This window comes from Actinokineospora spheciospongiae (genome assembly GCF_000564855.1).
Taxonomy (GTDB): domain Bacteria; phylum Actinomycetota; class Actinomycetes; order Mycobacteriales; family Pseudonocardiaceae; genus Actinokineospora; species Actinokineospora spheciospongiae.
In genome coordinates this window covers 1-57,671 of the sequence record NZ_AYXG01000020.1, presented here as the reverse complement: position 1 = coordinate 57,671, position 57,671 = coordinate 1, and the positions used below count along the sequence as shown (strand labels likewise).

At 73.3% G+C, this 57,671-nt stretch carries 47 protein-coding genes (1 of these 47 running past the window's edge); 14 read left to right on the top strand and 33 right to left on the bottom strand.

The window, feature by feature from the left end:
• Together UO65_RS02510 and UO65_RS02505 are read left to right on the top strand one after the other, a co-directional pair.
• Positions 1–2,858: the 3' portion of a type I restriction endonuclease subunit R gene (locus tag UO65_RS02510; RefSeq protein WP_035278313.1), read on the top strand. Its footprint begins 193 nt before the window's first position; the window shows 2,858 of its 3,051 coding nt (coding positions 194–3,051); the start codon falls outside the window, past its left edge; the stop codon is at positions 2,856–2,858.
• 3 nt (positions 2,859–2,861) lie between these two features.
• Positions 2,862–4,358 carry a serine/threonine-protein kinase gene (locus UO65_RS02505; protein WP_035278312.1) on the top strand — a complete coding sequence of 499 codons (1,497 nt, stop codon included), beginning with the start codon at positions 2,862–2,864 and terminating at the stop codon, positions 4,356–4,358.
• 41 nt (positions 4,359–4,399) lie between these two features.
• Here UO65_RS02505 and UO65_RS02500 read toward each other — a convergent pair whose 3' ends face one another.
• Positions 4,400–4,753 (bottom strand): tellurite resistance TerB family protein, encoded by a 354-nt coding sequence (locus UO65_RS02500; protein ID WP_035278311.1) that lies wholly within the window; start codon positions 4,751–4,753, stop codon positions 4,400–4,402.
• A gap of 171 nt (positions 4,754–4,924) precedes the next feature.
• Complete coding sequence (locus UO65_RS02495; RefSeq protein ID WP_052020531.1) at positions 4,925–6,256, bottom strand: hypothetical protein; 1,332 nt, start codon at positions 6,254–6,256, stop codon at positions 4,925–4,927.
• A 313-nt stretch (positions 6,257–6,569) separates the two neighbouring features.
• Here UO65_RS02495 and UO65_RS02490 point away from each other — a divergent pair, with 313 nt between their 5' ends.
• Positions 6,570–7,715 (top strand): histidine decarboxylase, encoded by a 1,146-nt coding sequence (locus tag UO65_RS02490; protein WP_052020529.1) that lies wholly within the window; start codon positions 6,570–6,572, stop codon positions 7,713–7,715.
• A gap of 24 nt (positions 7,716–7,739) precedes the next feature.
• Here UO65_RS02490 and UO65_RS34210 read toward each other — a convergent pair whose 3' ends face one another.
• Genes UO65_RS34210 through UO65_RS02475 form a run of 3 tightly spaced genes read right to left on the bottom strand, consistent with a single transcriptional unit; the run spans position 7,740 to position 12,871 of the window.
• Complete coding sequence (locus UO65_RS34210) at positions 7,740–10,730, bottom strand: amidohydrolase family protein (protein WP_084175242.1); 2,991 nt, start codon at positions 10,728–10,730, stop codon at positions 7,740–7,742.
• Positions 10,727–12,211 carry a hypothetical protein gene (locus tag UO65_RS02480; RefSeq protein ID WP_035278310.1) on the bottom strand — a complete coding sequence of 495 codons (1,485 nt, stop codon included), beginning with the start codon at positions 12,209–12,211 and terminating at the stop codon, positions 10,727–10,729. The genes UO65_RS34210 and UO65_RS02480 overlap by 4 nt, the downstream gene beginning before the upstream one ends.
• Before the next feature lie 12 nt (positions 12,212–12,223).
• Positions 12,224–12,871: a hypothetical protein gene (locus UO65_RS02475; protein ID WP_035278309.1), complete on the bottom strand. Its 648-nt coding sequence runs from the start codon at positions 12,869–12,871 to the stop codon at positions 12,224–12,226.
• A 710-nt stretch (positions 12,872–13,581) separates the two neighbouring features.
• On the opposite strand from UO65_RS02475, the gene UO65_RS02470 reads away from it, so the two are divergent.
• Positions 13,582–14,178, top strand: a complete 597-nt coding sequence (locus UO65_RS02470) for an adenylyltransferase/cytidyltransferase family protein (RefSeq protein ID WP_161784409.1) — start codon at positions 13,582–13,584, stop codon at positions 14,176–14,178.
• A complete protein-coding gene (locus UO65_RS02465; protein WP_035278308.1) occupies positions 14,178–15,044 on the top strand; it encodes a deoxycytidylate deaminase in 867 nt (288 codons plus the stop codon). The genes UO65_RS02470 and UO65_RS02465 overlap by 1 nt, the downstream gene beginning before the upstream one ends.
• On the opposite strand, the gene UO65_RS02460 is transcribed toward UO65_RS02465, so the two are convergent.
• Genes UO65_RS02460 through UO65_RS02410 form a run of 11 tightly spaced genes read right to left on the bottom strand, consistent with a single transcriptional unit; the run spans position 15,019 to position 33,206 of the window.
• Positions 15,019–15,465 (bottom strand): HIT family protein, encoded by a 447-nt coding sequence (locus tag UO65_RS02460; protein ID WP_035278307.1) that lies wholly within the window; start codon positions 15,463–15,465, stop codon positions 15,019–15,021. The genes UO65_RS02465 and UO65_RS02460 overlap by 26 nt on opposite strands.
• A 2-nt stretch (positions 15,466–15,467) precedes the next feature.
• The gene (locus UO65_RS02455) at positions 15,468–15,974 is read right to left on the bottom strand and encodes a dihydrofolate reductase (protein ID WP_035278306.1); all 507 of its coding nucleotides are present in this window, start codon (positions 15,972–15,974) and stop codon (positions 15,468–15,470) included.
• Entirely contained in the window at positions 15,971–16,864 is an 894-nt protein-coding gene (gene thyA, locus UO65_RS02450) for a thymidylate synthase (protein ID WP_035278305.1), read from the bottom strand. Before thyA ends, UO65_RS02455 begins: the two co-directional genes overlap by 4 nt.
• A gap of 48 nt (positions 16,865–16,912) precedes the next feature.
• The gene (locus UO65_RS02445; protein ID WP_035278304.1) at positions 16,913–19,936 is read right to left on the bottom strand and encodes a metallophosphoesterase; all 3,024 of its coding nucleotides are present in this window, start codon (positions 19,934–19,936) and stop codon (positions 16,913–16,915) included.
• A gap of 46 nt (positions 19,937–19,982) precedes the next feature.
• Positions 19,983–20,612, bottom strand: coding sequence for a hypothetical protein (locus UO65_RS02440; protein ID WP_052020525.1), 630 nt, complete (start codon positions 20,610–20,612; stop codon positions 19,983–19,985).
• Positions 20,609–21,355 carry an HAD family hydrolase gene (locus UO65_RS02435; RefSeq protein WP_035278303.1) on the bottom strand — a complete coding sequence of 249 codons (747 nt, stop codon included), beginning with the start codon at positions 21,353–21,355 and terminating at the stop codon, positions 20,609–20,611. Before UO65_RS02435 ends, UO65_RS02440 begins: the two co-directional genes overlap by 4 nt.
• A complete protein-coding gene (locus UO65_RS02430; RefSeq protein ID WP_035278302.1) occupies positions 21,352–22,920 on the bottom strand; it encodes a thymidylate synthase in 1,569 nt (522 codons plus the stop codon). Before UO65_RS02430 ends, UO65_RS02435 begins: the two co-directional genes overlap by 4 nt.
• 10 nt (positions 22,921–22,930) lie before the next feature.
• Entirely contained in the window at positions 22,931–28,075 is a 5,145-nt protein-coding gene (locus UO65_RS02425) for a caspase family protein (protein WP_035278300.1), read from the bottom strand.
• On the bottom strand, positions 28,065–29,033 hold the full coding sequence (locus UO65_RS02420; protein ID WP_200873283.1) for an alpha/beta hydrolase family protein: 969 nt from the start codon (positions 29,031–29,033) through the stop codon (positions 28,065–28,067). Before UO65_RS02420 ends, UO65_RS02425 begins: the two co-directional genes overlap by 11 nt.
• A 28-nt stretch (positions 29,034–29,061) precedes the next feature.
• Positions 29,062–31,302 (bottom strand): heavy metal translocating P-type ATPase, encoded by a 2,241-nt coding sequence (locus UO65_RS02415; protein WP_035278298.1) that lies wholly within the window; start codon positions 31,300–31,302, stop codon positions 29,062–29,064.
• Positions 31,303–31,322: 20 nt separating this feature from the next.
• Positions 31,323–33,206, bottom strand: coding sequence for a cytochrome c oxidase assembly protein (locus tag UO65_RS02410; RefSeq protein ID WP_459166296.1), 1,884 nt, complete (start codon positions 33,204–33,206; stop codon positions 31,323–31,325).
• A 106-nt stretch (positions 33,207–33,312) separates the two neighbouring features.
• On the opposite strand from UO65_RS02410, the gene UO65_RS02405 reads away from it, so the two are divergent.
• Both UO65_RS02405 and UO65_RS02400 read left to right on the top strand, forming a co-directional pair.
• On the top strand, positions 33,313–34,041 hold the full coding sequence (locus UO65_RS02405) for a DsbA family protein (protein WP_035278294.1): 729 nt from the start codon (positions 33,313–33,315) through the stop codon (positions 34,039–34,041).
• A complete protein-coding gene (locus UO65_RS02400; RefSeq protein WP_035278292.1) occupies positions 34,038–34,586 on the top strand; it encodes a vitamin K epoxide reductase family protein in 549 nt (182 codons plus the stop codon). Before UO65_RS02405 ends, UO65_RS02400 begins: the two co-directional genes overlap by 4 nt.
• Here the strand turns inward: UO65_RS02400 and dapA are convergent.
• On the bottom strand, positions 34,579–35,487 hold the full coding sequence (gene dapA, locus UO65_RS02395) for a 4-hydroxy-tetrahydrodipicolinate synthase (protein WP_035278290.1): 909 nt from the start codon (positions 35,485–35,487) through the stop codon (positions 34,579–34,581). The two genes, UO65_RS02400 and dapA, sit on opposite strands and share 8 nt — an antisense overlap.
• A gap of 72 nt (positions 35,488–35,559) precedes the next feature.
• Between dapA and UO65_RS02390 the strand changes: the two genes are divergently transcribed.
• On the top strand, positions 35,560–36,477 hold the full coding sequence (locus UO65_RS02390) for a LysR family transcriptional regulator (protein ID WP_035278288.1): 918 nt from the start codon (positions 35,560–35,562) through the stop codon (positions 36,475–36,477).
• Positions 36,478–36,541: 64 nt separating this feature from the next.
• On the opposite strand, the gene UO65_RS32935 is transcribed toward UO65_RS02390, so the two are convergent.
• The 7 genes from UO65_RS32935 to UO65_RS02355 form a co-directional block, all read right to left on the bottom strand.
• On the bottom strand, positions 36,542–37,963 hold the full coding sequence (locus tag UO65_RS32935) for a WXG100 family type VII secretion target (RefSeq protein ID WP_052020523.1): 1,422 nt from the start codon (positions 37,961–37,963) through the stop codon (positions 36,542–36,544).
• Complete coding sequence (locus UO65_RS02380; RefSeq protein WP_052020520.1) at positions 37,963–38,280, bottom strand: type VII secretion target; 318 nt, start codon at positions 38,278–38,280, stop codon at positions 37,963–37,965. The genes UO65_RS32935 and UO65_RS02380 overlap by 1 nt, the downstream gene beginning before the upstream one ends.
• Complete coding sequence (locus UO65_RS02375; protein ID WP_035278286.1) at positions 38,277–38,678, bottom strand: YbaB/EbfC family nucleoid-associated protein; 402 nt, start codon at positions 38,676–38,678, stop codon at positions 38,277–38,279. Before UO65_RS02375 ends, UO65_RS02380 begins: the two co-directional genes overlap by 4 nt.
• Positions 38,668–39,414 carry an ESX secretion-associated protein EspG gene (locus UO65_RS02370; RefSeq protein ID WP_052020518.1) on the bottom strand — a complete coding sequence of 249 codons (747 nt, stop codon included), beginning with the start codon at positions 39,412–39,414 and terminating at the stop codon, positions 38,668–38,670. The genes UO65_RS02375 and UO65_RS02370 overlap by 11 nt, the downstream gene beginning before the upstream one ends.
• Complete coding sequence (locus tag UO65_RS02365) at positions 39,411–39,755, bottom strand: hypothetical protein (RefSeq protein ID WP_035278284.1); 345 nt, start codon at positions 39,753–39,755, stop codon at positions 39,411–39,413. Before UO65_RS02365 ends, UO65_RS02370 begins: the two co-directional genes overlap by 4 nt.
• Complete coding sequence (locus UO65_RS35375; RefSeq protein ID WP_052020516.1) at positions 39,745–40,881, bottom strand: WXG100 family type VII secretion target; 1,137 nt, start codon at positions 40,879–40,881, stop codon at positions 39,745–39,747. The genes UO65_RS02365 and UO65_RS35375 overlap by 11 nt, the downstream gene beginning before the upstream one ends.
• Positions 40,882–40,962: 81 nt before the next feature.
• The gene (locus UO65_RS02355; protein WP_035278282.1) at positions 40,963–43,188 is read right to left on the bottom strand and encodes a helix-turn-helix domain-containing protein; all 2,226 of its coding nucleotides are present in this window, start codon (positions 43,186–43,188) and stop codon (positions 40,963–40,965) included.
• Between the two features lie 183 nt (positions 43,189–43,371).
• On the opposite strand from UO65_RS02355, the gene UO65_RS02350 reads away from it, so the two are divergent.
• The gene (locus UO65_RS02350) at positions 43,372–44,271 is read left to right on the top strand and encodes a dienelactone hydrolase family protein (RefSeq protein ID WP_233427406.1); all 900 of its coding nucleotides are present in this window, start codon (positions 43,372–43,374) and stop codon (positions 44,269–44,271) included.
• Between the two features lie 17 nt (positions 44,272–44,288).
• On the opposite strand, the gene UO65_RS02345 is transcribed toward UO65_RS02350, so the two are convergent.
• A complete protein-coding gene (locus UO65_RS02345) occupies positions 44,289–45,029 on the bottom strand; it encodes a dienelactone hydrolase family protein (RefSeq protein WP_035278278.1) in 741 nt (246 codons plus the stop codon).
• 123 nt (positions 45,030–45,152) lie between these two features.
• Positions 45,153–45,776: a short chain dehydrogenase gene (locus tag UO65_RS02340; RefSeq protein ID WP_052020514.1), complete on the bottom strand. Its 624-nt coding sequence runs from the start codon at positions 45,774–45,776 to the stop codon at positions 45,153–45,155.
• Positions 45,777–45,933: 157 nt separating this feature from the next.
• On the opposite strand from UO65_RS02340, the gene UO65_RS02335 reads away from it, so the two are divergent.
• From UO65_RS02335 to UO65_RS02320, 4 genes are all read left to right on the top strand, one after another.
• The gene (locus UO65_RS02335; RefSeq protein WP_052020512.1) at positions 45,934–46,821 is read left to right on the top strand and encodes a helix-turn-helix domain-containing protein; all 888 of its coding nucleotides are present in this window, start codon (positions 45,934–45,936) and stop codon (positions 46,819–46,821) included.
• Between the two features lie 164 nt (positions 46,822–46,985).
• Positions 46,986–47,279: an MFS transporter gene (locus tag UO65_RS02330; RefSeq protein WP_035278276.1), complete on the top strand. Its 294-nt coding sequence runs from the start codon at positions 46,986–46,988 to the stop codon at positions 47,277–47,279.
• On the top strand, positions 47,272–47,577 hold the full coding sequence (locus UO65_RS02325; RefSeq protein WP_035278274.1) for a GNAT family N-acetyltransferase: 306 nt from the start codon (positions 47,272–47,274) through the stop codon (positions 47,575–47,577). The genes UO65_RS02330 and UO65_RS02325 overlap by 8 nt, the downstream gene beginning before the upstream one ends.
• Positions 47,578–47,581: 4 nt before the next feature.
• Positions 47,582–47,992 carry a hypothetical protein gene (locus UO65_RS02320; RefSeq protein WP_052020510.1) on the top strand — a complete coding sequence of 137 codons (411 nt, stop codon included), beginning with the start codon at positions 47,582–47,584 and terminating at the stop codon, positions 47,990–47,992.
• A gap of 264 nt (positions 47,993–48,256) precedes the next feature.
• On the opposite strand, the gene UO65_RS02315 is transcribed toward UO65_RS02320, so the two are convergent.
• Complete coding sequence (locus UO65_RS02315) at positions 48,257–50,353, bottom strand: catalase (RefSeq protein ID WP_035278272.1); 2,097 nt, start codon at positions 50,351–50,353, stop codon at positions 48,257–48,259.
• 343 nt (positions 50,354–50,696) lie between these two features.
• On the opposite strand from UO65_RS02315, the gene UO65_RS02310 reads away from it, so the two are divergent.
• On the top strand, positions 50,697–51,311 hold the full coding sequence (locus tag UO65_RS02310; protein WP_035278270.1) for a hypothetical protein: 615 nt from the start codon (positions 50,697–50,699) through the stop codon (positions 51,309–51,311).
• Between the two features lie 45 nt (positions 51,312–51,356).
• Here the strand turns inward: UO65_RS02310 and UO65_RS02305 are convergent, their stop codons facing one another.
• The 6 genes from UO65_RS02305 to UO65_RS02280 all read right to left on the bottom strand — a co-directional run bounded on the left by UO65_RS02305 (position 51,357) and on the right by UO65_RS02280 (position 57,364).
• A complete protein-coding gene (locus UO65_RS02305; protein WP_035278268.1) occupies positions 51,357–51,539 on the bottom strand; it encodes a hypothetical protein in 183 nt (60 codons plus the stop codon).
• A 128-nt stretch (positions 51,540–51,667) separates the two neighbouring features.
• The gene (locus UO65_RS02300) at positions 51,668–52,012 is read right to left on the bottom strand and encodes a MerR family transcriptional regulator (protein ID WP_035278266.1); all 345 of its coding nucleotides are present in this window, start codon (positions 52,010–52,012) and stop codon (positions 51,668–51,670) included.
• Between the two features lie 592 nt (positions 52,013–52,604).
• A complete protein-coding gene (locus UO65_RS02295; RefSeq protein ID WP_035278264.1) occupies positions 52,605–53,489 on the bottom strand; it encodes an alpha/beta fold hydrolase in 885 nt (294 codons plus the stop codon).
• 111 nt (positions 53,490–53,600) lie between these two features.
• On the bottom strand, positions 53,601–54,563 hold the full coding sequence (locus UO65_RS02290) for a TAXI family TRAP transporter solute-binding subunit (RefSeq protein WP_035278262.1): 963 nt from the start codon (positions 54,561–54,563) through the stop codon (positions 53,601–53,603).
• The gene (locus tag UO65_RS02285) at positions 54,560–55,957 is read right to left on the bottom strand and encodes a sensor histidine kinase (RefSeq protein WP_035278260.1); all 1,398 of its coding nucleotides are present in this window, start codon (positions 55,955–55,957) and stop codon (positions 54,560–54,562) included. Before UO65_RS02285 ends, UO65_RS02290 begins: the two co-directional genes overlap by 4 nt.
• A 75-nt stretch (positions 55,958–56,032) precedes the next feature.
• Complete coding sequence (locus UO65_RS02280) at positions 56,033–57,364, bottom strand: Nramp family divalent metal transporter (protein ID WP_035278258.1); 1,332 nt, start codon at positions 57,362–57,364, stop codon at positions 56,033–56,035.
• Between the last annotated feature and the right edge of the window lie 307 nt (positions 57,365–57,671).

Sequence of the window (57,671 nt, the reverse complement as noted above, 5' to 3'; positions counted from 1 at the left end):
ACGAGCAGATGCGCCAGTTCGGCCGGTTCCTCGCCAAGGAGATCGACAAGCGCGGAGCGGTCGACGTGCTGCGCCACGGCGTGCGCGACCGCGGGCACCTGATCCGCCTCGCCTACTTCCGCCCCGCGCACACCCTCGCCGACGACGCCCTGGTCGACTACCGGCGGAACCGGCTGTCGGTGACCCGCCAACTCGCGTACTCCACCCGGGATCGCGGCAGGGAACTCGACCTGGCGCTGTTCGTCAACGGCGTTCCGGTCGCCACAGCCGAGCTGAAGAACCCCCTGACCGGGCAGAACGTCGAGCACGCGAAGGAGCAGTACCGCCGCGACCGCGACCCGCGGGAGCCGCTGTTCGCCAAACGGGCGCTAGTGCACTTCGCGGTCGACCCCGACCTGGTCTTCCTCACCACACGCCTGGCCGGTGAGAAGACCCGCTTCCTGCCGTTCAACACCGGGTCGGCAGGGCCGGGAAAGGACGGTGGCGCGGGCAACCCGGGTGCGGAACCCGGCCGTTACCGGACCTCCTACCTCTGGGAGGAGGTCTGGCAGCCGGAGGCGTGGCTCGACATCGTCCGCCGTTTCGTGCACCTGGAGGAGGGCACCCCGCAGCGCGGCGGCCGCAGGCCCGGGCCGCACGCCCGAGAGCTGATCTTCCCCCGCTACCACCAGTGGCACGCGGTGCGCAGCTTGATCGCGCATGCGGCCGAGCACGGCTCGGGGCACAACTACCTGGTGCAGCACTCGGCCGGGTCGGGCAAGTCGAACACCATCGCCTGGCTCGCCCACCGGCTGTCCAACCTGCACGGCCCGGACAACGAGCAGGTCTTCGACAAGGTCGTCGTGATCACCGACCGGGCGGTGCTGGACCGGCAGTTGCAGGACACCATCTACCAGTTCGAGCACCGCGCGGGGGTGGTCACCAAGATCAGCGACAAGGCGGAGGGCTCCAAGTCCGAGCAGGTCAGCAGCGCCCTGGCGGGCGAGACGACCAAGATCCTGGTCGTCACCCTGCAGACCTTCCCGTTCGTGCTGGAGAAGGTGGACGGGCTGCGCGGGAAGCGGTTCGCGATCATCGTCGACGAGGCGCACTCGTCCCAGTCCGGGGAGTCCGCGGCGGCGCTCAAGCGGGTGCTGACCAAACTCGGCAGCAAGGACATCGACGAGGACGACGACCCGCTGACAGCGGCGGCGTTCGCGCGTGGGCGGCACCAGAGCCTGTCCTACTTCGCGTTCACCGCGACGCCCAAGCCGAAGACCATCGAACTCTTCGGCGTGCGGACGGGCGACACCGTGCGCCCGTTCCACATCTACTCCATGCGCCAGGCCATCGACGAGGGATTCATCCTCGACGTGCTCCGCAACTACGTCACCTACCAGACCTACTGGCGACTCACCGGTGGGGACGACGACCGCGAGGTCGACGAGCGCAAGGCCAGCGCCGCCCTGGCCAGGTTCGCCGTGTTGAGCCCGGCCAGCCTCCAGCAGCGCGCCGAGCTCATCGTCGAGCACTTCATCAAGCACACCCGCGGCCGCCTCGGTGGTCGGGCGAAGGCGATGGTGGTGACCCGCTCCCGCGAGCACGCGGTCAAGCTGTACCGCAAGATCAAGGACTACGTCGACATGCGCGGTTACGAGAACTGCGGCGCACTGGTGGCGTTCTCGGGCGAGGTGAAGGTGGACAACCTCGACGCGGACACCGTCACCGAGGCCTCGATGAACGGCTTCGGCGAGGCGGCCCTGCCGAAGGCGTTCGCCTACACCCGCGCGGACGACGAGAACGCGGCGGCGAACCCCAAGCCCGAGTACCGGATTCTCGTCGTGGCCGAGAAGTACCAGACGGGGTTCGACCAGCCGCTGCTGACCACGATGTACGTCGACAAGTCGCTCAAGGGCGTGGCTGCCGTGCAGACCCTGTCGCGGTTGAACCGCACTCACCCGCGGAAGGGGCAGGACGACCTGTTCGTCCTCGACCTGGCCAACGCGGCCGAGGACATCCAGGCGGCCTTCCGGCCGTACTTCGAGGCCACGATCACCACGCCGACCGACCCGAACCTCATCTACGACGCGCAGCGAGCGGTGATGGACCAGCAACTGCTCGTGGAGTCGGAGATGGAGGCCTTCGCCACCGAGTACGAACGGGCACAGCGATTCGCAGGTGACCGGACGAAGTGGGACCGGGCGCACGCGGAGCTGTACCGACTCACCCATCCCGCGCGCGACCGGTTCGCCCAACTGCTCGAAGACGACGGTGAACGGGCTGAGGAGTTCCGGTCGTCCCTCCGCGACTTCGTCCGCAAGTACGGTTTCCTCGCCCAGGTGATCGGGTTCACCGAACGGTCGCTGGAGCGGCTGTACGTGTACGGCAAGATGCTCCTGCCGCAGCTCGCGCGTCGGCAGGACCCGGGTATCGACCTCGGCCAGGTCGACCTCACCCACCTGAGGATCGGCCGGACCGGAGAGCACGACCTGGCACTCGACCCCGAGGGGGAGCAGGTGCTCCCGGGTTTCACCGGCGACGGCGCCGGTGGTCAGAACGAGCGCCCCGTCGCGTCGCTGGCCGAGCTGATCGCCGAACTCAACGAGCGGTTCGGCAGCAACCTCGGGGAGAGCGACATCGTGCGCGGTTCAGCGGAAGCCGCGATGGCCGAACCCCGGGTGAAGGCCGCCGCGTTCGCCAACGACGAGGAGAACTTCGGGCACGTCTTCGACGAGGTGTTCGAGGACAAGCTGTACGAGCGCATCGAGAACGACACCAAGGCGGTGCAGATGTTCGCTGACGACCCGCAGTTCAACTCCGAGTTGAAGAGCATCGCCCGCCGCTACGCCTACGAGTCGCTGCGCCGGGACGTGGCCTGATCCATGACCGCGCGACGGACTCTGGACCAGCGCTACGAACTCACCTCGCCGATCGGCCGCGGCGGGATGGGCGAGGTGTGGTCCGGTTACGACAAGCGGCTGGACCGGCCGGTCGCCGTCAAGCTGCTGCGCCCCGATGTGCTGCCGCTCGGCTCGGACCGCACCACTCTCGCGAAGCGGTTCCTGCGCGAAGCCCGGCTCACCGCACGCGTGGAACACCCGGGCGTGCCCGCGGTGTTCGACGCGGGCGCGCAGGGCGACGAGCTGTACCTGGTGATGCAACTCGTACCCGGGATCGACCTGGGCGATTTCCTCGCCCAGCACCAGCCGGTTCCGGTGGACTGGGCAGTGGCCGTGGCCGCGCAGGTCGCGTCCGTGCTGGCCGCCGCGCATGCCGTCTCCCTGGTCCACCGCGATCTCAAACCCGGCAACGTGATGGTCAGGCCGGACGGCACGGTCACCGTGTTGGACTTCGGCGTCGCGACGCTGCTCGAAACGGACCTGACCCGGCTGACGACGACCGGAGAGGCCGTCGGCAGCCCTGCCTACATGTCACCGGAGCAGGTCCTCGGCGGCGTGCCCAGCCCGCGCAGTGATCTGTACTCCCTCGGGTGCATCCTGCACGAACTCCTGGCGGGCACTCGCCCCTTCACCGCCGAGGGCACCTACCCCGCCATGCGGCAGCACGTGGAGGAGCCACCGCCGCGGCTGCGGGCGCACCGAGCCGACACACCGGCCGCCATCGAGGAACTGGTCCTGCGACTGCTGGCCAAGGCACCCGAGGATCGCCCGGCAGACGCACAGGAGGTGTACGAGCGCCTGCTGCCCTTCCTCCCCACTCCGGGACCGAGTACCGGAACCGGAGGACCGTCGAGGCCTTCCGACCCCACTCGCCCGTACCGGCATCCGTTCGCCCCGCGCAGCCGCAGCGCCTCTCGCGAGGCCGTGCCTGCCGCGCCGCACACGCTGGACTTCGCCGGAACTCGTGACGAGGCGGCCGAACTGGCCATGGCAGGTCGGTTCACCCAGGCAGCGGAGTTGCTGGAAGACCTCCTGGAACGGGCAGGCGCGGGCGAACACCCGCGCACCCAGCGGCGGGGCGCTCGACTGCAACTCGCGAACACCCTGCTGCTCGGCGGCGACTACGCCCGCGCTCTCGCGGAATACGAGCTGTTGATCGACGAAATCGGACCCGAGCGGGCAGCCGAGGATTCGGATGTCCTGCACTGGCGACTGCAGATCGCGGTCTGCCACGCCGCCCTCGGGCGCGCACCGGAAGCCCTGGAACACCTGGAACCGGTCTTGCGGATTCAGCAGCGGAAACTCGGTGCCACTCATGACGAGGTGGTCGAACTGCGCCGGGAGGCGGCCAAGTTGCAGGCATCAGCAGGCGGTGTACGCGAGGCGGCAGCCCTTGTCCGTTCACTCCTCCTCGATCTCGGGGATTCACATCCACGGCGAGTCGAACTGCGAGCCATGCTGAGTCGGTTCACCGGCTGATACAACCCGGCGAGATTGCCGGGTGCCGCAGTCGGGTGGTGTCAGAGCACGTCGACGTGGAAGATGGCGGCTCGCACGTTGTGGGCGGCCTTCTCCATGTCGATCAGGGCGTGCAGGGTGAGTTCGACGTCGGTGGAGGTGCCTGCGAGGATTCCGGCGAGGTCGGCGGTCCGGTGGTCGAAGGTCTCGTACTCGGCGATGACCTCGTCGGTGGCGCCGAACTTGCGCTGGTGGGTGCGCGGCCAGTCCGACTCCGCCCGGCTGACCTCGCCGTCCGCGCCCGCGATCACCAGCAGCGCCTTGCCGTAGTTGACCATCGCCGCCGCGGGGGCGGAGCTGAGGCCGTAGGCATCCCTGCCGAAGTCGCTGATTTCGAGAACCTCGTGGTCGGACATGTGGGTCCCTCCCGGTCGTGTGCACGCGCGGGGCGGATCAGAGCACCGGGTGGGACACCCGCACGAGATCATCAATTGTGGCGTCACCGGGACGGGGCACCGCTGTCATCCTCTGGTGTGTCGGGAGCCGTGCGGGCGGGGGCCTCGGTGAGGGCGGTCGTGGGGTGTTCGTCACCCGGCGACGCGGGCGGCTCGGTGCAGGGCGTCGCGCGCGGTGGTGTTGTCGCGGTGTGCGCTCAGCTTTCGCCGGAAGGTGCGGAAGGCGAGGTCGACGCGGGCGGAGTGGATGCGGGGGTAGTCGTCGAGGAAGCGGTGCCAGGTGGCGCAGGACTGCTCCAGGCGGCCCTGGCGCAGTTGCAGGTCGGCGAGGTGGTGGATGGTGAGCATGCGGGAGCGGCGTTCGGCTTCCGGGCGGTGGCGCAGGGAGTCGCGCAGTGCGGTTTCGGCCCGGTGGCTGGCGCGGAGGAACACCAGGGCCTGGCCGGTCAGGTGGGCCAGGTCCGCCCGGTCGGTCCGCTGGGCGGGCGGTTCCTCGGCCTCGTCCAGGCATCCCTCGGCCTCGGCCAGGCGGGACAGGGCGGTGCCGCGGTGCGAGAGCGCGGCGTGGGCGACGGCCGCCTGGCCGAGGATCGCCGCCCGCGCGCCGGGTGCGGCCCGGCCGCCCACGCGGTCCACCGCCGCGTCGGCCAGGCAGGCCGCTTGGCGGTAGTGGCCCAGGAACCAGGCCTGCACGCTCATGCCGCGCAGGACCAGCGCGTGCGCCGTCGCGTCGCCCGCTTCGTCCGCCAGGCGCAGCGCTGCCCGGTAGTAGCGCTGGGCCAGGTTGTGGTGCAGGTTGTCGAAGCACATGAAACCGGTCAGGTGGGTCAGTGCGGCCGTCGCGCCGAACAGGGTGCGGTGGTTGTCCTCGGGGCACGCCAGCAACCAGGTTGTGACGTCGGTGGCGAGGTAGGCGGCCAGCGCGAGCCGGGCGTGCCCGCCGCCGAACGCCTGGTCGGCGGTGGCGAAGGCGCGCCGCATGGCGCTGATCGCCTCGGCGGTCTCGCGTTCGACGGCGCACACCCGGGCGGGGCGGGGATCGCGGCCCGCCCGGCCACCGGTCCACGCGGGGGTCGCCGCCCACTCCACCCGGAACGGCTGTCGGCACAGGGCGCTGCGGCACGCCGGGTCCAGGTCCGCCGTGATGAGCTGGAGGAGCGCGGAGGCGGCGGATGCCTTGTCGACGGCCGGTTCGGCCGGGCAGGCGGACGCGGCGCGCAGGCCGGTGTCGGCCACCGGGACCGGTCGGCCGAGGCGGCGGGACAGCGCCTGGGCGACGAACTCGGGGACCGGTGGGCGCGGGCGGCTCCCCGACAGCCAGTGCGCCACCGCGGTCCGGTCGTAGCGCAGGACGACGCCCGCCTCCAGGGCCACCCGGTTGACCGCGAGGGCGAAGCTGTGCCCGGTCCACCGAGCCTCCCCGAGGAGGGCGCGCAGCGCTTCGTTGGGCGTGTTCTTGCGCAACGTCCAGTTCTCCTGACAGCTTCGACCGCCACACCGGCCCGAAACCGGCGTGCCGAACAAATACCTGACCGCTTTCCGGAGATCCCGCCTTTTCATTCAAGCACGGCCCTCCCACCGCGACCATAGCTCCTTCGGGTGAGGCGGCGGCCAGTGCCAACCGGCCACAAGTGCTGCGGGACAACAGGAACCGGCCAGCCGGAGCGGAATATTCCTCTTGGGATGCCGACAACCCGCGAACAGCCTGAATGGCCCTGCCGCCTCCCCCGGCACGCCACTACATTGGCATTCACGATCCCGGTGGAGGTGGACGACCGTGGAACTCTTCGACCCCGACCGGCTCCGCATCGGCGAGGACGCGAACCCGGACGTCGACCCGCTGGCGGAAGCGGTGCGGTGGATGCGCGCGGAGAGCGAGCGCATGGTGGGCTTCCCGGTGAACCTCGACTTCGACTGCCGCCCCCTGGCGGAATTCCTCGCCGTGCACGGCAACAACGTCGGCAACCCGCGCGCGGAGAGCGCGTACCGGATCGACACCAAGCCGTTCGAGGTGGCGGTGCTGGACTTCTTCACCGCCCTGGCCGGTGGCGACCCGTCCCGGGTGTTCGGCTACCTCACCAGCGGCGGCACCGAGAGCAACACGTTCGCGGTGTGGGTGGCGCGGGAACGCCACCCCGACGCGGTGCTCTACGCCTCGGCCGAGGCGCACTACTCGCTGCCGAAGCTGGCCAGGCTGCTGCGGATGCCCCACGTCGCGGTGCGCACCCGGCCCGACGGCACGCTGGACACCACGGCCCTGGTCGGGGAACTGGCCCGGCACCCCGGTCGGGCGGCGGTGGTCGCGGTGACGATCGGCACGACCGGGCGCGGTGCGGTGGACGACCTGCCCGGGGTGCGCCGCGCGCTCGCGGCGGCGGGGGTCGAGCGGAGCTGGGTGCACTGCGACGCGGCCTTCGGCGGCATCCTGGCCGAGTTCGGCGACGAGGCGATCCCGTGGAACCTCGCCTCGGGGGCCGACAGCGTCGCCATGAGCGGGCACAAGGTGATCGGGTGCCCGGTGCCCTGCGGGGTGGTCCTGGTCCCGGAGGCCGACGTCGCCACCATCCGCGCGGAGGGGGTCGCCGTCGGGTCCGACGACGACACCATCACCGGTTCGCGGGACGCGCTGGCGCCGGTGCTGCTGTGGCACGAACTCCGCCGACTGGGCAGGCGCGGGGTGGCCGACCTGGCCCGCCGGTGCCACCGCACCGCCGCCCACGCCCAGCGCGGGCTCGCCGAGGTGGGCCGCAACCCGAGCCGGGCGCGCGGGGGGACCATCGTGCTGTTCGACCGGCCCCCGGCGGACTTCTGCCGCCGCTGGCACCTGGTGCACGACGAGGAGCACGCCGCGCTGGTGGTCATGCCGCACGTCACCGAACAGCAGGTCGACGAGCTGTGCGCGGAGCTGGCCGACCTCGGTTGACCCGCTGGGGACGCGGTCCGGGGTTCAGGGCTTGCGCACGGTGCCCGCCTGCATGATGAAGTCCACCTCGCCCATGACGCCCATGTCCTCGGTGGGGTCGCCGGGGACCGCGACCAGGTCGCCGACCGCGCCGGGCCGCACCCGGCCGAGGTCGGGTTGCCGCAGCAGGTCGGCCGCCACCGACGTCGCCGACCTGAGAATCCGCTCGGCCCCGATGCCGACCCGCGCCATGGTGGTGAACTCCCGCCACGTGTCCGCGTAGGGGATCACGCTGGCGTCGGTGCCGAAGGCCAGTCGCACGTCGCTGTCGGCCAGGAGGGCGGCCGAGGACCGCAGCGACTCCGCGCAGTCGCGGAACTTGGCGCGCAGGACATCCGGTTTGCCCTCCCAGAAGTCCTCGTCGTCGAGCCGGTCGACGTGGTGGAACACCACGTGCAGCGTGGGCACCAGGTAGATGTCGCGTTCGGCGAGCAGCGCGAGGGTGTCGGCGCCCGCCAGGTTCGCGTGCTCGACCGAGCGCACCCCGGCGCGTACCGCGCGGCGCACCGCCTCGTCGTTGAACGCGTGCACCGCGCACGGCAGTCCCAGGTCGGTGGCGGCGGCGACCAGCGCGGTCATCTCGGCCTGCGTGTAGGTCACCGCGGCCGGGTGGTCCGAGGGCGTGCCGAACCCGCCGCTGGCGGCGAACTTGATCCAGTCGGCGCCCGCCCGGACCTGCCTGCGGACCTGGGCGACCACCTCGGCGGTGCCGTCGGCCAGGGTGCCGACCTCGATGCCGAACCGGGTGGTGAGGTCCGGTTCCTTGTCACCGTGCCCGCCCCGGGCGGAGATGATGTTGGGCGCGGTGAGCAGGCGAGGCCCGACGACCAGGCCTTCCTCGACCGCCTGGCGCAGGTCGATCGTGCTGGGGTAGTCGGCGCTGCCCAGGTCGCGGACCGTGGTGAACCCGTTGTCCAGCAGCGTCCGCATCGCCGGGAGCGCCCGGAGGGTCTGCTCCCCGATGGAGGCGGTGTTCAGCGATTCGTCCAGCACGTGCACGTGGCAGTCGACCAGGCCCGGCAGCAGCGTGTGCCCCGGCAGGTCGATGCTCTGCGCCGTCGGCGACCCGGTCACCCGCGCGCCCACCTGCTCGACGCGCCCCTGTCGCACCAGCACCCGCGCCTCGGCGGCCGGGCGCATGCGCTCCCCGTCCCACAGGCGGTCGGCGGTCACCACGAACTCGTCGTGGGCGGTGTCGCGGGGGCTGGTCGTGGTGGGCGGTCGGCTCGGCACCTGCCGGTCCACGACCTCGGCGGGCGTCAGCGGGCGGTGGTGCTCGCGCTGCCAGACGTCGCCGGGTCCCGGGTTGTCCGACGTGGTCTTGCCGCCCAGGCAGTCCAGCACGCCCCAGGCCGCGTTCAGCCCGGAGGCCATGGCGTGGTCGAGCCACCCGGGGGACCACGACACGTCGTCGCCCGCCAGGAACAGCGGGTTGGCCGGCTCGCCCGGCACGCCCGCGGCGCCTTTCACGAAGTGCGAGAACAGGTCCCACTGGTAGGGGTACTCCCCCGGCCGCGAGAACCGGCAGATGCCCTTGAAGTTGCGCTCCCCCTCCCAGGAGATGGTGCGGGTGACGCCCGCGGCGACCTGACGGCGCAGCTCCTCGGCCACCTCCGGGTGGATCTCGCACAGCTCGTCGACGAACGCCCCCACCCGTTCCTCCAGGGTGGACGAGGCGACCTTCATGGAGTCCTCGGCCCAGGTGAAGCTGAGCACGAGCACCGACCGCCTGCCGCCCGGCTCCCTCGGCTCGCCGAAGTCCATCGTGTAGGTCGCGCGCGGCAACCGGTCGGTCAGGGTCACCCCGTCGAGGCTGGTGCCGATCCAGAACGGCGTCTCGGTCACCAGGACGGTCTTGGCCGACTGCCAGTAGCTGAGCCTGCGGATGGCGCGCAGCAACCTGGGCCCGAAGGGCGGTGCGCCGCCGGGGCGCAGCGGGCGGACCCGCACGGAGGTCTCCAGCACGTGCAGTTGCGGGGTGAAGACGACGGCGGGGAACCAGTCCGCCCGGCCGTCCTCGTCGTGCACGACCACGCCCTCGGTGGCGTCCTCGCCGACCTCCAGGGTGACCACCCCCGGCCTCGGCGCCCCGTCGTTGACCTCCGCCAGGCTGGTGAAGCGGCCGTCGGGCAGGCCGGTGCGGTGCTCCCAGAACCCGTCGGCCACCGCGGCCATGCCTTCGCGCAGGTGGAACACCTCGGCGCCCTCCGTGGCCAGCAGCAGCCGCGCGACCTCGGTGAACGCGAGTCCGAAGAAGCAGTCCCAGGCCGCCGTGCCCACCCCGGCGGTGCCCAGCACGCGAGCCTGGTCCCAGGTCAGCCCGGCGCCGTCGGGGTCGAGCAGGAAGCGGTGGAAGGTCCACTGCTCGTAGCGGCCGAGCAGGGCCGCCCACCGCCGCCGAATCCCCTCCGGGTCCCGCGCGGCCACCGCCCGGCGCAGGTCGGTGAGCCCGATCCGCTCCAGCGCTTCCAGCCACCGGGTGTGCGCCTGCCGGAACACCTCGTCCTCGGGGTACAGGTCGGTGATCTCGCCGACGGCGCGGGTGCGGCCGTCGACGTCGAGGACCGTGCGCGGGGTGGTGCCCGGGGCGTACTCGTCGCGGAAGGGTTGCCAGTGCAGGCCGAACAGGTCGGCGTAGTGCCGCAGCAGCCGGGCGGAGTCGGGGGCGCGCATGCACCCCAGTTCCACCACCGCGCTGTCGGCGGGGGCCAGCCGCCGCGAGTGCATCCGCCCGCCCAACCGCCTGCCGCCGGGGCCGTCCGGGGAGCGCTCGGCCTCGTACAGGATCGGGGTGGCGCCCACGCGGAGCAGTTCGTAGGCGGCGGTCAACCCGCTGCCGCCGGTACCGATCACCGCGACGCGGGTGCCCAGGGCGCTCGCGGGCAGGCGACCGATGCGCCGCCCGCCCGCCACGTGGGCGGCGTAGTCGAAGGGGAAGTCGACCTGGAGGTCGGCGGCGGGGGGCGGGGTGCTCACCAGGGTGCTCCTCGGGACGGGGCCGGCCAGGTGTGCACCGGCTCATCGGTGGTGCTCAGTTCGCGGTAGCGGTGGACCGACTCGCGCAGCGCCCGTTCGGTGGACGAGCGCCGCCGCAGCGCCTCGAAGGCGCCCCGTTGCCACCGCGCGCCGGTCCGCCCGGTGGCGGCGCGGTGCTCCAGCACCGACAGGTACCGGTCGACCTCGGCGCGGTCGACGCCGAGGTCGCGCAGCCCGTCGGCCGCCGCCGGGAGCAGCGCGCGCACCAGGTCGGCGGCGGGGAGCACGCGGAGGCCACCGGGGAACGGCCACCGCAGCAGCGCCCGGGGACCGATCGCCGCGGCCCGGTGGAAGTTGTCCTTCGCCGCGTCGAACGGCACGACGGCGGTGAACCCGCTCCCCGTGGTGGCCAGGTGCCTGCTCAGCCCCACCAGGAACGCCGCGTTGGCCGCCATGTCGACCGGGGTGGGGCCGGAGGGCAGGGCGCGCGCCTCGACCCGCACGTTGCCCGCCGGGTCGTACACCGGGCGGTTCCACCGCCACACGGTGCTCTGGTGCAGGCGCAACTCGTCCAGGCCCGGGACGCGGCCCCGCCGCAGCGCCGTCAGCGGGTCCTCGTCGGACACCTCGGGAACGAGGACGTCGTGGTTGCGCACCACGTCCGCGAAGACCCCCGTCGCCGCGTCCGTCCACCCGGAACCGAAGGTCACCCGGGGCAGGGTCCCGGTCGCGGCGGCGGTGGCGTGGTCGCCCATCCCCTGCTCGTACAGGGCGATCCTGGTTTCCGACCACAGCCGCCGCCCCAGCAGCAGCGGCGAGTTCCCGGACACCGCGAGCAGCGGCGCCGTCGCCAGTTGCACCGCGTCGTGGGTGATCGCCAACCGGTCCGGGGCCGCGGTGAGGTGGACCTGCCACGAGCAGCAGGCGGCCTGCACCGCGATGGAGTCCGCCTCGATGACACACTCGTCCGCGCCGCTGATGCCGATGCGCAACGGCGCGTCCCTGCGGCGGCGCAGCTCCCGGTCGAGCACCCGGTACCGCGACACGTCGGTGATCATGTCGCGGCCGAAGTCGCCAGGGCGCAGGGTCGGCAGCATCCCGGTGGTCAGGGGAAGTGCCCCGAACCGCCCGCCCGCGTCGGCCACCAGTCGCAGCACCGCCCCGACCTCGGTCCGCAGGGCGGTGAACGGCCTGCCCGCGACGCGCCCGGGGGTCAGGTTGAGCTCCAGGTTGTAGCGGCCGACCTCGTGGGTGAGCCGGTGGTCGCCCGCCGCGGCGATCACCTCCAGGTTCACCGGCGCCGGGGTGCCGTCCTCGGTGACGAGGAAGACCTCCAACTCCGCGCCCACCGTGTCGGGGGGTCCGCCGAAACCGGGCCGCCGCAGGACGGTGTCCAGCACGACCAGCGAGTCCTCCAGGCGACGGCGGAAGACCTCGCGGTCGCGGTCGGTGAACGCCTCGGTGTCGATCCGCACGCCCATCGGGGGTGCCGCTCAGCCCGCCGCGGCGAAGTGCCACAGGGTGCCGAGCATCGGTTCCACCCCCGGCGCGCTGCGGACCACCCGGTCCGCCTCCTCGCCCGCGGCCAACGCGAAGTCCACGACCTCCACCGCGCCGTCGACGACCGCCGCGGGCGGCTCGGCGTACTGCTCCAGGTACGAGATCAGCACCTCGGGGACGCCGCTGCCGGGCAGGACGTCCAGCAGCGCGGCGCACGCCGCCGTCCACAGCAGGAAATCGGTCCGGGCGACCAGCGCCGCCTCACCGGCACCGGCGTGCAACCCCATCCAGGAGAACATGTCCGCTGCTTCCCGCGTCGCCGTCGACAACGGTGCGCGCCGCAACTCCTCCACGTCCAGCCCCACCGCGCCCACCACGTCCCGCACCAGGAACCGCCTGGCCCGCAGAATCGTGTCGGCGACGTGGACGAACAGGCCCGCGGGCACCTCGTGCCGGAACCGCACGGCCAGCAGCGGGTAGGTCGCGAATTCCGCCTCCTGCGTCTGGAATTCGACCTGCACCAGCCGCTGGACCTGCTTCTCGTCCAGTCGCCCGTTCCGCGCGGCGGCGAGGAATTCGTTGTTCTCCACGTGCTGCCGGACCGGGAGGTCGAGCTCGTTCACGAGCGTACCGGCGTCCACCGCAATACCCTCCTCCGCATCGATGGCCGGGAATCAACCGTCGTGTCGATCGAAGTTCCCCACCGAGTCAACACCGGCACGAGCAAATCGAACAAGAGACGCGGAGAAGTTCCTGTTGAAACCTGTTGAACCGCCGACGGAACACCTCACCAGCATTCCGGCAGAGGCAGGAAGGTGGTCGCACACCACGCGTGCGCGGTCGACGAGACCACTGGTCCTTCCGAACCCGATGCCCACCTGATCGGTGGAAACCGACAGATGCCTGGCACGCGGTGTGTCCTGTCGCCGTGCTTGCCCGCTCCAGCGCGTCCCGCAGCCACGCTCACCCCATCTTCCGATGGCGTGGCGTCCCGCTTTCCGCTCCACCCCGGCGGTGCACGGGCCACCTCGGTGATCTCGTCGGCCCGGCAGGTCCAGGTCAGCCCGGCCAGCCAGGACCGGCGGGCGGCGGCGCGGCGGTTTCGGGGTGGCGCGGGTGTTGATCGTGGTCGGCGTTTCGCAGCGACCTGCCCGCCACGACACTTCCGGGCGCGGCTAGCATCGGCGAAGTCCGTGCTCCGGTGGAGTGACGCACGGCATATTGCCGGATGGGCGACGAGGCGATCGGCGGGAGGCGCTGTGCGGGTGGAATCCGGGCACCGGGCCGTCGTCCGCCCGCCTGCCGCGGTGCTTTCCCGGAATCGACAGCTCACCTGCGCGGAAGAAGACTGATGGCTCCGAACAGCGGATTGTTTGCCGACGCGTCCAACTTCGACGTCCGCTACGTGTCGGATTACGCGACCATCAGCCAGATCGCGGAGGCGCTGCGCGTCCTGGGGATGAAGGTGGTGCTCACCAGCGGCACCTTCGACATCCTGCACGAGGGCCATTCGATGTACCTGGAGGCCGCCCGGCGGTTCGGGGACTTCCTCATCGTCGGCGTGGACAGCGACGAGAAGGTGCGCAAGCGCAAGGGGCCGTGGCGGCCCGCGGTGCCGGAGGCGGAGCGGCTGCGGATGCTCACCCACCAGCGCGGGGTCGGTCTGGTGACGCTCAAGCACGTCGACGAGCCCCGGTGGTCGCTCATCTCCGCCGTGCGGCCCGATGTCCTGGTCGCCACCGCGGAGACGTACTCGGCCGAGGAGATCGCCGAGCTGGAGGAGAAGTACTGCGGGCACGTCGAGGTGCTGGACCGGATGGCCACGGTGAGCACCTCGGCGCGGTTGCGGCTGTTGCAGCTCGGCCTCGCCGAACGCATGTCCGAGCACCTCGCCGAGCGGCTGCCCGACCTGATCCACGACGTGATCGACGAGTTCCGGAAGACCTGATGAAGCAGCTCCTGCTGTACCTGCCGGTCCTGCACGCCGGGTACGAGGCGTTCTTCTCCCGGCACGCCGACGCCGACGAGGTCCTGCTCCTGGGCACCAGCTTCGCCGAGGACTACCCGGCCTTGAAGAAGGAGATCCGGGCACTGGCCCCGGAGGTCGCGGCGGGGTACCTGCGGGGGTCGGGCGACCGGCCCCCGGTGTCCGTCGTCGAGCGGGACGGGTTGGCCGACGCCGTCGTCGCCGACCTGCTGGTGGTCCCGGACGAGGAGATCATCCGCGACCTGGTCGCCCGGCACGGGCTGGACTCGGGGCGCGAGCTCATCTACGAGCGCACCTTCCTGCGGTGGGACCGGAGCTGGAGCCTGGCCCAGCGCCCCCCGGACTACGACGGGGTGGTGACGGCGGACGCCGGGGACCTCGCCGTGATGGCGCGGGCGGCGGGGGCCGCGGCGCTGAGCTCCGACTGGTGGCGGCAGGTCGGCGCGGTCGCCGTGCGCGACGGGAGGGTCGTCGGTGTCGAGCACAACCAGCACCGCCCCAGCGAGTACACGCCCTACATCGACGGTGACCCGCGCAACGACTTCAGCCGCGGTGTCCGCATCGATCTGTCCACGGCGATCCACGCCGAGGCCCTGCTCGTCGCCCGGGCGGCCGGGTCGGGCGAACAGCTCGCGGGCGCGGACCTCTACGTCTCGACCTTCCCGTGCCCGGGGTGCGCCAGGATGATCGCGGAGGTCGGGTTCCGCCGCTGCTACTTCGCGGGCCCGTACTCGATGCTCGACGGCGATTCGATCCTGCGCGCCGCGGGCGTGGAGCTGGTCTGGGTGGACACCGCCGCGCTCAGTCCTCCCGGGGGCGCGAGCTGAACTTCATCCGCACCGGGGTGTGTTCCGGGTCGTCGACGTCCCCGGTGAGGACGTGCACGTGGAGGTGCTTGATCGTCCCACCGGTGAAGCGGGATTCGCCGTTGCGGACGCCGATGCCGTAGTGGGTGAGCCCGTGGCGGTCGCGCGTCCAGCGCAGGGTGGGCCAGAAGTCCGCCTGGGCTTCCCCGGACAGGTCGGCCATGTCCGTGACATGCTCGTCCGGGACGAGCATCAGGTGCACGCGGGTGCCCTGGTACGGGTACCGGTTGGGCATGACCGACCAGTGGTCGGTGCGCAGGAGCGGTACCTGGTCCTGGGGGCGGTGTCCGGGGCAGAAGAGGCACACGCCCGCCTCTTCCAGCCTGATCATCTCCGCGCGCTGCTCCTCCAGGCGGGAGTTGCCCAGGTAGTACAGCTCCACGCCTACCTCCGGTCGTAGGTCAGGAAGGAGCAGCGGGAATCCCCGCTTTCCTCACCACCGGTCAGCTCGAACGCCCCCAGCCACCCGGCGGGCATGGCGACGTCGCCGTCGTCCAGGTGCTGGTGCACGCGCGTCAGGTAGACCCGGTCGACGTCGTCGAGCAGTTGCCCGTACACCTGGGCCCCACCGATGACGAAGACCTCGTCGCGCTGCGCGAACGCCTCCACGCTCCGGGCGAGCCCGAGGGCCGATCGGCAACTGGGTTGGCTCGCGGCGCCCGCGCCCGCCGCGTAGTCGGGTTTGCCCGTGACCACGGCGGTGAAGCGGCCGGGCAGCGGCTTCCCGAGCCGGTCGAGGATGCTCTCGTGCGTGTGGCGGCCCGCCACCAGCGCGTGCCCCATCGTCAGCCGCTTGAACCTGGCGAGGTCCACCGGGAGGTGCCACGGCAGGGCGTTGTCCCGCCCGATCACGTCGTTCTCGTCCGCCGCCACGATCAGGGACGTCCTCACGGCGACACCGGGATGCGCAGGCCGCCGTGCGGCTCGTAGTCGGCGAGGTCGAAGTGCTCGGCCCGGAAGTCGTGGATGTCGGTGACGGCGCGCCCCGCGTCGTTGAGCAGCACGGTGGGCAGCCTCCGCGATTCGCGCCCGATGATCGTTTTCACCTGGTCGAGCTGGTCGTCGTAGACGTGCGCGTCGGAGATGGTGTGGTAGTAGACGCCCGCCGGCACGCCGGTCAGGTGTTCGAGCATGAGGGTCAGCGCGGCGTACTGGATCATGTTCGAGGGGACCCCGACCGGGACGTCACCGGAGCGCTGGAACATGTGCAGGTGCAGGCGGCCGTTGAGCACGCGCACGTGCACCCAGCCGTGGCAGGGCGCGATCGTGGTGCGCGGTCGCTTGCCCGCGCCGCGGACCTGGTACTGCGGAATCCACGGGCTGACGAAGTGCGTCCTGACGTCCGGCAGTTCCCGGATCTGCTCCACCAGGTGGGCGAACTGGTCGAAGGGCCCGGATTCCAGGGTGGGGAAGTCGTGGAAGGCGCCGCCGTAGGAACCCGGGCCGATGCTGCCGGGCGGGAGGCCCCGGGAGGACGTCTTCGCCGGGGTCGCCCAATCCCCCCACCAGTCGCAGCCGAATTCCTCGAATTCGTCGAGGGTGGTCGCGCCGTTGATGAAGGCGCAGAGTTCACCGATCGGCTTGCGCCAGAAAGAGCGCACGCTCCGCTCGGTGATCATTGGGAAACCGTTGCCCAACTCGAAGCGCATCACCTGCTGCATGAGGGTCAACGCCGGGGGTCCCTGTTTCGTGGGGACCTTTTCGCCCTCGTCCACGATCCTGGCCAGGACCGTCCGGTACTGCTCGTCTGGGTCACGTCGCTCGAACGGCGTGTACTCCATGTTTACCTCCATGTCAACGAGCGGCATCCTACCCCGCGCTCGGGCGCCCTATACGTATCGGCCGCCTTGGCCGCCCAGGTACCCGAATCCCGCTGTCAGGTCGCGGTAGTAGCGGCGGTAATGCTCCGAAGCCGGGTAATGGGAAAGGCGTTCCCGCGCGGAGGGGGTGAGCGTTTCCAAGTCCACTTTCCGTACCGCGTACTTCGACGCCTGGTCGGGTGACCGGTCCCGCACGTTCTCGGCGGTGTGGCTCCACTCGTACCGGGAGAACGGGCGGGCGTAGTAGGGCTGCCCGGGCTCACCGACCACGGCGATGGCCGGGAGCACGATCCGCTGGTTCCACGCCAGCTCGACCACGCGGTGGTTGCCGTCGCAGACGATGAACTCCCCGCTCCCCCGCTCGTCCTCCCAGTCGTCCGGGTGCAGGTTCTCGATGACGGGCGGGGTCACGGTGACCGGCTTCGGGGCGTCGCCCTTGCGGACGCGGACGAACCCCCACTCGTCGTCCAGCCCGCCGAGGACCTGCTCGTACAGCTCGTTCGCGCGTTCGAGCCCCGCCCTGAGCACGTACCGCTGGACCGGCCGGAGGACGCCGAGCGCCGCGTCGGCGCGCAGCCGCGGCACGACACCGCGGTCGAACGCGTCGGCGTCGAAGACGAGGAGGACCTGCCTGGTGCCGCGCCACGCGGGGACCTCCTGCCGGACCAGGAACACCCGCTTGGTCTCCAGTCCCGCGTAGGGGTGCTGCCCCTCGAGGTCGTACCCGTCCACGTACCTGACCTTGGCGATCGCGTCGACCGTGCAGGTGGACGGCACGTCCGCCGCCGGTCCGCGCCCGCCCGGCGGCACCTCGAACGGGAACCGCGGCCCCACGACCCGAATCCGGTTGCCGCCGGTCCCCAGCTTCCCGACGACCAGTTCCGGCGGGAACGACCCGCCCGCCAGGGTCCTGCGCCTGATCAGGTCGTCCTCCACCCAGGTCATCACGTCGGCGTTGCGGGCCACGATGGAGGGGCACTGCCGCCACAGCGAGTCGTCCCGCTCGTCGTCGCCGTCCGGCACCGGGAACCAGACGCCGCCCGGCGGCACCCGGTGCACCGTGTCCGCCGCCCGCACCCGGGGCCGGTCGCCGGAGGTCCCCGCGGGTTCCCAGCGCATACCGGAACCGCCGGGCCGCAACGCCTCGATCGGGATGCGCGCACCCCGCGCCCGGTCGCCGTGGCGGCGCACCGAGGGCAGCTCGTTGAGCCAGTCCATGATGGCGTCGAAGTCGCGGTGCCGCTGCTCCCGCCGCGCGTCCGGGTCCGCCTCGGTCGACCCGGCCCGCGGTTCCCGGTCCGGTCGCCGGACCAGCGGCAGCAGCGTCACGAGTTGGTACTCGTACTCGGTCACGTGACCGGTCGTCGGCGATATCTTCCGCTTCGTGAAGGTGGCGACCTCCCGAAGCTGATCCGCCCAGGTGTCCTCGCCGGTGCTGCCGCGTTCGTCGAGTATCCGTCCGGCGGCCTCCTCGAACGCGCGGACGTGCGCCGCCTTCTCCAGGTCCTCGGCCTGGTCGACCACCTGCCTGAGCACGTCGTCGCGGAGGTGTTCGAGCAGGGCGCGCACGTTCTTGAACGCGGGCAGCAGCAGCGATTCCCAGTCACCGATCTGCGAGGGGCGCAGCGGGGTGTGGTTGTTGAGGAGGATGTCGTGGCCGCCCGTGACGCGCTCGCGGAGCAGCAGGAGCAGGAAGTAGGTCGTCCTGCGGGCGGCGGGCAGCGCGGGGAACGAGCCGTCCGGGTTGCAGAGGGCGACGTAGCCCGTCTCCTCCCAGGTGCGGGCGACGTGCGCGGTGAACTCCGACAACCCGGCGACCGGCGACGCGCCCGCGGTCCGCGCGCTGTCCGCCAGCAGCCCGGTCACGGTTTCGTGCAGGCGGCGTTCCGCGGGCGTCACCCGGGAGGCGGACACCAGGGGCCGCACGACCTGGATGGGCCTGCTCGGGCCGTCGAACTCGTCGTCGTGGCTGAACGCGACCTCCGCCTCGCCCTTCCACACGTTGACCCGCACCCGGGCCATGCCGGACGAGCGCAGGTCCGGCGCGAAGGGCGGGCAGGCCACGACGGTGATCCCGGTCGGTCGTTCGCCGGGGGCCAGCGCCGCGGTGGACAGGGTGGCCACCTCGCGCCTGTGCATGTGTGCGTGCAGGACCAGGGACATCCTGAGGTCGCGGCAGTGGGCCAGGAAGGCCGGGCCGTCGACCAGGTCCCCGGCCGTCGTCGTCGCGATCATGTGGTTGGTGCGGCAGAGCGCCGAGACGCCACCGGCCGCCGGGTTCTCCCGGCACTCCAGGGTCGCCGCGCGGCTCTCCAGACCGCCTCGGGCGACCTGGGCGGGGAAGGCCCGGTCCTGGCTGGCCAGGAGGTGGTGGTGGGCCACCCCGATGACGTAGAGCGGGGTGTTCCCGGCGATCGTGCGCGCGAGCGTGCGGACGAGTTCGAGGGAGGCCGCGGTCTGCTCGCGGCCGATCTGCCCGTGGTCCTCGATGAAGTGGTTCGCGTGCTCCGCGGTGGTGGAGTCGAACCCGATGACCACGACGTGGGCGAGCGGTTCCGCCGCCTCCTCCCCCGCGAAGCGGACGCGCGTCACCGAGGCGACCGGGAGGTCGCGCGGCTCGTCCAGGACCTCGGCGTTGGCCAGGAGCCTCGGCAGCAGGCGCCGGTGGAAGTGCGCTCCCCCGGGGTCGCGGGCGATGTCGTGGTTCCCCGGCACCGCGAGCACCTCGGAGACCGAGGGGCGCAGTCGGGCGAACTCCTCGCCCCAGTCCTCGTCCTGCCCCGGCCGGGCTGACCGCGCCGGGACCAGGTCGCCGCAGCTCACCAGCAGGTGGCACGGCCGACCCTCGTTGAACGGGCGGCGCAGCCGCCGGAAGCGCTCGAGGAAGCCGCCCTCGCCCGGCCGGTCCTGGCGGACGTCGGCCACGGCCTCGATGTCGAAGTACGGCCGGTCCCTCGGGACCTCCACCGTGCGCACCCAGGGCGACTCGCCACTGGCGACGCCCCGGAGGAACCCGTCGTCAACGAGCCACATCCACGATCCTCCTGCCGCCTGCCGCCTGCCGCGCGTGCGCGCGCGGCTACTCGCTGATGTGAGCGGGGTTCGACCGCTTGCGCTGCTTCTGCACCCCGGGGAACTGTTCGTTGAAGTCGCGGAAGAGGGCTTTGTAGTTACCGGGCACCCGGTATTCCTTCTTCTGGTGCGTGTCCGGGAGTTCGTCCAGCTCGGCCACCTGGGACCAGCCGTCGCGCAACGCGTAGGCGTAGTACGGGCAGTCGGGCGGGACGTCGCGGATGAGCACGACCGAGATGGGCAGGCCGACCGAGCGGGCGGCGAACAGGCGGTGGAGCCCGTCGTTGACCACCAGCACGGTGCGGCCGTCGGGTTCGCGGGACTCCTCGACGACGGGCGGGATGACCGGTACGACCTCGTCCGGGTTGTCCTGCATCCGGACGTGGGCGCCGCCGTCGAGGGCGAACAGGTCGATCCCCTCGTCCAGCAGGTTCGCCCGCAGCGCCAGGATCGTGTCGACGGTGGGGCGCAGGACGTAGTTCTGCGCCGGGGTGAACGCGTCGGTGCTGGTGGGAGGGGCGAGTTCGACGACGGCGTCCCGGTAGACCTGGCGCCGGTCGAACCCGCGCAGTCGCGTCTGCCGCACCCGGTCGAGCAGGTGCGTTCGGTCGAAGGGTTCGACCAGGATGGGTTTCACGAGGACTTCTCCGGGTTCGGGTTGTGGTCGACGGCGTCCGGGGCGGCGGCGAACGCGGCGGCGATCGCCTGGTCGGTGAGTCCGGCGATGGACGCGATCGCCAGGGACGGTCTCGGCGCGGTCCCGTTCACGGCGCCCACCAGCGCGGGCACCTCCCGGTGGGGCTCGCGCAGGACCCAGACCGCGCGCATCCCCAGGGCCAGCGCGGGTGCGACGTCGTTGGTGTGGGAGTCCCCGACCATCACCGCGCTGCCTGCCGGGACCCCGGTCGCGCGCAGGACCTGTTCGAGCAGCCGCGGCGAGGGCTTGGCGCACCCGGCGCGGTACGAGAAGAACTGGTGACCGCTCGGTATGTGGCTGTCGAAGAAGTGGCCCAGGTGCTTGCGCGCCGACACCAGGTAGGGGTGCCAGATGTTGGAGGCCAGCGCGAACCGGTACCCGCCGTCCGCCAGGCCCGCCAGCGCCTCCAGCGCGCCCGGCACCGGGACGGCGTCGTCCTCCTGCGCCGCCCAGACGTCGGCGACCTGCCGGTCGACCTGGTCGCCGGTGGCGCCGTACTCCCGCCGGAGGAGGTCCGCGACCTCACCGGGCCTCTCGAACGGCCTGGTCATCAGCGCTTCGTGGAGGCGCCCCTTGGCGGCGCGGGGCAGGCCGAGGGCTGCGACGACGCGGCCCGCGGGCCCCTTCTCCGGGCCGTCGACGAGCGTGGACCCCAGGTCGAACACGATCAGTTCGCCCGTCACCGGCGCGCCGCCCCGTCCGGCGCCGCCGAGGAAACCCGGCTCTTGCGCCGTTCCCGCAGGGCCTGTTCCTTCGTGGCCAGTTCGCGGCCGAGCCAGAAGGCGTGCGACACCAGGCTGACCCCCATGTCGCCGATGATGGCCCGCTCGATCACGGCGGCGCGGTCGGACCGGTACTGCTTGATCAGCAGCCCCGCGTACCGGTGCTCGACGACCAGGCAGTCCTCGTCCTCGTCGACGTCGACGACGAAGTAGCCGTTCGGGTCCTGGCGCAGCGCGTGCCGGTCCCGGGCCCGGTCCAGGTCCTCGTCGGTCCGCCAGTTCTCCGCGATGCCGCGCCCGAGTTCGTAGCGCGGGCTGCGGGGGTCGATCCCGAGGGAGTGGCTGATGACCGTCACCGGCCCCACCGGGACGCCGACGCGGTCGGCCACGTGCCGCTGGATCGCCATCAGGCCGTAGACGTTCTGCAGCCACGCGGTCAGCAGGTTGTGCGAGCGGTAGGTGGCGGTGAGCGTCAGCTTCCCCGCCGCGCGGCGGAAGAAGATCGTCGTCAGGCACGGTCGCGACCCCGGCCTGGGCGCCCCGGCGGCGGGGAGGTCGGCTTCCGTGTCCCACAGCGAGATGTAGGCCTGGCGCGTCTCCGGGTCGTCGCGCAGCAGGTCGACGACCGCTTCCAGCGTGTCCTGCCCGCCCCGGTCGTCCCCGAAGTGGCCGCGGAGCCGGTTGCCGTAGGTGTAGGAGATCCCGTCGGGCAGTTCCGGGTCCAGGATCGCCTCCTGGTAGGCGAGCATCCGGTCGAGCCGGAAGCCGTACCTGCCGAGCAGTTCGTCCGATTCGTGCTCGGGTTCGGTGATGACTGCCTTCGCGTTCAGCAACTCCAGGCGCGGACCGTTGTCCAGCACCACCGGGACGCCGAAGCGGATGCCTCGGACCACGAGTTCCTCCCAGCAGTCCAGCGGGCCCCGGCGGACGACGTGGTGCGCCGCGGGCTGGGAGGGCCGGTACTCGTACGCGTCGGCCTCGAACTCCGGGATGTCCACCCGCACCCGCTCGGGCAGCGACTCCTGCGGCGCGCGGGGCAGCGAGTCGAGGTGGTCGGCCAATCCCGGCGTGGGCTGCTCACCGGAGAGCCTGCCGAAGTTCCGGAAGCTGATGGTCCGCCGCAGCCTGTCCGCGTCGAATTCCGCGATGTCGGGGAACAACCTGTTCTCACCGCGAATCCGCTTGAGGCGCCTGCCCAGCAGGGTGGTGTCCTCCAGGCCGTCGCGGAGGAAGGCCTCGATCTCCCGGCACGTGGGCTGGCCGAGGTCCTCACCGACCGCCACCAGGTGGCGGACCTGGGGGTTGAACAGCAGGTTGCAGAACATCGCGTACATGCCGTCGCCGTAGAGGTTGGCGACGACCGCCACCCGGCTGCCCGCCGGGTCCAGGATTCCGGGGACGGTCGCGGCGAGCCTGCGCCGCGCCACGGGGACGGGTGACCACAGCGTGATCAGGCCGACGTCCCCGGCCGGGTTGACCATCTCGATCCGGTCGCCGTGGTGGAGGGGTTTGAAGGTCAGAGTCATCCGCGCCCCTTCACCACGTCGCCAAGCGGATTGCCACCACCCCGAGCTCGCAGCCCAGGACGAGCGAATCCCGACCGTACAGCGCCGCGGAGAGCACATCGCTCTGGGCGTCCACAGCGCACTCCGCCCGCCACCGGCCCGCGGTGGACAGCCGCAGCACGTGTGCCCGCCCTCGCGCGGCCACCACCACCCGCACGCCGTCCGGGCCCGCGACCGGCACCCGCCCCGCGGGGGTCGCGGTCGTCACCACGCCGACGTCGGGGAAGCGGCGGGTCAGCGGGTCGGCGACCAACTCCCCGGTCTCGAGGTCCCAGGCGAGGACGGTGCCGCCGTCGTCCGCGGAGACCACGACCCGGCGCCCGGCGAAGTCGACCGCGGTCAGCGCCCGGACCGGCTGGGCGTGGCCGTCGAAGGGCGCGCTGACCGGTTCCTTCCGGACCACGTCCCAGACGTGGATGCCCGCCGCGTCGGCGGCGGCGGACACCACCACCGGCTCGCCACCGGCGAGTCGGCTGGTCGCCACGGCGCGTATCCACGCGGTGTGCCCCGTGTACGGCGGGCTGTCGGCTCCGCCGCCGTCGAGCGACCAGGTGCGCACCGTGGTGTCCCCGCCGGAGACCACGACGGGCACCCCGTCGACCTCGGAGACGGCCAGCGCGCGCACCCAGTCGGAATGGGTGCCGAGCTGCCTGCCGGTCACGACGCCGTCGACCGGCTCCCAGGCGCGGACCGACTGGTCGTCCCCGCCGGAGACCAGGACCGACCGGCCGTCGGCGAACCGCGCGACCACCACGTCCCGCACACCGCGGGTGTGCCCGCGCAGGGGCGCGGAGACCGGTCGCCCGGACTCCAGGTCCCAGATCCGGAGCGTGGCGTCGACGCTGCCGGACGCCACGACCGGCCGGTTCCCGAGTGGGCCGACCGCGACCGCCCGCACCCAGTGCGAGTGGCGGCCGAACCGCTCCGCACCGGTGGCGGCGTCCCACACCCCGATCGGGTTGTCGACGCCGCCGGAGACGACGGTGGGCCGGTGGTCGAGGTCGGCCACCACCAGCGCGCCGACCCGATCGCCGTGGTCGATCGACCCCCGGCCGACCGGTGCCCCGGTGCCCAGGTCCCACGCGTGGACCGCCTGGTCGGCCCCGCCGGAGAAGACCACGCGCCGCCCGCCCACCCGGGCGTGCGCGAGTGCCCGGACAGCCCGGTCGTGCCCGTGGAACGGCTGCCCGTCCGCGGTTCGACCGGCCAGGTCCCAGACCCGCACGGTCCCCCGCTCGTCCCCGGAGACGACGAGTGACCTGCCCGCGTCCTCCACCAGGGCCACGGTCGAGACGTTGCCCTCGTGCTCCGCGAAGGGGCGGCCGACCGGGGTGCGGGTGGCGAGGTCCCAGACCCGGACCACCCGGTCCTCCCCGATGATCACCACCGTCGCGGCGCCCAGCCGCCCCACCGCCAGGCAGCGCACCGCCGACCCGCTCGCCCGGTAGGGCTCCCCCACCTCCGCGCCGCTCGCGAGGGACCGCACGCGCACGGTGCGGTCCAGGCTCCCCGAGACCACGACGGCCTCCCCGGCGAGTTCGGCGACGCAGAGGCCGGTCACGCGCTGCCGGTGGGTGGTGTGCCGGGCGGCCGAGCCGGGCGGCACCAGGTCCCAGACGTGCACCTCGCCGCCCGCGTCGCCGCTGACCACGACGTGGCGGGAACCGGTGCGCGCCGCGGCCACGGCGGTCACCGTCCTGCGGTGCCCCGCGTAGGCCCGCCGGATGGTGATGCCGGTCTCCAGGTCCCACACCCGCACCGTTGAACCGGTGCCGCCCGCGATCACCACGGGGCAGTCGTCCAGGGTGGTCACCGCGAGGGCCTGGCTCGCGGGCTGGGCGCCCGCGAAGGGGTCGCCGTCGAGGTCCGGGGCCCCGACGTCCCAGATCCGGACGGTGCCGTCGGCCGACCCGGAGACCACCACCGGGCGGGTGCCGAAGGTGGCGAACGCGAGCGCCCGCACCGGACCGCTGTGCCCGGTGATCGCGTCGCCCACCTCGGCGTGCGTGGCGCGGTCGAACACCCTGATCGTGCCGCTCGCGCTGCCGGAGGCCACCACGGGGCGACCGCCGACGACACCCGCCGCCACGGACAGCACCGCCCTGCTGTGCCCGGTGATCGGCTCCCGGACCAGCGAACCGGTGCGCGGGTCCCACACCCGGATCTTGGTGTCGTGGCAGCCCGTCACCACCACCGGGTGACCATCGACCTCCGCGAACCCCACGGTGCGGACCGACCGCGGGTGGTTGAGTTCCACCGGCGTGGGGGTGTCGTCCCACAGGCCCCAGACCAGGACCCGGCCCCCCTCGTCCGCGGAGGCCGCGGTGGTGCCCCCCGGGTCGCAGGCGATGGCCGTGACGGGGTGCCGGTGACCGCGGAACGGCGGGCCGAGCAGCTCGTCGGTGCCCAGGCGGGACACGTGGACGGCCAGGTCGTCACCGGCGGAGACCACCACCGCTTCGCCGTCCAGGACCACCACGGCGACTGCCCGCACCCCGCCGGTGTGGGCGCGCAGGGGACGGCCGACGGGCTCGCCGGTCTTCAGGTCCCACGCGGTCACCCGCGCGTCCGAGCCCGCGGAGACGATGACCTGCCTGGTGCCCGACCTGGTGACGGCCAGCGCGTTGACCGCGTCCGCGTGCGCGGTGACCGGCTGCCGGAACAGCGCGCCGGTCTGCCCGTCCCACACCCGCAGCACGCCGTCCTCGCTCCCCGAGACGACCAGGTGGCGCCCGTCGACCGCGGCGACGGCCACGGCGTTGATCGCGCCCTGGCAGACCCTGATCGGCACGTGCGGGTGCTGTGGCTGCCAGGCCGCCCAGCGCGCCCGCCAGGAGGCGTGGTCGACCGCGATGGCGTCGGCGAACCGGTCGGCGCGGACGCAGCGCGCCGCCAGCCCCAGGTGGGCCGGGCCCTCCTGCGGACCGTGCGCGCGCAGCGCCGGGAGCGCCCGCCGGTAGGCGTTCGCCGCCGCGCGCGCGGGCGCGCCGACCGTCCGGTCGAGGGCGGAGAGCAGCCGCACCGGTTCGGCCACGAGCAGGAACCCGGGCAGCCGCACGAGTTCGTCGATGCGCCCCGCCCGGACCGCGTGCCCGACCAGGTGGGTCCGGACGTACGGGTGCGCGGCGGCCCAGTCCGGGGTCCCGTCGTCGTGCCTGGGCACGCCCGCGACCAGGGCCGTGACGATCCGGCGCTCGTCCTCGACCTCGTCGCGGCCCGCGAGCAGGAGGTCCGCCAGCGACTTGTGGAACAACCGGAAGAGCGCCCTGCCGTCGAGCTGCCCGGCAGGCACCACGTACGACGCCGCGTTGCCCCGGACGTCCAGCAGGTCGGTGGCCCGGTGGCCGCCCCCGGGGTCCAGGGCGTTCGCCAGGGCGAGCCAGACCGCCTCCCACGGCAGCCCGCCGCCCTGGGCGTAGGCCAGGGGGCGCAACAGGTCGATGGCCCGTTCGGCGCCGCCGCCGAGCCTGCCGACCAGGTCCTCGCGCATCGCCGTGCCGGTGTCGCGCGGGAGGCTCGACCGCCAGACCGGGTCGGCGGGGTCCGGCAGCCCGTCCGACGCCCCCTGCTTGTCGGCGACCAGGCACGCCAGGTAGAAGGAGCGGCCCGCGACCTCGGCGATCACGGCTGTCACCGCTTCGACCTGGTCCTCGTCCAGCCCCTCCCGGTCGCGGACCAGGCGCCTGCGCACCACCCGCCGCAGGCTGCCTGGATCGGCGAACCGGGGCGAGTCGAGGTCGACCCGCACGTGCGCGGTGCCCGCGAAGCCCGCCAGGACCCGCGGTCGGGCACCGAGCAGCAGCCGGACGCGGCCCGCGCAGCCGGTGCTCAGCGGGATGAGGACGTCCTCGACCAGCGACGTGGGCTGGGACGCCTCGTCGAGGGCGTCGACGAGGACCACCAGCGGCGTCTCGCGGTCGCGCAGCTCCGCCAGGACCGCGGGCATGACCGCGTGCGGCCCCGCCTCCTCGTCGATCCCCGCGATCCCCCCGGCCGCCGCGATCGCGGCCAGGACGTCCACCCCCGTCCGGCCCCCGGCGTGCACCGCGGCGTCGATCGCGCCCATCCCGGGCGTGGGGTGCCCGTCGCGGGCGGCCATCGGCGCGTACTCGGGGTGGCACACGGCGGCGAGCCAGCCCAGCAGGGTCGTCTTGCCCGACCCCGGGTCGCCCACGACGACGATCGGCGACCCGTCCGCGGGGTCGGCGAGCCACCGGACGACCTCCCGCCTGGCTTCGACCCGACCGACGAACTCGCCGACGTGCGGGAAGAACCTCTCCCGCAGCTCCTCCTCGCGCAGCCTGCGCCTGCTCTTCGGCTCGGCCGGGCGCGCGGCCGGGCGCCGGTCGGGGCCGGACAGGAAGTCGGGGATTCCGCTGCTGCGCCTGGCGAGCAGGGCGAAGTTGGTCCGCTGCGCGGGAGGCATGCGCTGGTGCAGCTCGACCTGGATGTCGTCGAGGCTGATCGGGGCCTGCGGGCCCCTGCTCTCCCGCAGGTCCCGCAGGGCGTCGGTCAGCGCCCGGGTGAAGACGCCCTGGGTGGCCAACTGGTTCGGCAGGGTCGCGCCGATCACCGCGTGCCCGTAGCGCTCCCCGGTGAGGTCGAGGTCGGTCTCGTCGCCGGAGTAACCGCCGATCGCGCGGGTGAAGTCGACCGCCGCCTGACCGGAGAAGCAGGCGTCCACGACGAGCAGCAGCCGGTGCACCCTGGTCTCGGCGAGCATGGACTCGGCCACTTCGGTGATCTTGACCGACCTCGGCCGGATGTCCAGCGGGTCCACGTCGGCCATCAGCAGGGCGAGGTCGCCGCCGTAGGGGCCGCCGGGGAGCACATCACCGTGGCCCGCCAGGTAGAGCACGACGAAGTCGTCGGGACGGCGTTCGCCGTGGAAGGAGAACTCGCGCAGGGCATCCAGGAGTTCCGCGCGGGTGGGGTTCTCCGGGATGACCGGCAGGTGCTCGTAGTCGAACTCGGCGAAGAAGTCCACGACGCGGCGCTGGTCGTCGATCAGCCCGTCCCGGTTCAGGGACTCGTCGTGCCGGTAGTGGCGGACGACCCCGGTGAGCAGGTGCCTGCGGGCGCCGGGGGCCGCTCCCGTCGGCCGCTCAGCCGCCATGGTCGCTCTCGGGCACGTCGTCGACGAGGCCCGCCAGGATGCCGCGCCCGGTCTCCGGCGCGGTGAGGTAGGGCCGGACGTCGTGCGCTTTGGCTCCGTTGTGGACGATGGACGAGACCACGCGGGGGCCGAACAGCGGTCGCAGGTCCTTCACGAGCGCGACGACGTCACCGGCGTCGGCGACGTTGGCCCACGCCGACACCGACCCCGGCCAAGCACCCCGGCGCCGCCCGTCCGCCGCGGCGACCGGCGCCGGGCGGAGGCGGTCGAAGATGAGGTTCGGGACACCGAGCGGGGAGCCCAGGGTCACCAGCGCCCGGACCGGCCACTCCGGGTGCGCGCACAGCGCCTCGTAGGCGATGACCGACCCCAGCGAGTGCGCGACGATGACCCGGGTGCCGCCGTCCACGGAGTCGGCGACCCGCTGCTGGATCGCGGCCCGCGTCTGCGGCTCGGTGAAGTAGCGCCGGACCTGGACGAGGTTGCCGATCATCGCCCGCTCGGAGAGGCCCGCGAAGAACGCCGAGCCGCTGAGGACCCGCAGCGCGGTCTGCACCGCCCGGGGCGCGCGCACGAGTGTCCGCTCGTCGGCCCGGACGACGGCGGGGTCGGTCTCGGCCGCGACCCGCCACCACTCGGACAGCAGTTCCCGCTCGTACTCGGTCAGGTCGGCCGCGGTCGGCAGCGGATCGCCGACGCCCAGGGTCTGCCCCGGCTGGCGGAAGGCGTCGCCGTAGAACGCGAACCCGATGTCGGTGTCGGTGTCGGACAGGCGTTCGGCGACCTCGGTCCCGGCCAGGCCGCTCGCCGCCAGCCGCGCACCGTCGCGCAGGCGGGAAGACCACTCCGCGCGGATCGTCTCCTGCCCCTTGAGCTGCTGGCCGATGCCGTGCACGCAGACGATCCCAGGCAGCGCAATCGCCTCCCAACCGGGGTGCCCGTTCGAACCGGCGGTCACGGTCCCCCAGCGATCGAAGGCGATCAACCTACACTCGCGGCCGGTCCGACCGCGACCGGGACGGGCGGTGGTTGCGCAGGCGCAGGCTGTTGGAGACCACCAGCACCGACGACAGGGACATGGCGGCGCCCGCGATGAGGGGGTTCAGGAGGCCGAGGGCGGCCAGGGGGATGGCGGCGACGTTGTAGCCGAAGGCCCAGGCGAGGTTGCCGCGGATGGTGGTGAGGGTGCGGTTGGCCAGGGCGATGGCCTCGGGGACGGCGGTGAGGTCGTCGCGGACCAGGACGACGTCGGCGGCGTGGGTGGCGATGTCGCTGCCGCGGGCCATGGCCAGGCCGAGGTCGGCGGCGGCCAGGGCCGGGCCGTCGTTGACGCCGTCGCCGACCACGGCGACCCGGTGCCCGGCCGCGCGCAGTTCCCGCACGGCGGCGACCTTGTCGACCGGGCGGACCTCGGCCAGGACCTCGGGGATGCCGACCTCGGCGGCGACGGCGCGGGCGACCACCTCGTTGTCGCCGGTGAGCAGGACGGTGCGGAGCCCGAGGCGGTGCAGGTCGGCCACGGCGGCGGCAGCGGTGGGCTTGACGGTGTCGCGGACCGCGATCCCGCCGGTGACGGCACCCCCCTCGGCGACCAGGACGGCGGTGGCGGGACCGGTGGTGCCGAGCCACCGGTGGGCCGCGGGTGGGATGGTGATGCCGGATTCGGCCATGAGCGCGGCGGTGCCGACCGTGATCCGCACACCGCCCACGACCCCGCGGGCCCCGGCGCCGACCAGCGCCTCGAACCCGGTCACGGCGGCGGGCGGGTCGCCCGCCGCGGCGGTGATCGCCGCGGCGACCGGGTGTTCCGAGGCCGCCTCCACCGCGCCCGCCCGGCGCAGGACGTCCGCCTCGGGTGCCCCGGTGAAGGACGCGGTGTCGACCACGGCCATGCGGCCGGTGGTGACGGTCCCCGTCTTGTCGAGGACCACGGTGTCGACCATGCGGGTCGCTTCCAGCGCGTCCGGGCCCTTGATCAGGATGCCGAGCTGGGCGGCCCTGGCCACGCCGACCATCAGGGCCGTCGGCGTCGCCAGCCCCAGCGCGCACGGGCAGGCGATGATCAGCACCGACACCGCCGCGGTGAACGCCTCCCGCGCGCCGTTGCCAGTGGCCAGCCACCCGAGCAGGGTGATCAGCGCCACGGCCAGCACGACCGGGACGAACACCGCGCACACCCGGTCGACCAGGCGCTGCACCGACGCCTTGCGCTGCGCCGCCTCCTCGACCAGGGCGCTCATCTGGGCGAGCTGGGTGTGGGCGCCGACGCCGGTGGCGCGGACGACGAGCCGCCCGGTCGTGTTGACCGTCGCCCCCACCACCCGGTCCCCCGGGGTGACCTCGGCGGGGACGGACTCGCCGGTGACGGCGCTCGCGTCGACCGCGGAGCAGCCGTCGACCACCTCGCCGTCCACCGGGATGCCCTCGCCGGGCCGGACCACCACGACGTCGCCGACCCGCAGTTCGACGGCGGGCACCACGTGCTCCACACCGTCGCGGAGCACGCGGGCGTCCTTGACGGCCAGCCCGGCGAGGGCGGTGAGCAGGTCGACCGCGCTGCGCCGGGACCGGTTCTCGAAGTAGCGCCCGGCCAGCAGGAAGGTGGTGACCCCGGCCGCGACGTCCAGGTAGACCGCGTCGGCGCCCGCCGCGGTGGTGCCGAAGCCCAGCCAGTGGCCGGGGGCGGAGCCGCCCGCGAACGACGACCACGCGGCCCAACCGAAGGACGCCAGCACCCCCAGGGAGACCAGGGTGTCCATACTGGACGAACCGTGCCGCAGGTTGCGCAGCGCCGCCCGGTGGAAGGGCCAGGCGGAGTAGGCGACCACGGGCAGCGCCAGCAGCACGCACAGGGCTTCCCAGCCGGGGAAGCGCAGGCCGGGCACCAGGGCGAGGGTGATCGACAGGTTGCCCAGCGGGATCGCCAGCAGCGCGGCCACGAGCAGCCTGCGCCGCAGGTCGGTGATCGCGGCGGTGTGCGCGGCGCGGTCGTCCTCGGCCCGGGGGCGGACCCGCGCGTCGTAGCCCGCCTTGCGGATGGTGTCGATGACGTCGCCGTCGCCGAGGCCCGGGGGCACGTGGACGACGGCGCGCTCGGTGGCGTAGTTGACCGAGGCGCGGACCCCGGCGAGCTTGTTGAGCTTGCGCTCGACGCGGGACGCGCACGCGGCGCAGGTCATGCCGGACACGGCCAGTTCGACCGGTGCGCCGGTCGGTCCTGAGGTCATCGTCTGCTTCCCGGAGCTGGTCAGTGCCGTCGCCCGGCGAGGTCGGCGAGCATGGCGTTGTAGGCGTCGAGCCGGTCGTCGCGGCCCGCGTCGAGGTGGCGGTCGGTGCGGGTGGCCTCGCGCCGGTCGGCCGCCGCCCACTGGCGCAGCAGCGCGATGACGACCACCAGCATCGGGATCTCCCCCGCGGCCCAGGCGACGGCGCCGCCGAGGCGCTGGTCGGCGAGCAGGTCGGGCACCCACGGCAGGGACAGGTAGCGGTAGTACGTCTCGGCGATCACCGTCGAGGAGTTCATCAGGATGACGCCGAAGAACGCGTGGAAGGGCATGACCGCGAACAGCATCCCGAGCCTGGCCAGGTGCGGCAGCGGGCGCGGGGGCCGGTCGACGCCGATGACGAGCCAGAAGAACACGCAGCCCGACAGCAGGAAGTGCAGGTTCATCACCTGGTGCGCCCAGTGGTACGGCATGGCCGCGCCGAACAGGTCCGAGAAGTACAGCAGGTAGTAGGACGCGACGAACACGACCGAGGCGACAGCCGGGTGCGCGACGAGCCGCGAGGCCCTGGAGTGGGTGAGGGCCACCAGCCAGGCCCGCAGACCGGGTGGGAGCGTGCGCAGGGCCAGGGTGATCGGTCCACCCAGGACCAGGAGCACGGGGCCGAACATGTTCAGCGACATGTGGGCCACCATGTGCAGGCTGAACGTCCCCGGCGCGTACCTGCCGACCCCGGAGGAGGTCGCCACGACGACCACCGCGCACCCGGCCAGCCACGCGGCGGTCCGGCCGGGGGCCCAGCGGTGCCCCCGGCGGCGCAGGACCCGCACCCCGGCGAGGTAGGCGGCGGCCAGCAGCACCGCGCCGAGACCGAGCAGCAGGTCCGGGCGCGCGCCGGACAGCAGGCCCGCCGCGGTCGGGGGCGCGGTCAGCCCGTACCCCAGGATCGTCTCGTGCACGGAGGCGGACCGGCCGGTGAACGCGGGCGGCACCAGGTGGCCGAGTCCGATCGAGGCGCCCAGGGCCACGCCGAGCGCGACCAGTTCCACGGGGAGGGGCCACCGGGAACCGAGCAGGCGGCGCCCGACGACGACGAGGGCGCACACGGCGACCTTGACCAGCAGCAGCGCCGCGTAACCGGAGAACTGCCCACGGGAGAGGACGAGACCGGGCACCGCTCCGCTGAGGACCAGCACCACCAGGCACACCGCGGTCAGCCGGTGGTAGCGGCGCACCACCTGCCCGCGGTCCGCGGAACCCCGGCGCCGCAGGTGCGAGCGCAGGGCGACGAGCGCCCCGACCCACACCGAGGCGGCCGGGATGTGCCAGACCATCGCGTCGGTCGCCAGGTCGTGCCAGGCGCCGACGGACACGTGCCCCACCACCACCGGCGGCAGCAGCCCCACCAGCGCGACCCCGAACCACAGGACGGTCGTCGACCAGGTCAGCGTCATCCTGACCCCCACCGCCACCACTGCGGCGACGGCGGCCACGCCCAGCCACGCCTTCGGCTCCTCGGTGGCGGCCACGAGCGCCGCCAGGTTGCGCCACACCACCCCCGGGGACTGCCCGGTGGCATCGGCGGCCGAGAGCGGCACCGACCCGAGCGCGGCGAGCACCCACACCGGGGCCGCCGCGGCGGCGATCCGCGTGGCGCCGAAGGCGTCGGCGGTCAGCACCGCCCCCCGGCGCGCGGGCACGACGAACGCGGCGAAGGCCAGCGCCCCCACCACGACCACACCGGCCGCGTCGGCGACGAACCGGAGCACGCCGAACAGCAGCGCCGCGGACCGCCCTGGGTCGCTGTCGCCCAGCAGCGCGTACACGTCACCTGCGGCGAGCACCACAGCCGCACTCAGCACCGCACCGGCGCAGGCCGAAACGACGACGGCCCTGTCCACCCTCACACCCACATGAGTCGCCCGGAAAGGGTGAATGGTTCCCGGAACTACTCCGGTTCCCATCCGACTCACTCGATGAGAACCCCACCCCTATCGAAGGTGACCCACCCCCATGCCGAGCAAGACCCGCAATCCGGTGACCGCGCGCCGCGGCGTGTCCCTGAACGTGATCCTGACCGCCGCCGTCGTCGTGGTCGCCATCGCGGTGATCGGGATCGTGCTGCTCGCGAACCGATCCGACGACAGCGGCGGCGGGTCGAACGAGACCCTGCGCCCCGCGGGGAGCCACACACTGTCCCAGGTGGCCGATGACAAGGTGACCGTGGTGGAGTTCCTGGACTTCCAGTGCCCCGCCTGCGCCTCGTTCTACGCGAACATCACCAAGGAGCTGGAGAAGGACTACGCGGGGCGGTTCACCTTCGTCCCCCGGAACTTCCCGCTCCAGAGCCACCCGCTCGCCGTCCCCGCCGCCCGCGCCGCCGAGGCCGCGGGCAAGCAGGGCAAGTACGCGCAGATGTACCACGCCCTTTACGACGGGTACGCGTCCTGGGCGCTGACCGAGGACGGGAAGTCCATGAGCGACGACCTCCCCCGGGCCACCGCCAGGTTCGAGGAGTTCGCCACCGCGGCCGGGCTCGACCTGGACCGGTTCCGCGCGGACGTGGCCTCCCCGGAGGTGCAGGCGATCATCGACCAGGGCGTCGCCGACGGCACGAAGCTCGGTGTGGACAGCACGCCCACGTTCTTCATCAACGGCGAGAAGTTCGACCCGCAGGGCAGCACCGCGGGCGAGGTCGACCGGGAGCTGCGCGCGGCGATCGACGCGGGGCTCGCCGGATGAGCCGCGCACTGGCCTGGCTCTACACCGTCGGCGGCGGCCTCGGCCTCGCCGCCGCGATCGCGCTGACGCTGGAGAAGATCGCCAAGCTCGGCGACCCCACCTACGTGCCGATCTGCTCGCTGAACCCGGTCATCTCCTGCGGGTCGGTGATGGACAGCGCCCAGGCCGGGGTGTTCGGCTTCCCCAACCCGCTCATCGGCATCGCCGCCTTCGCCGTCGTCGTCACCACCGGGGTGGCGGGGCTCGCGGGGTTCGACCCGCCGCGCTGGTACCGGGTCGGGCTCGCGGTCGGCACCACGTTCGGTGTGGTGTTCGTGCACTGGCTCATCGCCTCCAGCCTGTACGACATCCACGCGCTGTGCCCGTACTGCCTCGTCGTGTGGATCGTGATGATCCCGCTGTTCTGGTACACCGCCCTGGACACCTGGCCCGTGCTCGCACCGCTGCGCACCGTCCACAGCGCGGTCCTGGCGCTGTGGTACGTGGTGATCGTGATCCTCGTGCTGATCGCCTTCTGGGACTACTGGACCAGCCTGTTCAACTGACCCCCGACTCCGCAGCCAGGGCGTCCGCCAGCCGCAGGCGGTCCTCGGCCGGTGGTTGCAGCAGCGGGGGGCGCACCGCCGCGTGCGGGATGATCCCGAGGTCGGCCAGCGCCGCCTTGGCCATGGCGGCCCCCTGGGAGGTCCGCATGACGGCGTCGGTCAGCGGGAGCAGGGAGACCTGGATCGCCCGTGCCGCGTCGAGGTCGCCGTCGCGGACGGCGCGGATCAACCCGGCGTTGCGGTCGGCGGCGACGTTGCCCACGACGCTGACCACGCCGGTGGCGCCGCACGCCAGGTGGGGCAGGTTCAGTTCGTCGATGCCGCAGTAGTAGGCCAGGGTGGTGTCCGCCAGAACGGACATCGCCTCGAACAGGTCGCCCTTGGCGTCCTTGACCGCGCGGATGCGGGGGTGGCGGGCGAGTTCGACCAGCGTGGCGGCGGCCATGGCGGTGCCCGTGCGCGCGGGGACGTCGTAGAGCATCACGGGCAGTCCGGTGGCGTCGGCCACCGCCAGGCAGTGCGCCACGATCCCGGCCTGGGTCGGCCTGGAGTAGTAGGGGCAGACGAGCAGCAGGGCGTCGGCCCCGGCGGCCTCGGCCTGGCGGGCCCGGCGGGTGCTGGTGGCGGTGTCGTTGGTGCCGACCCCGGCGATCACCCGGGCCCGGCCTCCCACCCGGGCCGCCACGGCGCGGATCAGGTCGGCTGTCTCGGCGTCGGTCAGGGTGGGCGCCTCGCCGGTGGTCCCGGCGACGACGATGCCGTCGCACCCCGTGCCCAGCAGGTGGTCGACGAGGCGGGCGAGCCCCGGCTCACTGATCGCGCCGTCGGGTCGCATGGGGGTCACCATGGCGACCAGGTTGGTGCCGAAGAGCAGTTCGGCCGGGTGTCGCGCGGTGGTCATGCCGCGATCGTGCCCGCGTCGACACCCGCGCTCCAGCGATGCTTTTTCACCGGTACCGCGTAGCCTGGCTTCATGATCGAAATCGGCGCGCTGCGGGCGTTGCGGTCGGTGGCCGCCCTCGGGACGCTGGCGCGGGCGGCCGACGAACTCGGGTTCACCGCCTCGGCGGTGTCGCAGCAGATCAAGAGGCTGGAACAGCAGGTCGGGGTGCCCGTGCTCGCCCCGGCGGGGCGCGGGGTCGTGCTCACCCCGGCCGGTCGGGCCGTCGTCGAGGCCACCCCGGAGGTGTTCCAGGCGCTGGAGCGCTGCGCCGAGGCGGGCCGGTCGGTCGCGGAGGGCGCGGCGCGCGGCAATCTCCGCGTGGCCGCCTTCTCGACGGCCATCCGCGGGCTGCTCGCGCCGGTCCTCCCCCGGCTCTCGGCGCGCTGCCCGGACCTGCGCGTGCACATCACCGAGCAGGACCCCGACCAGGCCCTGCGCGCCGTCGACGCCGGGACCGCCGACCTCGCCCTGGTCCACGACGCCGACGGGCTGCCCGCCCCGCTGCCCGCGTCGGTGACCCGGCGCCACGTCCACACCGACGTCGGCGACGTCGTGATGGGACGGGCGCACCCGCTCGCGCGGCTCGACCGGCCACTGACCAGCGCCGACCTGACGGGCCACCCGTGGGTGACCAGCCCGCCCGGCACGGTGTGCCACCAGTGGTTCCGGCGGCTGTTCGCGGACGCGCCGGAAGACCCCGACGTGCGCCACCTGGTCGACGACTTCTCCACCCAGTTGTCGCTGGTCGCCTCGGACCGGGTCCTCGCCCTGATCCCCCGCGTCGCCCGCCCGCCGCTGGGGGAAGGGCTCGTGTCCCGACCGCTGCGGCGACCGCCGAAGCGCGAGGTGCACGCGACCTGGCGGCGCAGCGCGGGTGCCAGCCCGGCAATCCGGGCGGTGCTCACCGAGCTGGCTCCCCGCGCGCACCCCGACGACGCTCCCCGTTGAACGTCCTCAGTGGACATGGTCCGGGGGAGCTCCGGGGCATGGAGGACTCCCCCGGCCCGGTGCGCTAGTCCGACCCGGTGATGACCTGGGGTGCGACCCTCAGGGCCTCCTCGTGCTCCTGGACCACGGTGTACTTGCGCTGGTGCTCCTTGTCGGGCTCACCGGCGGGCCTGGCCCCGCCCACAGCACCCATCGGAGTGGTGCCCGGCGTGCCACCACCGGCTCCGGGGGCCCGCACCGGCTGCTGCCTGTTCTCCGGGCGGGCGGTACCGGTGTCGCGCCCGGTGCCGACCCGGGCACCGGGAACGGGGGTCGAACCGTTGGCGCCCAGCGGAACGCCACCGCTGAGGGCGGTGGTGGGCACCCCCGCCCCGCCAGTGGACACCCCGCCGCCGTGGGCTGCCGGGCCGGAGGTCGCCGGGACGCCGCTGTGGGGCGGCGGGACCAGGCCCGACAGCCGGGTGGTGGAGTCCGGCGAGGCGCCCAGGGCGCTCGGCATGGACACCCGGCTCGGCGCGGGCGCGTCGATCGGGGCGAACGAGCCACCCGGCGCGGGTGCCCCGCTCGGCGCGGTCGCGCCCTCGAACGAGGGAGCACCGCCACCGGGCGAAGACTTCTGGGCCGCAGATGCGTTGCTGCCTGCGGTGTTCCCGGTCCCGGCTGCCTCCTCCACGGCGTCGGCGGTGCTCGCGGCTCCGCTTCCCCCCTGCTGACCGCCGCCGACCGCCGCCTGGTTCTCGGCGCTGACGCTCTGCCCGCTGATGCCCGACAGCGCCTGCTCGATCAGCTCCACGACGGCCATGCCGCCCTGCACCAGCTTCATCAGGTTCTCCCCGCTGGCCACCAGCGCCGCCAGCTTCGCGGCGATGCGCAGCGCGTACTCCACCGCGATCCCCACGCACGGCGGGATGGCCTCCACGACGCTCTGGCCGAAGGTCTCCCCGGCCCTGGCGATGGCCTGGGTCAGGATGGGGACGATCTGCGCGACGGCCTCGGCGATCAGCTCGGTGACCTCGGCGATGGCCTGGGCCACGACCTGGCCCGCGCCGATGATCGCGCTGCCCACCCCGGTGCTCGCCTCGCCCAGGCCCGCGATGCCGTCGGCGTGCTGGTTCGCGGCCTGCCGGTACTCGTCGGCGGCCGCCCCGGTCCAGCCCGCGGTCTGGGTGGTGGCCGACTGCCGGTACTCCTCGGCCACCCCGCCGATGCTCTGCCCGGCGTCGCCGAAGTCCCGGGAGCCTGCGGAGACCGAGCTGCCGTTGCCGCCCTGGAGCTGGGTCAGGCCCTCGCCGAGGAACGACACGAGCGGCATGAACCAGCCCAGGCCCGCCGCGGCGAGGCCGCCGAGCGGGTTGAACGCCGTCTCCAGCAGGCCCAGTGGGGCGCCCGGCACGCCGAGGCCGGGGGCGACCCACCCCTTGGCGCGCACGGCGGCGTCGGTCGCCTGCAGCTCGGTGACCATCCGGGCGGTGTCGGTGTCGGGCATCAGGGGTACTCCCGGGTCAGCGCGGAGGAGTTGTCCTCGTCGGTGTGCTGGTAGTCGGCCGCGGTGCGGGTGACCCCGGCGCCCACCTCGGCGGCCGAGGACGACGCGCTGGTGATGGTGTTGGCGGTCCGGGTCATGGCGCCTTGCAGGCCGGTGGCAAGGAACTGGGCGAACAGGCCGAGGGCGAGGTCGGCCAGGCCGCTGGGCAGCCCGCCGCCGATGGCCGAGAGGCGGTCGGCGACGTCGTCGACGCTGCGGGCGTGCCCGTGCAACTGGTCGGCGCGGACGTCGAACCGGGTCATCGGGTTCTCGGTCATCGGGTGATCTCCGGCGGGTTGGCGAAGTAGTCGTCGTCGTCGCGGTCGCCGGTCGGGCGCGCGCCCGCGGGCAGGTGCTGCTTGATGACCTCCAGCGCGGGGCCCTCGCCGAAGCACTCCTCGGAGATCCGGGCGATCTGCGCGCTCGCCGCGTGCCGGGCCTTGCGCGTGGTGTCGAGGATCAGCCGCGCCAGCTCGTCGGATTCGAGCGTGCGGGCCGAGGGCGTGAGGGTGAGGTCCTCCAGGACGCCGCCCGCGCCGACCCTCACCCGGACCTCACCGCGCGGCGAGGCCGCCGTGGCGCCGACCCCGCGCAGGCGCGCGTCGGCCTCCTCGGCGCGCGCGGCCACCTCGGTCAGGCGCTTGTCGTACTGCGCGAGCCACTCTTCAGGACCCATCGTCTTCCCTTCCGGCGATCGTGGCACAGGCGGTGAGCGCGAGGCCCAGGTCGCTGTGCCGCAACGAGTTGACGCTGCTCCACCCGTCCTCGGCGCGGTCGACCCGCACCCGGCCGCGTGGTCCGTCCAACCAGGACAGTTCGGTGCCTGCCCTGGCGGTGGCGGGCAGCGGTGCGCGGCGGTTCGCGCCGAGCTGGCCCGCACCGGTCAGCTCGGGCAGCAGCAGGCCGAGTTCGTCGAGCGCGGCGGGGTCGGCGCCGTCCGGCGGGACCGTGATCGGCATGGTCACGGCGGCCTCCGCCTCGGGCACGAGCCGCAGCAGCTCCTCGGCCAGGGTGTTCTGCGCGACCCGCCGGACGCGCACCCCGTTCGTCGCCGGATCGCCGGTGAACCGCTGGGCGCAGATCAGCGCCCAGGACCGGTAGACCACGCCGACGACGCCGACCGCCCCGTCCGGGCCCGCCAGCACCAGGTCGACCGTGCCCCGGTACCGGCGCAGCGCGGTGACCACCTCGGCCGCGATGCCGAGCGGCCCGCGCTCGCCCGCCAGCCCGCGCGAGCGCAGGGTCACCCCCGCGGCGGCCAGCAGCACCTCCCGCTCCCCGGCGATCCGGCCGAACTCCGGCACCCGCAGCGGGAACGGGAACCGCGCACCGGCGTGGGTGGCGAGCAGGTCCAGCTCCACCAGCCCGAAGTCCACCCCGGCGGCCGCGCGGGTCGCGGGCGCGGCGCTCACCTGTCCGTCTCCCGGCTGGTGAACCGCCAGGCGATCTCCCGCTCGTCGTCCTGGTAGCGGCCCACGGTGTCGTTCAGTGCCCGGTGGTAGCCGGCCAGTTCGCCGTCGGCGGCGCTGACCTCGCCGGTCAGCCCGGTGGGCCCGGCCGCCTCGCGCAGCCGCGCCGCCAGGTGCAGCGCGGGCGGCGAGGTGCCCAGCAGCGGCCTGCGCTCGGCCAGCCGCCCGGCCGAGGCCACCAGGCCGCCGGTCTGGTCGCCGATGTCGACCAGCGACCTGACCTGCCCGATCAGCGTGTCGGTCAGGACCTCGATGCCGGGTTGGGTCGGCTTCCTAGAGACCACTGTCCTGCTCCTTGTCTGCGGCGCCGCCGATCACGGGACCACTGGCGCGCTGGTCCAGCGCGAACAGCCCGGTGTCCACGTTCGGCAGGCGGGTGCGGTGGTCCTTCTCCTGGTCGCCGTTGGCGGGCCGCGCGCCCATGGGCGGGGCCATGAGGCCGCCGATGCCCGCCGCGCGCTTGGCGGCGGCGTCGGCCGGCGCCGCCCGCTCGGCGGCCAGCAGGCCCTGCACCGGGCCGACACCGGCCGTCCGGCCCGGGTCGGGCAGCCCGCCCGCACCGGAGCCGGGCGGGGTGCCGCCGACCAGCCGGGACCACGGCACGCCACCGGTGCCGCCCCGGCCCACCGACGACCCGGCGCCGACGGCCGACGCGGCGCTCGTCGCGCCCGGGGACCCCACCGGCTCCTCCGCGCCCGTCCCCGCCACCCCGCTCACCTCGTACGACCTGGGCGTGGTGGCGCCGGAGCCCGCGGGCACGACCTGGGTGCCGCTGTGGTTCAGGCTCGCCTCGTAGTTGCGCATGACCCCCACCGCCTGGGCCTTGGCGACCCCGGCCACGGCGTCGGCGGTGAAGATGCGGGCGCCGCCGATCAGCACCGCGTGCAGCGGGTTCAGCGGTCCGGCGCCGACCGAGCTGGTCACCAGGGTCATCGGGTCGGGCGGCGGCGGTGGCATGGTGTTGCGCGCGGTGGCCAGCGCGGCGCCCGCGTCGTCGGCCGCCTTCTGGACCGTGCTCGCCCGGGCGCCCGCGTTCCACACCCGGTCCGACAGCTCGGCGAGCCGGTCGGCGGCCTGCCCGGCGGCCGGGCCCTGCCAGTTGGCGCGCAGCGCGTCCGCCTCGCGGCGCAGCGCGTCGGCGAACCCGGTCAGCGCGCTGCCGTGGCGCCCCCACTCGGCGGCCACCGCCCCGACGTCACCGACGTCGGCGCCCTCCCAGAGCATCCGGTGCAGTTGCTCGTGGCTGTAGGCGTTCCAGTTGGTGCCGCCCGGGGGGACCGGGGTCCCGAAGAACTCCGCCCACACGCTGTCCAGCGCGTCGGTCAGGGTCCGGGCCAACGTCCCGAGCGGTCCGCCCGGGCTCAGCACCGAGGTGACCGCGCCCGCCAGGTCCTCGACAGTTTCGAACACGGGCGCAACGGTGCCGCGAACCCGGGCCCGCCCACCAGGACATCGACCGGCCATCCATGTCCGCAGGCGGAAAACCGCAGGTCAGGTGTTGCTCAGGTGGGCTTGGAGGCGGGCGTGCCGGAACTGGTGGACCGCGCCGACCTGGCGCAGCACCCCGCGCCTGCACGCGTCGTCGAGGAAGGCCGCCACCGACCACGGCAGCCGCCCGGTCAGCGGCAGCCACACCCTGGCGAACACCAGCCACTGCCCCCACGCGGTGACGCAGGTGCTGATCGCGAGCCCGATCAGCGGACCGATCATCAGGTCGAACGGCAGCGCGGCCGGGTCGAGGTGCCCGACCGCGAGGGCGACCATCAGCACGTGCGCGACCCCGAGGACGAGCCCCCACCCGAGGAACCCGCCCACCACCATCCTGCGGTTGGTGCGCAGCAGGTCGGCGGGGCCCACCGCGGACCTGATGTCCATCGGCGCCTCCAGCCCGGCCAGCAGGCCCCAGCCGAGGCCGGTCAGCGCCCCCATGCCCAGGCCGGTCGCGAGGCCGCCGGGGAACCCGGACCCGACGATGCCCAGCGGGTTGTGCCCGGCCGCGTTCCCCAGCCCCAGGATCAGCCCGGCGCCGACACCGCCCGCCAGCCCGGCCAGGAGCCTGGGCGCGAACCGGGCCCGCAGCCGCCGGAACCCGCCCCGGGTGCGCAGCCGGATGCGCGCGGGCGCGAACGGGCCGCCCTCGATCGCCAGCCCGACGCCGTGGCCGAACGCGAAGGCCAACCCGAAGCCGACCCAGTTCTCCACCGCGATCAGCAGCGGGTTCACCGGCTCCCGCCCGGCAGCGGGCGAGCCGACCAGCCAGAGCAACAGCCCGCTGACCAGCCCGACGACCAGGCCGGACAGCGCGCCCAGGATCACCATCCGCGGGCCGCGGCGGGTGCTGGCGCCCAGTTCCCACCAGGCGAGGTCGTGGGTGCCGAGCCGGTCGAGGTGCCGGGCGAGGTGGCCGAGCCAGTGGCGCACCCGCTCCGGGTCCCACCGGGTGTCCGGGTCGCGGTAGACCGTGGGGATGAAGCTGCCGAGCAGGTGGTCCTCCAGCGCGTGCTGGCTGCCGAACCGCCCGGTGTCCAGCAGCACCGACGGGTCGGGCCCGGCCGGGGCGCTGTGGGTGGCGCGGGCGAGGCCCACCATCAGCGGGGTGGTCAGGACGGTGCGCAGGTTCGCGCTGGCCGGGCGGCCGGGGTGGTCGCGCAGCTCGGCCAGGACCGGGTCCCACGCGGTCGCGTCGCCGTCCTTGCGCGTGGTGCGCGGCAGGTAGTCGATCAGGTCGGTCACGGTGAGGTCGGTCAGCCGGACCGCCGCGGCGGCGGTCAGCGCGTCGGCCCCGGCCACGGCCGCGTACTCACCGGGGCGGCTGGTCACCAGCAGCGGCAGCGTCGTGGCGTTGAGCGCGTCGAGCGCGGCCCGGTGCAGGCCCGCGGCGAGTTCGTCGAACCCGTCGAGCACCGGCAGGACGCGCCCGGCCTCGACCAGCGTGGTCGCCAGGTCGGCCTCGTCGCGACCGGCCGCAGCCAGCCCCGGATGGTCGCGCAGGAGCTGCCCGGCGAGCCAGTCGCGGAAACCGGTGGTGGTCGGGTTCCAGGACCCGAGGCCGAACACGACCGGCACGGCCTCCCCGCGCTCGCGGGTGCCCAGCACGTCGAGGACGAACCGCGCGGCCAGCACCGACTTGCCCGACCCCGCCCGACCCAGCACCACCAGCCGCCCGGACGGGACGCGCCGGTACACCTCGGTGATCTCCGGCAGGCGCCCGGCCAGGTCCAGCGGCCCGGCCGAGGCACCTGGCGAGGCCCGGCGGATGTTCTCCCAGTGGTCCATCACGCCCTCGGGTGCGGCCTGCCAACGGACCGGCAGCGGGAACGGGTCGTGGATGCGCCGCAGTTCCTCCTCCCGCCCCAGGCGCGCACCGACCGCGTGCGCGAGGTCGTCGGCCGCCTCCGCCAGGAGGCGCTCGAACGCCGACTCCGGCGGGGCACCCACGACCACGGGCGGCTCGGACGGCCGCACCTGCTCCGGCGGGGCGTCCCCCACCGGCACCCGACCATCGGCGACGGCCAGCATCCCGGCCCGCTGGTCCGGTTCGAGGCGCAGCGCGTCTGCGAGCAACCGCACCGTGCCCACCTGCGGGTTCGCCCGCTCACCGGTCTCCAACCGGCGCACGGTCCGCACCGACAAACCGGAGTTCCGGGCCAGGTCCTCCTGCGTCAACCCCGCCTGCAACCGCAACTGTCGGAGCAGCGCGCTGAACTGGCTCGTCACGGGTCGCACCCTAGCCGGCGCGGACAGTCACCCCGGCCGGGTTGGTGATTTTCGGGCGGGAAAGCGCCGATCGGCCGTCGTTCCCACTCACCTTCGGCAAAGAACCGGCGCACACCTTCCCGCGCGCCCCCGCAGTGCCTACGGTTCACCCCACAACCACACCGGATGCCGTCGGGAGCCCCAGTGCGTCGTGAGATCGTGAAGAGGTCGGCGGTGCTGACCGCGGCACTGGCCGTGGGCGCGTCGGCCTTCCTCGGCCCCCAGGCGTTCGCCGGGCAGGCCGCGGTGCCGGTGGCCGTGGCGGGCACCAGCGCGTTCGCCAAGGGGCCGGACCCGACCGAGCAGTCGATCCAGGCGCAGCGGGGCCCGTTCGCCACCGCGCAGCGGACCGTGCCGTCGGAGGCAGGCCGGGCGTTCAACCGGGGCACCGTCCACTACCCCACCGACACCTCCCACGGCACCTACGGCGCGGTGGTCGTCAGCCCCGGCTTCTTCGGCCCGGAGTTCAGCGTGGCCTGGTACGGCTCCACGCTGGCCTCGCACGGCTTCGTCGTGCTGACCCTGGAGACCAACTTCCTGTTCGACCAGCCCGACGCCCGCGCCACCCAACTCCTGGCGGGCCTGGACTGGCTGGCCGCGCGGTCCCCGGTCAAGGACCGCGTCGACCCGAACCGCCTCGCGGTCATGGGCCACTCCATGGGCGGCGGCGGCACCCTCATCGCCGCGAGCAGGAACCCGGCGCTGAAGGCCGCCATCCCCCTGACGCCGTGGAACACCTCCCCGGACTTCAGCACCGTCACCGTCCCCACCCTGGTCCTCGGCACCGACAACGACACCGTCGCCCCCGTCGCCCGCCACGCCGACCCGATGTACGCCTCCCTGCGCGACAAGCCCGACGAGGGCTACGTCAAGCTCAGGGGCGACCACTTCACCCCCATCCGCTACACCGCCGCGGCCACCCGGTTCATCGTCCCCTGGCTCAAGCGCTACGTGGACGAGGACACCCGCTACTCCCGGTTCCTCTGCCCGCTGCCCGCCCCGGACGCGACCCTGGTCAGCTTCGAACTCCGCTGCCCGGTCTGAGCCGCGCCCCGCACGGCTCAGCCGCGCGGCAGGGTCGAGTAGAGCGTGGCCAGGGCTTCCCAGTGGCGGTTCTCGGCGTCGACGTCGTGGGTGGAGTTGTCGGGGACGGCGAAACCGTGGTGGGCGGGGTAGAACTCGACGGTGTGCGCGACGTCGGCCATGGTCAGGGCGTTGTCGAGCAACTGGGCCTGGTCGGCGGTGAAGGAGCTGTCGTCGGCGGCACCCGCGACGTAGACGGTGGCCTCGATGCCGTCCGCGGCCAGGTGCGGGCTGTCGGGGTCGTCCTCGACGGCGAGCCGACCCCCGTGGAAGGAGGCCGCGGCGGCGACCTTCCCACCGAGGGCGGTGGCGGCCAGCAGCGACATCCGGCCGCCCATGCAGTAGCCGGTGGTGCCCACCCCCGGGCCGACGACCTCCGGCCGGGCCAGCAGGAAGTCGGCGTAGGCGCCCGCGTCGGCGATGATCCGCTCGTTGGTCAGCTCACCCATGAGGCCGAAGAGGCGGGCGCGCTCGTCCGGGTCGCTGAAGGCGGTGGCCATGTCGAACGGCTCCCAGTTGCCGGCCCGGTGGTACACGTCCGGCAGCAGCACCGCGAAGCCGGTCTCGGCGAGGCGGTCGGCCATGTCGCGGAACGTCTCCCGGGGGCCACCGGCGTCCGGGAACACGATCACACCGGGCCAGGGGCCGTCGCCCTCGGGCAGGTGCAGGGTGGCCTCGGCGGTGCCGTCGGGGGTGTCGATCTGGACGTCCTGTCGCATTCTGCTGTCTCCCTGGGGGCATCGGCTCCCCCATCCGGGGGCCGGGTCCATTCTGGCGCAGCCGGGACCGCACCCGCTCGCCGAAGCGCGGCGGACCGGTCCAAGTGGACTGTCGCGCGGGCGTCAGCGCCGCCCCCCGCGCGCGGGGGGCGTGCGGTTCGACGCCGGGAAGAGGTTCCGGCCGGTGAACCCGCCTTCCACGCAATCGACGTAGGACCGGGCCACGACGCGCGCGGGCACACCCGACAGCTCAGCCAGCCCCAGGGCGACCTGGGTCTCCCGCACCCAGCCCGGGCTGACCACGTTGACGCGGAGGCCCCTCGGCAAGTCCGGCGCGGCCGCGCGGACGAACCCCTGCAACCCCTCGTTCACCAGCACGCCGACCGCACTGCCCGGCGCCTGCCGACCGAAGTCACCCGCGGTCAGCGTGATGGAACCGCCGTCCCGCAGGTGCGCGATGGACCGCGACACCAGCATCGCCTGACCGATCAGCTTGCCCCGCAGCGCTTCCCCGAGGTGGTCACCGGTCAGCTCCCCGAGCGCCACCGAGCGCGCGTGCGCCGCCGCGCACACCACCGCGTCCACCCCGCCGACGACGTCGAACATCCGGTCGACGGACGTGGAATCCCCGATGTCCACCGGGACGCCGCTCTCCCGGGACGCGCGCACCACCTCGTGCCGGGGTTCCAGCGCCTCGACCACCGCCGCACCGATCGTGCCCGACGCACCGATCACCACCACCCGCACTTGCCCACCCCTCCTCGACGAGTCGGACCACCCGCCCGACGACCACCACCTTCGCAGCGCGGCGGAGGCGCTGCCCAGGCCCGGTCAGGGGTGGTCCCGCCGTGGGTGCACCTGGCAGGTGCAGGCGAAGTCCCGCGGGCGGGGGCATGATCGAAGCGTGGACCAGCGATCGGAACTCGGCGGATTCCTGCGGTCGAGGAGAGCCCGGACCAGGCCTGAGGACGTCGGCCTCCCCGCGTACGAACGCAGGCGGGTCCCCGGCCTGCGGCGCGAGGAAGTGGCCCGGCTGACGGGCATCAGCGTCGGCTACTACACCAGGTTGGAACAGGGTCACGGCGCCAACGTGTCCGACTCGGTCCTGGATTCACTCGCGGGCGCACTGCGGCTGGCCCCGGACGAGCGGACCCACCTCCGCAGCCTGACCCGCCCCGGGCGCAAGTCGCCCACCCGCGCCGCACCCGAGCACGTGCGCGACAGCGTGCGACTGCTGGTCGGCTCCCTCGGCGACATCCCCGCGCTCGTACTGGGCCGGTCCGGTGACGTGCTGACCTGGAACCGCCTCGCACACGCCCTCCTCGCCGGACACCTCCCCCGCGAAGCACCGGAACGCGTCGACGACCGTCCCAATTGGACGAGGTTGTTCTTCCTCGACCCGCGCACCCGCGAGCTGTTCTCCGACTGGCCGGAGAAGGCGAAGGACACCGTGGCGGACGTCCGGCTGGCACTGGGCGCGCACCCCGGTGACAGCAGCCTCGCCGAACTCGTGGGCGAACTCCTGGGGAGGAGCACCGAGTTCCGCACACTGTGGTCCGAGCACCCCGTCCGGCGCTGCACCTCCCACAACCGCGAGTACCACCACCCGCTCGTCGGCGACCTGACCCTGTCCGACGAACTCCTGACCCTGCCGGACGACGACGGCCAGCGGCTGGTCGTGTTCAGCGCGGACCCGCGCTCCCCATCCGCGGCGGCGCTGGCCCTGCTGGCCGAGAACACGCAAGGACAAGGTGGTCAGCAGGCGGTGGCGCTGCTCGCGGGTGAGGGTTGACGACCGCCCGTCGAGACGGTCACCCGTGACCGGCGGCCGTTGCCGGTTCGGCGGAGGCGGCGCGGGGCGGGGTCGAGGGTGAGGAGCAGGTCGCGCAGCAGGGCGGAGAGCCGGTCGCGGGATCGTGGGCCGATCCGGTCGACGAGTTCGGCGGTCGCGGCGGAGTGGGCGCGCTCGCCGTCGCGTTCGTGACGCTGCTCGTGATCGGGACGGGCCTGTTCGTGGTGTCCCCCCTGCTGCCCGCGATCGCGGTGGAGTACGGCGTGTCGACCGGGGTGGTGGGGATGTCGGTGACCGCGTTCTCACTGGCCTACCTGGTCGGCGCGCCGCTGGGCGGTGCCGTGGCCGACCGGGTCGGCAGGCGCGGGGTGCTGGTCGTCGGTCTGACCGGTTTCGCGCTGGCCAACGCCCTGACCGCGGTGGCGGTCCGGGTCGGGGTATGTTCGCGGGGTGGCTGATGTAGAGGTTCGGGACGTGGTGGAGTCGAGGCGGTTCGAGGCCGTGGTGGACGGGCGGGTGGCCGGGTTCGCGGAGTACATCCGCGGCGAGGGGTTGGTCGTGTTCCCGCACACCGAGGTCGACACCGCCTTCGAGGGGCGGGGGGTGGGCAGCGCGTTGGCGCGGGCCGCGCTCGACGACGCCAAGGGGCGCGGGGCGGCGGTGCTGGCGACGTGCCCGTTCATCGCCGGGTGGATGCGGCGGCACCCGGAGTACCTGGAGCTGGCCTACCAGAACCGGAGTTCGGTCAGCGACTGACGCCGTGACCGGCTCCGCGCCGGGCGCGGGGACGAGGGGCACGCCGACCGACCGGATGAGCGAGGCGCTGGGGCTGCGCACCGACGGGTCCGCGCAATCGCTTGCGCAGCGCGACAAGCACAAGATGGTCGACACCGTCCGCGCGGCAGGCCCGGCCGCCGCGGACCAAGTCCGCGAGGTGCTGGTGCAGAGCCACCTCGCGGGCACCGAGTACATCGTGGACACCGTGAGCGTCGACGGCCGCGCCCACGGCGCCACGACAAGCACCTACTGCCCGACGGCAGGCCGATCCACGACCGGAACGTGCTGCTCGCCCCCGACGACCCGGTGTGCGATCCGCTCATCGCCTACGCGGAGGACGTGCTCGCGGCCCACGGTGTCCACAACGGACCTGCCCACTCCGAGGTCATCGTGACCGGCGGCGGACCCGTCCTGGGCGAGGCCGGGGCCCGCTCAACGGCAACATGCACCCCGCCTTCCACGACCTGTGCTCGACGCCGACCACCGCGTCATCGACTCCCTTCGCGAGGGTGTGGTGGCCACGGTGGGGATGACGACGGTCGCCGTGCTGAGCGCGATGAAGGGCGTGTGGACGGGTGACAAGCCAGCCGTCGCGGGCAAGGGGTGGGGCCGCACCGGTGCTCGCCCGGTCCGGGGGTCCGGGCGAGCACCGGTGGGCTCAGGAGGACATCACCAGTTCGGCGCGCTCCCACACCCGGTGCAGGCCCACCGACTTGATCAGGTCCGCGGTGAACGTCTTCACCGGCTTGTCCCCGAGCACGATGCCGGGTGCGGTGGTGTCGATGCCCGCCGCGGTCAGCACCTGGTCGCCGTCGCCCCAGGCGGCGATGGTCTTGCAGTGGCGGAAGGCTTCCTGGAGCAGGATGGTGAGCTTGATGTCGCGGAAGGCGCCCAGGCCCGCGGCGACCACCACCGCGTCGAACTCGACGGAGCGGGTGGTGAGCAGGGTGCGCTCGACGATCCGGGTGGTCTTGCCCTTGGCGATGACGCCGCCGGTGGGGGCGATCACCCTGGCGATGGCGCCCGCGGCCTCGATGGCTCCTGCCAGCTTCTCGACACCGCCCAGGTCGGCGCCGGGTCCGGCGAAGATGCCGATGACCCGACCGGTGATCGGGCCCGGGCCGGGCGGGATCTGCGACAGGGCCGGGGAGGGCACGACCTCGGCGGCGGGCTTGCCCTTCGGGGCGGGCAGGCCGAGACCGGCGGCGACCGCGACGCACAGGTCCTCGTCGACGTTGGCCAGCACGGAGAGGGCGCGTTCCTTGATCGCCTGCTCGTAGCACTTGCCCAGCTCGAAGGTGAACGCCTCGACGACGTGCACCTGCTCGACCTTCGACAGGCTCCGGTAGAACAGGGTGGCCTGGGAGAAGTGGTCGTCGAACGACACCGGGTTGGCGCGGACCGCCTCGCCCTCGATGTGGCGGGGGCGGTGGACGTAGGCGCCCTCCTCCTCCGTCGCCACGCGGGGCAGGCCCTGGTCGACGCTGTTGGGCAGGTAGGGGGCCTGGCCCTGGTGGATCGCGGTCTGGTGCATGCCGTCGCGCAGCATGTCGTTGACCGGGGCGTGCGGGCGGTTGACCGGGAGCTGGGTGAAGTTCGGGCCGCCGAGGCGGGTGAGCTGCGTGTCCAGGTAGGAGAACAGCCGCGCCTGCATCAGCGGGTCGTTCGTGACGTCGATGCCGGGGACGAGGTTGCCGGTGTGGAAGGCGACCTGCTCGGTCTCGGCGAAGTAGTTGGTGGGGTTGCGGTCGAGGGTCAGCCGCCCGATGATCTGGACCGGCGCCAGCTCCTCCGGGACGATCTTGGTGGGGTCGAGCAGGTCGATGCCCTCGAAGGTCTCGTCCTCGGTGTCGGGCATGACCTGGATGCCCAGGTCGTACTCCAGCGGCGCCCCGGCCTCGATGCCGTCGGCCATGTCGCGGCGGTGGAAGTCGGGGTCGGCGCCCGCGGTGATCTGCGCCTCCTCCCACACCAGCGAGTGCACCCCGGCGACCGGCTTCCAGTGGAACTTCACCAGCGCGGTCTCGCCGTCGGCGTTGACCAGGCGGAAGGTGTGGACGCCGAAGCCCTCCATGGTCCGGTAGGAGCGCGGGATGGCGCGGTCCGACATCGCCCACAGCACGTGGTGGGTGGCCTCGGTGTGCAGGGTGACGAAGTCCCAGAAGGTGTCGTGCGCGGTCTGCGCCTGCGGGATCTCCCGATCCGGGTGCGGCTTCCCGGCGTGGATGATGTCGGGGAACTTGATGCCGTCCTGGATGAAGAACACCGGGATGTTGTTGCCGACCAGGTCGACGTTGCCCTCGGCGGTGTAGAACTTCACCGCGAACCCGCGCGTGTCGCGCACCGTGTCGGCCGACCCGCGCGACCCCAGGACCGTGGAGAACCGGGTGAAGACCGGGGTCTCGCGGCCCTTCTCCGCCAGGAACGGGGCCTTGGTGACCGACGCGGCCCGCCCGTTGGCGACGAACGTGCCGTGCGCGGCGGCGCCGCGGGCGTGCACGACCCGCTCGGGGATGCGCTCGTGGTCGAAGTGGGTGATCTTCTCCCGCAGGTGGAAGTCCTCCAGCAGGGTGGGTCCGCGGCGCCCGGCCTTCAACGAGTGGTCGGTGTCCGGGAGCCGCACGCCCTGCGCGGTGGTGAGGAACTCCCCCGCCTGGGCGCGGCTGTCCTCGCCGATCGTGCCGAGGAGTTCGGTCTTCCCGGTGGGGCTGGTGGGCTTGGGAGCCGCTTGGTCACGCTGGCGCTTCGGGGGCACAGTTGCACTCCAACATCGGTGTTCGGTTCGGGATGCGGGTGGCCCCGTGGCCGTCGGGGGGTTCGTGCTCCCCGGGCGGATCGGCGGCACCACCCGGGATTGCGGTCGGTGCGGGCGCGGAAGGTCGTGGGCTGGCGGTGGGACGTCCTCGGGGCGCCTGCCTGTCGGCCCGACGTTCCGTGCCTGCCGGGTACCCGTGATCGAGTACGGCAAACGGCGCCATCGGGACCGCTCGGGGGTCACCCGGTCGGGACGGTGCCGCGCGGGTTGGCGTGCTGCGGGACACCACTTACACTGTCGTCGTCGTGACGACAACAGGAGAGTCATCGAAAGGATGACGAATATGGCACAGGGTGCGGACGCGGTGCTCCGGGCGCTGCTGCGCGACCTCGACGACGCCAGGGCGGGCACGGCCGACGCCGAATCGCTGCTGGGGGCGTTGACCGCGCTGCGGAACCTGCGCGAGCGGATGGCCGGGTGGGAGCCCGAGCTGATCGGGGCCGCGCGGGCGGCGGGGACGAGCTGGGCGGACCTGGCGCCCGCGCTGGGCGTGACCAGCAGGCAGGCCGCCGAGCGGCGCTACCTGCGGTTGCAGCCGATCGAGGGCGAGGAGACCACCGGTGAGCAGCGGGTCCACGCCCGCCGGGACCAGCGGGCGGGCGACCGGGCGGTGTCGCGGTGGGCGCAGGACAACGCCGGGGTGCTGCGCGCGCTGGCCGCGCACATCCACGGGCTCGACGACCTGGGCGGCACCGCCAGGGAGCACGCCGACCGCCTCGGCGCGGCCCTGGGGGACAACGACCCGGAGCGGCTGCTGGCCCCGCTCAGCGATGCCCGCACGCACCTCGGGGACCACCCGGAGTTGACCGGCCGACTGGACTCGATCACCGAGCAGACCGCGCGGCTGCGCCGGGAAGCCGCTGCGGCACGACGTGGCGGCACGCGGCCCCGACACTGAGGAACGCCGCGCATTCGGGAGGTGCGGCGAATTCGGGGGCCGTGGTCAGCGGAGGGAGTCGTCGACCGGTGTGCCGATGATTTCCAACCGATCGGTGAGGTCGATGAGGGCCGCGAGCAGACCCAGGCCCAAGCGCTGCTCGACCGGTGAGTCGTATCCGATCTCCTCGTAGAGGGCGCACAGCTGATCGCGGGCGATCTCCCGGGGCGAGGGGCGTTTCCTGAGCACGCCGGGTATTTTGACATCGCCACCCCGCGCAGACCAGGCTTGCGCGGAATCGGCAGGATCACATGTTCCCGCGCTCCGATGTCAGGTGGCGGAATCCACAGCTTCGTGAATACCGCCACCTGCGGCTTTCAGGGGGACTCGGGGCGCTGTTCGCGCAGGGTTTCGTTGAGGCGCTGCGCCTCGTGCAACTGGTCTTCCAGTGCGATGATGCGGCAGGCGGCGTCGAGGCCGGTGCCCTGGTCGACGAGTTCCCGGACGCGGGCCGCCACCCGCAGTTGGTGCCGGGAGAACCGCCGGTGGCCGCCGGTGGACCGCTGCGGTTCGATCAGGCCCGCCTCGCCCAGGCTGCGCAGGAAACCGGGGGTCGCCCCGATCATCTCCGCCGCCCGGCCCATGGTGTAGGCGGGGTAGTGCTCGTCGTCGAACCTGTCGGCCGCACCGGGGGCGGCCGAGTCTCGCTGGTCTGGGATCATCGAGCCTCCGCACGGGTAAAGGGCCCCGGCGCTGTGCGCCGGGGCCCGCAAGGAATCAGGTTTCACCATTGACAACCGGTCTCGCGACCGGACTGAAGTACCCGTGCCCGTCCAGAGGACGGCGTTTCCGGGGATCGCTTGTTGATAACCGAGAACCACCTGCCAATCTGATGGGACTGCGGTACCCGCACGGCGTGGGACAACCGTCGCGGGCGATCCAATGATGCCACCCTTCCTTTCTCTCACATTACCTGGACATCACTTGCCGGTACTGCAACTGCACTTTCACCAGCACTACTGAAACTGCGGTACTACAACTGCCTGGTATTACAACTTCGGTACTGCGTCTTGCGGTGTTCAACTGCACTTTCGCACTGCAACTGCCGATATTGCGACTTCCGGTGTTCCCACTTCTGCACTGCTTGTCTCACTTCACGGGCAGTTCCGTCATCTCCCGTGCCTGTCAGACCTTGTCTCTCTGGCTACGAGAAGAACACTACACCGGACCGCCAGCAATGTCTACCTCAGCCAGCACAGATTTTGTGGCACGACCGGCTGATGCACGCTGACCAGGCACGACGCCCGACCCAGGTCACCCGTCGGAGTGACCCGGGCCCAGGAAGCCCAGCAGGGCGCGGGCCAACTGCTCCGGCGCCTCCTCCGCCACGTGGTGCCCGGACTCGATGCCCACCCCGCGCACGTCGGGCGCCCACGGCCGCCACACCCGCACCACGTCGCCGTAGAGGTCGACCATGTCGTCGCGGGTGGACCAGGCGACCAGCACCGGGCAGGCGACGACGCGGCCCGCCGCCCGGTCGGCGTCGTCGGCGGCGCGGTCGACGCCCAGGCCCGCGCGGTAGTCCTCCAGCATCGCCCGGACCGTGGCGGGGTCGTGGACGGCGCGGCGGAAGTCGGCGAAGTTCTCCGCCCCCAGCGCCTCCGGGGTGGCCCGGTCGCCGACGCCGTACCAGCGGTCGGGGTCGGCCAGGATCGCCCGCTCCGGGATTTCCGGCTGGGCGAAGAAGAACCAGTGGTACCAGTCGTGGGCGAACTTCGCGTCGCAGCGGGCCAGGGCCTCCCCGATGGGGACGCTGTCGAGGACGGCCAGGGCCGTGACGGCCGCCGGGTGGTCCATGGCGAGCCGGAACGCCACGTACGACCCCCGGTCGTGGCCGACGACCGCGAACCGCTCGTGCCCCAGCACCGACATCAGCGCCCGCACGTCGGCCGCCATGGCGCGCTTGCTGTACGGCGCGTGGTCGGCGGTGGTCGGCGGCTTGTCGGACTCGCCGTAGCCGCGCAGGTCGGGGCAGACGACGGTGTGCCGCTCGGCGAGCAGCGGGGCTACGCGGTGCCAGGTCGTGTGGGTGCGGGGGTGCCCGTGCAGCAGCACCACGGGCGGCCCGTGGCCGCCGTGCCGCACGCGCAACACGACCCCGCCGACATCGATGCGCTCCAGCGCGAACCCGTCGAACACACCGCCGAGTGTGGCCCACCGGTCAGCGCGGGGCCAGGGCCGCGGTGGAACCCGTGGCGCCCGCGGCGGCGGGACGGCGCCCGGAGCCGGGTGGTCGCCGTCCCGGCCCGCTCAGCCGTGCAGGTCGCGGTAGGCCGCCGCCGCGCCCGGGTGCAGGGGGACGGGGGCGGTGGTGATGAGCGAGCGCAGGTCGAGGTACTGCGTGCCGACCGCCGACGGCGGGATGAGGTCCGGGGCGGCGCGCACCAGGACCCGGGCGACCGCCGCGGCCACGTCGTCGGGCAGGGCCGGGGAGGTGAGCAGGAGGTTCGCGACGCCGATGGTGGCGACGGCGGCGCGGTGGCCGTAGGTGCCCGGCGGCACCACCACCCGCTGGTACACCGGCCCGTGCGCCGAGCGCAGCGGTGCCAGCGCGGCGGTCAGGTCGAGCAGCCGGATCGGGCGGGCGGCGGCGAGGGCGACCAGGGCCGGGGTGGGCACGCCACCGGACCACAGCAGGGCGTCCAGCCTGCCCGCGGCGAGGTCGGCGGCGGCCTCGGTGAGCGAGCGGTGGTCGACCGCGGCGGTGACGCCGCTCGCGGCGAGCAGCCGCTCGCCGAACAGGGCGGCGCCGGAACCGGGGGCGCCCAGGGAGATCCGCCGACCGGCCAGGTCCGCCACCGCCCCGGCCGGGTCCTCCTCGGCCACCACGAGCTGCATGTAGTTCTCGTACACCCGGCCGATCGCGCGCAGCGGCAGGGGCGCGGGGAACGGCGGTCCTCCCCCGGTCGCCGTGGCCGCGCTGTCGGCGAGGACCAGGCCCAGGTCGGCGCGGCGGTCGTGGACGAGTTCGAGGTTGCTCCGGGAGCCGTCGGTCGGCCGCACGGACGCGCCGAGGTCGGCGTCGAGCCGGGCGGCCAGCAGCGAGGCGAACTCCACGTAGAAGCCGCCGGGCTCACCCGCGGCGACCACGAGCGACCGGGCCGGACCGCGGTGGCCGCCCACCGCGCGACCGGTGAGCCCGGCCGCGCCCGCGCCGACCGCGCCGAGCCCCAGGGCGGCCAGGCCCAGCCGCAGGGCCGAACGCCGGTTCACCCGGCCACCGCCGGGAGGTCGAGCAGCACCACGAGACCGGGGTGTCCAGGGTGGATTGTCATCCGGCCGCCGCGGGCGGTCACCAGGCGCTCGGCGATGGCCAGGCCCAGGCCGGACCCGGAGCCGGAACCCGAGCGCCAGAAGCGGTCGGTGAGCCTGGGCAGGTCGGCCCCGGCCACCCCGGGGCCGTCGTCGGCGACCCGCAGCCGGACCCGGTCCGCGTCCACCGAGCCCGTCCAGCGGACCGCCGCACCCGCGCCCGCGTACTTGATCCCGTTGTCCAGCAGCACGTCGAGCACCTGCGCCAGTTCGGATTCCGCGCAGCGGACCGGCAGCGCCGCGACCAGCCCGGCGGGCCCGGCGAGGGTGATCCCCGCGTCGGCCGCCGCGGCGTGCCAGGCCTCCAGGCGGTCGGCGAACACCAGGGCGGCGTCGCAGCGGGCGTCGGTGGCCGCCGCGGCGAGGTCGGTGGCGGCGCTGTCCGCCGAGGCGAGCGCGAGCAGCCCGTCCAGCAGGGCCTGGAGCCGGTCCACCTCGGCCACCACCGACGCGTGCGCGCCACCCGGGTCGGTGTCGGTGAGCGCGTCCAGGCGCAGCCGCAGCGCGGTCATCGGGTTGCGGAGCTGGTGGGAGGTGTCGGCGACCAGGGCGCGCTGCCGGGCGGCGGACTCGGCCAGCGCGTCGGACATCCGGTTGAACCCCTCCGCCAGCCCGCGCAGCTCCGGCGGGCCCGCCACGACGTCGACGTGCGCGCGCTCCCGGCCCGCGGTGACCGCGTGCACGCCGTCGGCGAGCTGCGCCACCGGTCGCAGCACCCAGCGCGCCAGCCGCACCGCCAGCAGCGCGCACGCGGCCGCCGCCGCCAGCGCGGCCCCGAGCACCACCGCCCACCGCGCGGTGATGTCCGCGACCGCCGGACCCACCGACGAGCGCAGCACCACCGCACCGGAGACCCGGTTGCCGGTGCCGACGGCCTGGCCGAACAGCAGGTCCCCGCCCGACCACGGCCGCAGGTCGTCCGGCGCGGGCCGGGGCTGGTTGCGCAGCGCGGCGTCCACCGCGGCCACCACCCCCGGCTCGGTCGCACCCATCCCCGCCTCCACGACCACCTGCCTGCGGGCGTCGACCACCACCACACCGTCACCGAACACCGCGGTGTGCGCGAGCACCTCCGCGCGGAGCCGGTCCTCCGCCTCCGCCGCGCGCAGCACGTCCGTCGACCCCTCGACGACGGCCTGCTGGGCGAGGGTGGCGAAGCGGGCCAGGTCCGCGGTCCGGGAGCGGGCGAACTCGCCGGTCCGGTTCGCCGCGGTGCTGCCCAGCAGCGGCACCGCGAACCCGGCCACCGCGAGCACCGAGAACGCCAGCAGCACCAGCAGCAGTCGCCGCCGCATCAGCCGTCAGCCACGTCGGGCACACCAGGCTCCCCTGTCCGGACCGGTTCGGGCACCAGCATGGCAGTGCCCGGCTCAGCCGAAGCGCTCCACCAGGTCCGACACCAGCAGCACCAGGAACAGCGCCGACGACGCGCCGAGCAGCAGGTTCGACAACCAGCCGGAGCGGCCGTCGCGCTCGATCCGCTCGGAGTTCAGCAGCAGCATCAGGGTGATCGCCAGGAACGGCATGAACACCGACCCGAGCAGGCCGTAGACGAGGGTCAACCCGAACGGCTTGTCCAGGAACAGCAGCACCATCGGCGGGAACGTCAGCCACAGCAGGTAGCCGCGGAAGGGCAGCGACCGCTCGACCGCCGACACCCGGTACCCGGCGGCCCGCTCCGGCTCCACCTCCACGACGGCCTCCTCACCGGCGACCACGGCGGCGGCGCCGACGTCGGCCTTGCGCCCGTGCGGCAGCCGGATCGTGCGGGTCAGGTCGGCGAACAGCAGGCTCACGCCGTTCCACACCCCCAGCAGCGACGACGAGGTCACCGCCAGGAATCCGATGAGGAACAGCAGCCGCGCCCAGTCGCCGTAGCGCTCCCCCAGCGCCGTGCCCAGCACCAGCAGCCCGCTGTCGGACTGGGTCAGGTTCTGCCCGAACAGGACGGTCGAGCCGACGATCAGCATGGCCACCACGAAGATGCCGGTCATGACGTACCCGACCGCGTTGTCCAGCCGCATCATCGACAGCCAACCGGTGCCGCGCCAACCCTTGGCGAACATCCAGTACCCGTAGGCGGCCATGGTGATGGTGCCGCCGACCCCGCCGATGAGCCCCAGCACGTACACCGTCGAGCCCTCGGGCAACCGCGGCACCAACCCGTTCGCCAGGTTCCCCAGGTCCGGGGCGACCAGGACCGCGATGGACACCACGGACACGAACTTGAACAGCACCAGCACGGTCATGAACTTCTCGAACACGTGGTAGCGCTGCAACCACACCAGCACCAGCCCCACCACGCCCGCGATCATCGCCCAGCCGCGCACCGGCAGACCGCCGAACAACGCGTTCAACGGCAACCCGACCGCCGACATGGCGGTGGCACCGTAGACGAACCCCCAGATCACGATGTAGGCGGCGAAGAACCCGGTGGCCCAGCGGCCCAGCCTGCGCCAACCGTCGAGCAGGGTGGACCCGGAGGCCAGGTGCCAACGGCCCACGCCCTCGCCGAGGGCGAGCTTGAGCCCGGTGCCCAGGACGGCGGCCCACAGCAGCAGGGTGCCGTACTCGGCACCGGCGACCATGGTGGCGATCAGGTCCCCGGCGCCGACGCCGGTGGCCGCGGCGAGCAGCCCCGGGCCGAGGCCGCGGAACCTGGCCCTTCCGGTGGGCGGGGCGACCTGCGGTGACGTTTCCATGGCTCCTGCTCCTCGTTGCGCCGGAGTTGCCGTGCCGACGACCGTAGGCGGGGGGCCGGGGGCGCCAGGCCGATCTTCACAGTTTCTTAGGACTCTCGCGCTGCGGCTGTTCCGGGCGGCCTGTGCCTGTGCCTGTGCTTCGAGCCCGGGGTTTGGTGGGGGTGCCCGGGTGGGTGGATGTGCTTCGCCGCGCTTCGGCTCAGGCCCGGTCTCTTGGTGGTGGGTGCCCGGCTGGGTGGATGTGCTTCGCCGCGCGCTTCGGCTCAGGCCCGGTTGTTTGTCGGTGGTGCCCGGCTGGGTGGATGTG

Bases quoted from the DNA above. Each gene is read 5' to 3' on its own strand.
- UO65_RS02505 (WP_035278312.1), top strand. From the start codon at position 2,862: ATGACCGCGCGACGGACTCTGGACCAGCGCTACGAACTCACCTCGCCG.
- UO65_RS02500 (WP_035278311.1), bottom strand. From the start codon at position 4,753: ATGTCCGACCACGAGGTTCTCGAAATCAGCGACTTCGGCAGGGATGCC.
- UO65_RS02480 (WP_035278310.1), bottom strand. From the start codon at position 12,211: ATGGGCGTGCGGATCGACACCGAGGCGTTCACCGACCGCGACCGCGAG.
- UO65_RS02470 (WP_161784409.1), top strand. From the start codon at position 13,582: ATGGCTCCGAACAGCGGATTGTTTGCCGACGCGTCCAACTTCGACGTC.
- UO65_RS02465 (WP_035278308.1), top strand. From the start codon at position 14,178: ATGAAGCAGCTCCTGCTGTACCTGCCGGTCCTGCACGCCGGGTACGAG.
- thyA (WP_035278305.1), bottom strand. From the start codon at position 16,864: ATGGAGTACACGCCGTTCGAGCGACGTGACCCAGACGAGCAGTACCGG.
- UO65_RS02445 (WP_035278304.1), bottom strand. From the start codon at position 19,936: ATGTGGCTCGTTGACGACGGGTTCCTCCGGGGCGTCGCCAGTGGCGAG.
- UO65_RS02430 (WP_035278302.1), bottom strand. From the start codon at position 22,920: ATGACTCTGACCTTCAAACCCCTCCACCACGGCGACCGGATCGAGATG.
- UO65_RS02425 (WP_035278300.1), bottom strand. From the start codon at position 28,075: ATGGCGGCTGAGCGGCCGACGGGAGCGGCCCCCGGCGCCCGCAGGCAC.
- UO65_RS02415 (WP_035278298.1), bottom strand. From the start codon at position 31,302: ATGACCTCAGGACCGACCGGCGCACCGGTCGAACTGGCCGTGTCCGGC.
- UO65_RS02405 (WP_035278294.1), top strand. From the start codon at position 33,313: ATGCCGAGCAAGACCCGCAATCCGGTGACCGCGCGCCGCGGCGTGTCC.
- UO65_RS02400 (WP_035278292.1), top strand. From the start codon at position 34,038: ATGAGCCGCGCACTGGCCTGGCTCTACACCGTCGGCGGCGGCCTCGGC.
- dapA (WP_035278290.1), bottom strand. From the start codon at position 35,487: ATGACCACCGCGCGACACCCGGCCGAACTGCTCTTCGGCACCAACCTG.
- UO65_RS02390 (WP_035278288.1), top strand. From the start codon at position 35,560: ATGATCGAAATCGGCGCGCTGCGGGCGTTGCGGTCGGTGGCCGCCCTC.
- UO65_RS32935 (WP_052020523.1), bottom strand. From the start codon at position 37,963: ATGCCCGACACCGACACCGCCCGGATGGTCACCGAGCTGCAGGCGACC.
- UO65_RS02380 (WP_052020520.1), bottom strand. From the start codon at position 38,280: ATGACCGAGAACCCGATGACCCGGTTCGACGTCCGCGCCGACCAGTTG.
- UO65_RS02375 (WP_035278286.1), bottom strand. From the start codon at position 38,678: ATGGGTCCTGAAGAGTGGCTCGCGCAGTACGACAAGCGCCTGACCGAG.
- UO65_RS02345 (WP_035278278.1), bottom strand. From the start codon at position 45,029: ATGCGACAGGACGTCCAGATCGACACCCCCGACGGCACCGCCGAGGCC.
- UO65_RS02310 (WP_035278270.1), top strand. From the start codon at position 50,697: ATGGCACAGGGTGCGGACGCGGTGCTCCGGGCGCTGCTGCGCGACCTC.
- UO65_RS02300 (WP_035278266.1), bottom strand. From the start codon at position 52,012: ATGATCCCAGACCAGCGAGACTCGGCCGCCCCCGGTGCGGCCGACAGG.
- UO65_RS02285 (WP_035278260.1), bottom strand. From the start codon at position 55,957: ATGCGGCGGCGACTGCTGCTGGTGCTGCTGGCGTTCTCGGTGCTCGCG.
- UO65_RS02280 (WP_035278258.1), bottom strand. From the start codon at position 57,364: ATGGAAACGTCACCGCAGGTCGCCCCGCCCACCGGAAGGGCCAGGTTC.